A 55,355-nucleotide genomic window follows, 5' to 3' on the forward strand; every position below is an offset into this window, starting at 1 on the left:
CGCGGGCCAAACCCGGTTTGGGCGTGTCCCGGCAGCGGATAGGTATTGCGGCGGCTTCCGCTCACCTCAGGTGAGCCGAACCCTCAGAACCGGCCGCCCCGGCTGATCCGCCGGGAGCCGTCGGAACCGCCGAAGGAGCCGGGGCCGTAGCTGCGGCCACCGCCCCCGCCTCCGAAACCGCCGCCGAATCCGCCACCGCCGCGGCGGTATTCATTGCCCATCCCGCGCAGCATGCCGTCGATGAGGATGCCACCCAGGATGGCCCCGGTCTGGGAGCCGCCGGAGGACACGCGTTGCTGCTGCTGGGCCTGCCATTCCTGCACCGCGGCCTGCGCGGTGTGCAGCGCGCGAGCGCCGAGTTCGACGGCGCGCTGGGCGGATTGGAGAGCCTGTTCGGGATTCGAGGCGGCGAGCTGATCGGCCTGCTCCAGACTGCGCTGCGCCTCGGCCAGACGGGTACGCGGTTCGGCGTCGACACCGCCGCGACGGGTACTGATGTAGTCGGCGGCCGCATTGACCTGGCTGCGGGCCGCGGTCAGCGTCTGGTCGAGGCGGCGACGCAGGTCATCGGCTGCCCGCTTGCGATCGCCGGCCGCGGCAATGGCCTGATCCAGCGCGGCGTCGGCGGCGACGGCCTGCCGGAAGACCCCGAGCGGATTGGTGGCCCCGTCAGCGGTGGCCTGATCGAGAGCCGTGCGCGCGGCGGCCGTCGCGGCGGGCAGATCGGTGCCGCCGTGCTCCGACAGTCCGTCGGCGGTGGCCAGATCACCGCGCAGTTCCTCGATCATGGCCGACAGCCCGGCCCGCGCCTGCTCGATATCGGTGGCGGCCGAATCGACCGCGTCCAACAGCGTGCGAGCCGCGTCCACAGCCGATTCGGCGGCGCGAATGTCGGATACCGCCGCGCCCTGCTGCCCGACCGGTTTGGCGGCTGCGGCCCGGCCGTCCGCGATCGTCCTCTCCGCGAACCCGATTCGCTCGCTCGCCATGCTCACGTTGTCGTGGATGGGCGCGAGCACCGACGCGGGATGCGCGGCCACCAGCGCCGTGAGCGTGGCCTGGGAGCCGGGAACCCGCGCGGTGAGCTCGATCAGATCGCGGGTCAGCGCGTCCAGCCGCTCCACGGCATTGATGAGCAGATTGCGCATGGCGTCGAATTCGCCGACCTTGGCGTCGAGGTCCCGATTCGCGCTGCCGCAGCTGCTGACCAGGTCGATCAGCATGCGCTGCTGCTGATCCGGGGTCTCGGGGATGTCGTCGTCGAGCTGCTGGCGGATCGAGAACGCCTTGGCCAGCGCCCGTTTCGCGCCCTCCAGGGCGGCGGTGAACGGGGTGGTGGCGGTGGCCCCGAATTCGTCGGTGGCCAGCCGCAATTCCTCGGTGCTGGTGCGAATGGCGTTGTCGGTGTCGACCAGCGTCTCCTTTGACAGGGCGTCCAGTACGACCAGCGGCAGGGCCTCCAGCGTCCGGGTGTCGGTCGGATCGGCCTTGCGCGCCGAATCCATGACCGAGCGTTCCCGCCGCGTCTTGCGCCGCTTCGACCACCACCAGATCCCCAGCACCGCCAGCGCGACCAGGAGCGCGATGATCAGTATCGGGAACAGCCCGATGCCGCCGGACCCGCTCATGGCGTCCGAGAGCCCGGTCGCCGTGGCCAGCCCGGCCCCGGCCCAATTCCCGTCGCGCAGCTTCGGCTCCACCCTGTCGGTGAGCAGCCGGTCGAGTTCCTTGTCGCTGACCGACTGCGGCACCGTCCCGGTGAACGCGTACGCCCGATCATCGACGGCGACCGACAGCAGCACATCGCGATCCCCGAACCCGGACAGCTTCGCGGTCTGCTCACCCCAGGCGTGCGAGTCCATTCCGCTGAAGTCGCGCACGTAGACGATCCACAGCCGCTCGTGGTCACGCGAGTACAGCGCGTCGATGGCCTGCTGCAGCTCCGCGGCCTGTCCGCGGTCCAGCGCCCCGGCCTGGTCGGTGACATAGCCGGGCAGTCGCAGGGGCGTCTCGGCCGCGGCCGGCGCGGCGTGGCCGCCGACCAGGGCCAAGGCCGCGAGCAGACCGGTCACGAGGAGGGACAGCTGCTTCGGTGGCCGCATGCATCGAATCTAACTGTGGAACGCGGAGGGTCGGTTTCTTCTGCACACTGTGTCGGGAGCCATGACTACGATCGGTGACGTGATCACCATCGATTCGCCCTACACGGGCCACGTCTCGCCCGGCTCCAATCCGCAGCAGCGTGAGGTTCCGGGCGCGCGCATCGTGAAGATGTCGGTCGGTGGCATGGACAACAACACCTATCTGGTGCAATGCGCCGCCACCGGCGCGACCCTGCTGATCGACGCCGCCAACGAGGCCGAGCGGATCCTCGAGCTCATCGGCCAGGAGGCCCCGGGCCGGCTGGAGCTCATCGTCACCACCCATCAGCACCAGGACCACTGGTTCGCACTCCAGGATGTGGTGGCGGCCATCGACATTCCGACCGCCGCGCACGAGCTGGACGCCGCGCCGCTACCGGTGCCCCCGGCCCGGCTGCTGGCAGACGGTGACAAGGTCCACGTCGGCGACCTCGTGCTGGAGGCCATCCACCTGAGCGGGCACACTCCCGGCTCGGTCGCGCTGGCGCTGACCGACGGCGCGGGCGGCGTCCACCTGTTCACCGGTGACTCGCTGTTCCCGGGCGGCGTGGGCCGGACCCGGTCTCCGGAGCAGTTCACCTCGCTGCTCGGCGACGTCGAGACCAAACTGTTCGACCGCTATCCGGACGACGCCGCGGTGTATCCGGGCCACGGCGACGACACCACCCTCGGCGCCGAGCGCCCGCACCTGCCCGAATGGCGGCAACGCGGTTGGTGAGACTCCGCAACCACCGAGCCGAACCGGACTGGTTGGCACAGGACATGGCCACATCCACCGCCCCCGAACGCGGTGGCGGCACGCTGCGCTGGGTGCGGCGGCTGCTGGTCGGCGGGGTGCTGATGGGCCTGGTCGTGGTGGGCGGCACCGCACTGCACGTGTGGCAGGTGGCCCGCATCGACGACTACACCCACGCCGACGCCATCGTGGTGCTGGGCGCGGCCCAGTACGACGGCACCCCGTCGTCGGTGTTCGAGGCGCGACTGGACCAGGCGCACAAGCTGTTCCGCAAGCAGGTCGCCCCCATGATCGTGACGGTGGGCGGCAAACAGGTCGGCGACAACTACACCGAGGCGGCCTCGGGCAAGAACTACCTGAAGGACCAGGGCGTCCCGGAGGACCGGATCCTGGCCGTCGAAACCGGCTCCGACACCCTGCAGAGCGTGGAAGCGGTGTCGAAAGCGCTGCTGGCGCGCGGAAAATCGTCGGTGGTGCTGGTCAGCGACCCCTGGCATTCGCTGCGCACCCGCACCATGGCGCGGGACGCCGGGCTGTCGGCGTGGACCGCGCCCACCAGAACCGGGCCCGCGGTGTACACGCGGGAATCGCAGGCGCACGGGATCTTCCGGGAGACCTTCGCATTGCTCTGGTATCAGCTGACCCATTTCTCGGCGGACTTCAAATACACGGCGGATCAGTGAGCAATGAACGCACGCATCGACTATGACGGGGTCTACACCGACGCCGACCGGGAACGCATGGTTCCCGAGACCGAGCACACGGCCGGACTGAGCTGGTCGCCGTGCCCCGCCCGGCGCAGCGAGTTCGCGCGCGACCGGGCCCGGGTCCTGCACTCGGCCGCGCTGCGGCGGCTCGCCGACAAGACCCAGGTCATGGGCCCCCGCGACGGTGACACCCCGCGCACCCGGCTCACCCATTCGCTGGAGGTCGCCCAGATCGGCCGCAGCATCGCCGACAGCCTGGGCTGCGATCCCGACCTGGTGGACCTGGCCGGGCTCGCCCACGACATCGGGCACCCGCCCTACGGGCACAATGGCGAGAAGGCGCTCGACCAATTCGCCGACGCGCACGGCGGTTTCGAGGGCAACGCGCAGAACCTGCGCATCCTCACCCGGCTCGAACCCAAGGTGATCGACGATCAGGGCGTCAGTGTCGGGCTCAACCCGACCCGGGCGGCCCTGGACGCCGTCATCAAATACCCGTGGGGCAGAACGGGTCCCAGCTCGAAGTTCGGGGCCTACGGGGTGGACATGGACCGGCTGGCCTGGGTCCGCAAGGACGCGCCCGACCGCCGCCAGTGCCTGGAGTCGCAGATCATGGACTGGGCCGACGATGTCGCCTACTCGGTACACGATGTCGAGGACGGGGTCATCGTGGGGCGTATCGACCTGCGCGCCCTGGCCGATCCGGTCGAACAGGTGGCGCTCGCCGAACTCGGCGCGCGACGGCATGCCGCGCATTCCGTGGACGACATGGTGGCCGCGGCGCAGCGGCTCTCCGAACTACCGGTGGTCGCGGCCGCCGCCGAGTACGACGGCTCGCTGCTCGCCTCCGTCGCGCTCAAACGGCTGACCAGCGATCTGGTGGGCCGCTTCGCCACCGCCGCCGTCGAGGCCACCCGCGCCGCGTGGGGCGGCCGCCAATTGTCGCGTTACGCCGCCGATCTGGAGGTGCCGCGCATCGTGGCCGCCGAGGTCGCGGTCCTCAAGACCATGGCGTTGCGGTACGTGCTCTCCGACCCGATCCACCGGGTGCGGCAGGCCGGGCAGCGCGAACGCATCCTGCTCGTCGCCGACCGGCTGCTCGCCGCCGCCCCGCACGGGCTGGACCGGCTACTGCTGCCGTGGTGGGAGGAAGCCGCCGACGACACCGCGCGGGTGCGGGTGATCGTCGACCAGATCGCCTCCTACACCGAGAGCCGCCTGGAACGCATCGCCGCCGCGATACCCTGATTCCGGTGAATCCGGCGGCAGGGGGCGCGCGATGACACGCGAGGTGGACGACCTGGTCGACCTCGAGCGATATCCGCTCGACCGACGGTCCGTGGCACGGCTGCGCGAGGTGATCGAGCGGTCGCAGGCGGACTTCCTGGTCAGCGGAGTCACCGTGCTGCCCGAATTCCTGCGGCCCGCCGCGGTCACCGAGATGGCGGCCGACGTGCTCTCCGACGGACTCGGCGACGCCATGCGCTTCGAATACACCGTGGCCTGCGACCGGATTCCGGACTCCTCGCCGTTGAAGGCGCTCTACCACTGGGAACCCTTGCGGGAGTTCGTCTCCCACCTGGTGGGGGAGCAGGCCTACCGGTCCGCCGACGAACTGGGCGCCATGACCGTGCAGATCCACGAGAACGGGGACATGCAGGACTGGCACTACGACATGTCCGATTACACGGTGATGCTGCACATCGTCGCGCCGGAGCGGGGCGGAGCGCTCGAATACATCCCGCTGCCCGGCGCTTTCATCGAGCGCGGGGGCGGGCTGCCGATGCGGCACCGGCACATGGTGAAGATGCTGCCGACCGTGCCCGGGACGCTGGTGCTGCACGCCGGGCGGCGCTCCCGGCACCGGGTGACGCCGGTGCAGGGTGAGATTCCGCGGGTGAGCGTGCACATGGCGTTCAACGCGCGGCCCGGGCAGCGGTTGAACGCGCATGTGCGGCGGCATCTGTTCGGGCGCGAGGACTGAAATCTTGGTGGGCGCGCATGGCCTGAAGCTCAGTCGGCGCGCATGGCCTGAAGCTCAGTCGGCGCGCATGGACTGAGGCTCAACCGGAGTGCATCGACTGAAGCTCAGCCGGAGTGCACGGACTGAGGCTCAGCGGGTGCGCATGGACTGAAGCTCAGCCGGAGCGCACGGACTGAGCGTCAGTCGGAGTGCATGGCCACGTAGTGCGGGATGGTCTTCGCGGGTGGGCCGTCGGCCACGACGCGGCCCTCGTCGAACACCAGCACGCGGTCGAAATCGGCGAGCAGGTCCAGATCGTGGGAGACCACGACCAATCGCTGCGGGAGGTCGCGCAGCATCCGGGTGATGCGGCGGGTGTTGCGGAGGTCGAGCAGGGTGGTCGGTTCGTCGAACACCACGTACTCCGGCCGCACCGACAGCACCGCGGCGATGGCGAGCAGTTGCTTCTGGCCGCCGCTGAGCAGATGCGCGGGATGGTCGCGGAATTCGGTGAGGCCGTAGGTCGCGAGGGTCTCGGTGACCCGTTGCGGGATGTCGGATTTGGCGACGCCGTGGTGCTTGAGCCCGAAGGCGAGGTCCTCGGCGACCGTCGGCATGACGATCTGCACATCCGGATCCTGGAAGACGAATCCGACCAGTTTGCGCACGGCCCGGCCCTGTTTGCGGGTATCGAGGCCGTCCACTCGGACCGTCCCCGCGGTCGGCACCTGCAGGCCGTTGAGCAGCCGCGCGAAGGTGGATTTGCCCGAACCGTTCGCGCCGACGACGGCGATCCGATGCTCGCTCAACCGCAGATCCAGGTCGCGCAGTACTGCGCGCTCGCCGAATCGGTGTGAGACGCCGTCGAGTTCGATCATGCCCGGGCCGGAATCATCGGATACGCCTTGCGCACCGCCACCGCGGCCAGCGACCCGATCACCGTCTTGACCACGTCACCCGGCAGGAACGCCACCGAGGTCGTGATCGCTTTGCCCAGCGAGATGTGCGCGGCCGCGGCCATCCACGGGATCCCGATGGCGTACAGCACGATCGCGCCGCCGAGGAAGTTGATCAGCAGGGCCAGCGGCAGGTTGTAGTGCTTCCACAGTCGTTCGGTGAGCAGGCCGATCACCAGCGCGCCGATCGGATAGGCGATCACGAAACCACCCGTCGGGCCCATGATCACCGACAGGCCGCCGCGCCCGCCCGCCAGCACCGGCAGTCCCGCGAAGACCATGACGTCGAAGAGCAGCATGGCCAGCGCACCGCGCTTGGCGCCCAGAATCGAGCCCGCCAGGATGACGCCCAGGGTTTGCGAGGTGAATGGTGCGAAGGCGCCCGGCAATTGGATCAGCGGGAAGAATCCCAGGACCACCATGATTGCCGCGAACAGCGCGATCTGCGCCAAATCCCTACTACGCACCCGAGGCATCCTAAATGGCTGCCGGACCGACCGGTCAGTCCAGTCCCCGAGCGTCCAAGGCCTCGCCGACCCCGTCGGCCATGCGCAGTGTGCGGATCAGTAGCGGGACCAGGAAGACGGTGCTGCGCTCGATGCCACGAGCCCGCTGGGCGGCGCGCACGAGTTCGGCCTGCTCACGGATGACCGGGATGAATCGGATGGTCATGGCGACCAGCAGGCCCACCCGTTCGGGACGGACGCCGAGCGGGCGCAGCGGGGTGAGCGCGCGTTCGATGGTGTCGACCATGGCCGAGGTGCGGGTGGTCAAGGTCACCAGATTGGCCAGCAGGACCAGGGTGAGCAGGCGTTCCCCGACCAGGACCGCCGTACGCGCGTCGGTGAAGACCACCTGCGCGATCACGATCAACCCCAGGAACGGCAGCAGCGCGAGGACCTGCCGCCCGGTCGTCCGCCACGGAATCCGCGCGAGCGCGTACAACCCCAGCACCACGATGAGCACGCCGGTCAGCACCGTGATCGACGACACGAAGAACAGCGCCGTCCCCGCGACCGCGAGCCCGGCCAGCTTCACCCCCGCGGGCACGACGTGCACCGGCGTCCGGGCGTCGTGATAGAGGCTGAGCACGCATCGATCTTCGCAGCTCGGCTCCGCCGCAGGTCGTCGGGGATCGGGCGACTGGTTTCGTCGGGAGTGGGGTAACTCGTCGGGGACGTCCGACATCGGTTCGGAGCCTGGCCGCCGGCCCGCATGCATGGCCATCAACGGCACTTTGTCGTGCGCCGAGGCGCGGAGAGGCGGGGAAGCGCGTGTCGCGGTGCCGGGGCTAGACTCGCTGGGTGGCTGGCCGACTTCCGGACCGCGATATCGCGGCGATTCGTGAACGTGTCCGGATCGAGGATGTCGTGGGGGAGTACGTCGCCCTCCGCCGAGCCGGCGCCGACTCCATGAAGGGCCTGTGCCCCTTCCACGACGAGAAGTCGCCGTCGTTCCATGTGCGGCCCAATCACGGCGTGTTCCACTGCTTCGGCTGCGGTGAGGGCGGTGACGTCTTCGCGTTCCTGCAGAAGATCGAGCACATCGGCTTCGTCGAGGCCGTCGAGCAGATGGCCGACCGGCTCAACTACAAGATCAACTACGAGGGCGGCGGCACGTCGGTCCGCGTCGACCGCGGCACCCGCGCCCGCCTGGTCGCCGCCAACGCGGCCGCGCACGAGTTCTACATCTCACAGCTCGGCGAGCCCGGGGCCGAGGCGGCCCGCAAGTACCTCACCGACCGCAATTTCGACCACAATGCCGCCCACCAGTTCGGCTGCGGCTACGCCCCCGGCGGCTGGGACACCCTCACGAAACACCTGCTGCGCAAGGGTTTCGAGTTCAAGGAGCTGGAGGCCGCGGGCCTGTCCAAGCAGGGCCAGCGCGGCCCGATGGACCGTTTCAACCGCCGTCTGCTGTGGCCGATCCGCAATCTCGGCGGCGAGGTGATCGGCTTCGGCGCCCGCCGCCTCTACGACGACGACACCATGACCGCCAAGTACATCAACACCTCGGAAACGTTGCTGTACAAGAAGTCCCAGGTGCTGTTCGGGCTCGACCACGCCAAGCGGGAGATCGCCAAGGGTCATCAGGCCGTGGTCGTGGAGGGCTACACCGACGTCATGGCCATGCACCTGGCCGGGGTCAAGACCGCGGTCGCCTCCTGCGGCACCGCCTTCGGCGACGACCACCTCGCGATCCTGCGTCGCCTGCTCATGGACGACAACTTCTGGCGCGGCGAGATCATCTACACCTTCGACGGCGACGCCGCCGGCCAGGCCGCCGCCCTCAAGGCCTTCTCCGGCGACCAGAAGCTCGCCGGCCAGACCTACATCGCGGTGGCCCCCGACGGCCTCGACCCGTGCGAACTGCGCCAGCGCAATGGCGACGGCGCGGTCCGCGACCTGGTTGCCCGCCGAGTCCCGTTGTACGAGTTCGTCATCCGCGGCCTGCTCGCCGAACACAACCTCGACGCCCCCGAAGGCCAGGTCGAGGCCCTGCGCCGCGCCGTCCCCGTGGTCTCCCAGATCAAGGACTTCGCCCTCCGCAAGGCCTACGCCACCAAACTGGCCGGTTGGGTCGGCTGGGACGACATCCAGCAGGTGGTCCGCCGCGTCGGTGAGGAGGCCCGCAAGGGCGCCCGCACCGGCGCCAAGCCCGGCATCCCCGAACGTCAACCCCACCACGAGGTTTCACCCGGCCCCGCCGCCCGTCCCAACCCCACGGACCCGGCCCTGCTGCCCCAGCGTCAAACCCTCGCCGCCGCCCTGCAATACCCCGCCTTCGCGGGCGCGGTCTTCGACTCCCTCGAGCCCGAAGCCTTCACCCACCCCGCGTTCCTCGCCGTCCGCGCCGCCATCGCCGAAGCTGGCGGCACCGCTGCGGGCCTCACCGGCGCGGAATGGGTCACCGCCGTCGCCGACAACACCGACGACCTCACCCTGCGCGCCATGGTCTCCGAACTGGCCGCCGAACCGCTCCCGGTGAAATCGGCCGAAGACATCCCTCGCTTCGTCGCCGGCGTCCTGGCCCGCACCCAGGAATCCTGGGTCGGCCGCCAGATCGCCGAACTGAAGTCCAAACTCCAGCGCATTTCCTCCACCGAGCAGCCCGACGCCTACATGGCGCTGTTCGGCGACCTGGTCGCGCTGGAGCAGTACCGCAAGAGCCTCCTCACCCAGGCCATGGGCAACTCAGGCGACTTCGCAGGCGTCTAGCGACGCCGCCCACACCGCACCCGCCCGGCAGGCGGCGAAGCTCGCCGCCCCAGGGCAGGGGTGTGGGGGCGCAGCCCCCACCAGGGGGCAAGGGGCAAAGCCCCAATCCCTTACCGCCGCAGCTGATCCTGCGGCACGAGGATGGTGGTCCGCTCGTCCAGCGGCACCATCGGTTCCAGCTTCGGCTGGGTGTTCAGCTTGTCCGCGAGCTTCTGCCGCCCCATCAACACGACCTTGCGCGTGACAGGACTCTCACTGATCGCGCGGGTCGTCTTGCTGATCTGTTCATACCGAACCCGCCCGGCCTTGGCGCCCAGCACATACCCAGCCGCCACACCGATGATCAACCGCAGCATCCCGAGAAGCTCCTCCCATAGGGTCAGACACGAATGGTAATCCGTTGTCTTTTTGTCGTCCTCCGGTGGTGTCCGGAGGATCGGCAGTGGGCGTGACTCGCGCCGCCCCGTGACGCTGTCGCTGAGCGATCTCGGCGAACGTCCAGCCCCAACGGGACTGAAATCGTTCGTCGAGGGCATTCAGGACTTGTCCACGATTCCGAGACGAGTCGGAGCCCACTAGGTGAGAACGTCTCAGCAGTGTTCGGGCTCCGCCAATGTCGGCGTGGACGGTTCTCCCGCAGAACCGGCACCGGAAGCGTGCTTGGGTTCGACGGTTGCTTCTGGCGGTGTATCCGCAGCTGCCGCATTCCTGACTGGAGTACGCGGCAGGGACTTCGAGGATCTCGATGCCGAGATCCTCACGCAGGGAAGCGAGTTTGGTGTCGACCGCGGCCCGGCCCGAGAACGCGAGCAGTCGGCGCAGGCGTTTGGACAGTTTGCCGGCCTGGGCCAGACCGCGGAAGTCCAGCTTCTCCACGATGACTCGGGCGACATCGGGTGCGCCGCCCTTGTCTGGGTTCAGGATTCGGTTCAAGCACCGGTTGACCTCGTTGGTGACGAACCCGCGAATGTCTTGGACCAAAGCCCGGTAACGACGCGAATCCCGCAACCGGATGTGCTGGCGGTTCAACGCCGCGACCAGCGGTTGCAGACGGGCGTCGTAGGCGCGCAACCGGTCCAGGAAGTCGCGCCCGTGCAAGGTGCCAGCACTGGTCGCGAACAAAGTCGCCATGCCCCAGTCCACGCCCAGGTCGCGGGTCCGCTCGTCACCGGGTATCGCTTTCCTGGTTTTCACGACAAGCCGGAACTCGACCCGGCCCTCCCCGGTGATGATGACTTGGCAGTGGTTGGCCACCACCGCGCCCGGGCGCGCCAGGCGCGCCTCGAACGCCGCTTGGGTGCGCAGTGGGATCCACACCGGCTTGTTTCTTGTCAGGGTGGAAATCCGGACCCAATAAGCGTGTGTGCCAGCGTGTTTCGGGGATTCGACGACGGCGATCTTGCCGTCCATCACCATGGTGCGGACACGCCGCAGATCCGGAGCCCCGACACGCTTGCGGACCTGGCGCATGATCGTGCGGGCCAGGGTCAAGATCTCGGCCGCGATCACACGGTGCTTCGACATCTGAATCTGCCCGGCCTGGGCCCCGTCCTGCCCGAGGCCGGGCTTGCCGGTACCAGGCGTTGGCCTTGTTCACGTACAGCAGATCCTCGGCGACCTTCTCGGGCAGAGTTGAGCCGGTGACGAGGTCGCGAAACACGCGTTCGCAGCTGCCCAGCCATGACCGGTGCGTGGCCACCGCCTGCTGACCGACCGAGTCCCACTGCCGTTGCGATAAGCCGTCGTCCCAGCCTTTGGTGTCCACCCACCGGGGCAGTACACCGGTGGTGAACAACTGTCGCCGCACCGCCGATTGGGCCCGCCCGAGCCCGGCCTGCCACACCGGCAACACCGCCGCGACCCGCGCGAGTTTCGCCGCGTTCGCGCATGACGGCAGCCGGTAGGACCGGCAACTCATCGCAGCGACCTCCGCAGCGGGCTTCATGACTCCAGTCAATACATGAGGCCACCGACAACTTCAGGCCCCGAGCGCGAACAGAAGGACAGAACGGACGCGTTTCCAGCGGACCCGCGACTCTTCGCACATACCATCCCGCCTCCGGCCCTGCCCGCCCCTGTCGATCTGGCACCCCATCTCGCCCCCGTCCATATTCCCGCAGGTAGAGCCACGATTTGGGAACTGTACAACCGATACGCTAAAGTTTTCCCCGGCCGGTCCGGAAGGGCCAGCCAGGGAAACAATCCCCTATAGCTCAATTGGCAGAGCAGCCGACTGTTAATCGGCAGGTTTCTGGTTCGAGTCCAGATGGGGGAGCCGAAAAGGCCCCTGACCAGCGGTTCACCCCGCAAGGTCGGGGGCCTTTCCCGTTTCCGGGTCCGAATTCCTCAAGAAAGTCTCACGAAACTCGGCATCGATCCATTCCCGTCGTGATCATGGTCCGCCGGATTCGTGCAGCCGGCCGCCTCGTGCAAGATCGCCGCCGCCCCGTGGTGAACTTTGCCCCGCGCCATGTACTTCCGCTGGGTCATCGCCGGATCCGCGTGCTGGAGAACATCGGCCACCACCCGCGCGGAAAGCCCCGCGTCATCGGGCAATAACGCCATGAACTTGCAGAAGGTATAGGGTTGTCGATCACCGGCACCGAAACACGTTGTGGTTCAGGGATATCCGCCAATACTCCCTTGGCAGTCAGGTATTCGTTCTGCCACGCCGCGCGCTGGGCGACCGACGGCGCACCCGAACAGCAAATGAGATTCGGACTTCAACAGATCTGCGGCGCGGAGGTTGACACCCTTGGACGGCGGAACGGGGGCTCAGCCGACCGGGAGTTTCACCACCGGATCGGGGCCCTGGTCGGTGATGTAAACGTTTCCCGCCGTGTCGACGGCCACACCCTGGGGATTCTTCAGGCCGGTGAACGGCAGCGGGGTCGGCGTCGACGCGCCCGCCGCCAACCTCACCACCCATTGATTACCCCAGTCGACGACGTACAAGTCTCCCGCCGTGTCGACCGCCACACCCTGGGGATCCTTGAGCCCGGTGAACGGCAGCGAGCTCGCCGTCGACGCGCCCGCCGCCAACCTCACGACCCGCTCGGTACTCAATTCGGTGACGTATACGTTTCCCGCCGTGTCGACCGCCACCCCTTGGGGATCTTGGAGCCCCGTGAACGGCAGCGGGGTCGGCGCCGACGCGCCCGCCGCCAACTTCACCACCCGATCGTTACCCCGGTCGCTGACGTACACGTTTCCCGCCGTATCGACGGCGACACCCTGGGGATCCTTGAGCCCGGTGAACGGCAGCGGCGTCGGCGTCGATGCGCCCGCCGCCAATTTCACCACCCGATTGTTACTGGTGTCAGTGACGTAAATGTTGCCCGCCGTGTCGACGGCCACACCCTGGGGATTATTCAGGCCGGTGAACGGCAGCGGGGTCGACGTCGATGCGCCCGCCGCCAATTTCACCACCCGATCGTTACCCATGTCGGTGACGTACACATTGCCCGCCGCGTCGACAGCCACATCGGTGGGCAAGCTGACGCCGGTGAACGGCAGCGGAGTCTGGGCCGAGTAGCCCGAGGTGATAGGTGTGGGCGAGTTGCCACCGCCTGATCCGAGGCGGACGCCGATGATGGCGGCCACCACCGTAACCGCGACCGCGGCGGCGAGCAGCCCGGCGGTCTTGGGCGACAATCTGATTCGCCGCCCATGGCGCGCAGCCATGCCCCCGGTGGTGCTGACCGCGGAATCGCCCACCGCGGTGCGGGCCGCCGCGGCCAGCTCGCGCGCGGTCTGGTAACGATCGTCGGGGTCTTTGGCCATTCCCTTGGCGATGATCGCATCGAACGCAGCCGGTACATCGGGTGTCATGGTGCTGGGTCGCGGCGGCGGGGTATGCAGGTGATGGGCGATCACACCCTGCACCCCCGCTGCGCTCGCAAACGGTGGTTGGCCGGTCAGGCACTGATACAGCACGCACGTCAACGCGTACACGTCCGCTCGGGCATCGGCCTTGACCTGCGCGGTGAGCTCCTCCGGCGCCATATAGGCAACGGTGCCGAGGGTTTCGCCGATCGTGGTCAGCGTACGGTCATCGGCGGCGTGGGCGATCCCGAAGTCGATCAGGTAGGCGAACTCATCGGCCCCCAGCAGGATGTTGGAGGGTTTGACATCGCGATGGACCAGCCCGACGTCGTGGGCCGCCTGCAGCGCGCCGGCCACCTGTGCGCAGATCGCCACTGCCCGCCGCGGCGACAAGGCACCTTCTCGGCTGATCACTTCACGCAGGTCGGTGCCTTCGATCAAGCGCATATTCAGATACAGCCGACCGTCGATGTCGCCGAAATCGTGGATGGGGATCACATGCGGCTCGGTCAGCTGCGCCACCGCCCGGCACTCCCGGCGGAACCGTTCGCGCAGCTCCTCGTCATCGGCGAAGCGCTCAGGCAACACCTTGACCGCCACCACCCGGTTGGTCAGCGAATCATGCGCCCGCCACACCTGGCCCATGCCACCCTGCCCCAGCAGGGACAACAGCCGATAGCGCCCGAACACCTCCGCTGAGGTGGTGTCTCTGCCACCCACTGATGTGTCGTCCATTGTGCCGTCCCGTGACCACCCGACTGGCAAACGGTGTACTTGCTTGCAACCCAACCCCCGCCCGAGCTGGTACTCCGCCCTAGTTGATTCAGCCAGGCCAGACAGTCGAGAGTCGGCGCTAGCCGCCAACAAACCTGTAGCAACTTCAGCGTACCGCTTTATCGATTTGTATCGCTCGCCGGCGAGCTGGCGGCCCAGTAGCCGCGTCCCGCGCCGAGCTCCACCACCGTTCTGGTCCCGCAGAACTCGCGAACCCACGCGATCGTCCGCGGCGAGGGAATCGTGTATGCGTAGGCCGCCCGCAGGATCGACTGCGCGTAGGCGAGGCGTCCGCTGCCGGATGTCTTGCCGCCGTTCACCACTCGGCGACCGTCTCGTTCGCCCACGGACGCCGCGACGGTGTCCCAGTACGGGTTCCGGGACTCGCCGCTGGTCAGGTAATGCACCAGGCGAAGGTCGAAGGCGGCGTCGTCGCCGGTGCCCGACGGCATGTCGGCGCTGTCGTCAAATACTAAGCAACGCGGGGAAATTGCGTTCGCGGCTGGTGTTCGTCGCCGAGCAGGGCGGCTAGTTGGTCGCGCTGCTCCGGTGTGAGAACGAGCTCGGCCATGACACCGGTTTTCCTCGGCCGTACAGGGCGAGTAGGGGTTTCAGTGGCATCCATTCGCCGAAGCGGTACTCGGCGCCGCGCACGAGTCGCTCGGCCAGGTCCGGGCGTTGGCGGACGAGGTAGGACCGGCCTCGTTCGGCGTGGTAGGGGAGCGAGACGATCTTGATCCGGTCGACGCTCTCCAGGTACGGGAGGGCGAAAGCGATGTTCTCCCAGGTGCTTCGGCTCTGCGGTTCGACCGTGAGTGGCCCGCGATAGCCGTGGGTGGTGGCGTAGTCGGCCATCAGTGCGGCTTCGGGGGTCGGGCCCGCGCACGCGCCGCCGCACAGGACGAGCCGACTACTGGCCGCGGCCGGGTCGACGGACCGCAGTCCGGCCCGCACCCGCCAGCGGTTCATCACATTGGCCCGGGTGCCCGCGTTGCGGTAGCCCAGCACGACGACTGCCTCCGTGGTGCCGGGAGCGGACCCCACGAATCTGCGTGAGGCGCGCCAGTTCTCCCACTCGCCCCAGAGGCCCACCGCCACGACTGCCCCGATCGACAGCCCGATCCGTCCCCTACGGGTCGTCACGTTCATGTCCTCTCACCGGCGTCGATTCGTGTTCGAGCCTACGCTCGCCACCGTGTTAGACATTTGTTCTAGACAAACGTGTCAGACCTCGTGTAGACATATGTCTTAGACAAACGTTCTTCACCACGAACCGGGAGACACCCCATGAGCACCACCGCCAACACCCTCCGCGTCCTGGTCGCCGGCGGCGGCATTGCCGGCAATGCTGTTGCCCTGCAGCTGCTTCGGGCCGGCATCGCGGTCACCGTCGTCGAGCGGGCGGACGCGCCGCGGCCCGGCGGGCAGGCTGTCGACCTGCGTGGGCCCAGCCGGGAGGTGGCCGAGCGGATGGGGCTGATGGAGGGGATCAAGAAGAGCCTGCTGCACGAGAAGGGGATGGCGATCGTCAAGGCGGACGGGTCGTCGGTGTACCGGATGTCGATGGAGATGTTCGACGGCAAGGGTCCGGTGGCCGACATCGAGATCAGCCGCGGCGACCTCAACAATGTGCTGCTCACCGAACTCGCCGGTGCCGCAGGCGAACTCGACTACCGCTACGGCGACTGGATCGAGACCATCGACCAGGATGGCGACGGGGCCACGGTCGGATTCGCCTCCGGCCGCGAAGAGCGCTACGACCTGGTGATCGGCGCGGACGGCGTGCACTCCCGGACCCGCAAGCTGGTGTTCGGCCCGGAGGAGGAGTTCACCACCTACCTGGGCGGCTACATGTCCTTCTACACGATCCCCACCCCGGCGGGCGTGGAGCAGGACTGGATGTCCATGCACGTGGTGCCGCGCGCCTCACTCGGCCTGCGCCCCGATTTCGACCCGGCCACCTCGAAGGCCATCATCACCCTGCGCACCGACGCCGACCCGGCCCTGCGCCGCGATATCCCGGCCCAGCGCACGCTGATTCGCGACATGCTGGCGGACGCGGGCTGGCTGGTCCCCGAGGCCCTCGAGCACCTGGAGACCACCGAGGACTTCTACTTCGACGAGCTGGTCCGCGTCGACATGCCCACGCTCTCCAAGGGCCGTGTCACCCTGCTCGGCGACTCCGGCTTCTGCGGCTCCCCGATGACCGGCATGGGCACCGCCATGGCCATCGTCGGCGCCTACCTGCTGGCGGGCGAAATCGCCGCTACCCCAGCCGATATCGACGGCGCCCTGGCCCGCTACGAGGAGCAGGTCACCCCGTTCCTGGAGAAGGCCAAGGAGCTCCCCGGCGGCGGCATCCAGATGATGCTCCCCACCTCGAAACTCGGCCTGAAGATGATGCAGCAGGTCGGAAAGCTGATGACCACCAAGCTGTTCCGCCCCATCATGATGAAAATGCTGGACCAGACCCAGGACTACGTCCTCCCGACCTACTGATCAAACCGCGCCGAAAAGGCCTTCCTCGACCGATCAACCGGTCGGTGAAGGCCTTTTCGTGCGACTGGCCGCTAACTCGAGCCGCTGGTCGCCGCGCCGAGCAGTCCCGACAGGATGCTGGATATCACCGCACCCGGCAGGTCGCTGGTGGCCGATCCGGACGCGGACCCACTGGCGGAGCCCGTCAGATATCCCCGGCCCGGCCCGGTCGTCGAGCCGAGGAAGGCGTCGCCGCCCCCATTGGCCAGCTCGTCGAGGGCGCAGGTGGCGAGCCCGCCGCCGGAGCCGCTGGTCAGGGCCGTGATGATCCCGTTCGTCAGACCTGCGGCGAGACCGGCCTCGGGGCCTGCGGCGGAACCGCCGAGGAACCCGAGCGCGGAACCCGTCACCGAGCCGGTGGCGGCCGAACTGGCCCAGCCTTTGAGGAATCCCTCGAGGCAGGTCATGCCGGGATCCAGTGCGGTGGGATCGGCCTGGGCAACCCCGGGGCCTTCAACTGTGAGTGGTTCGGCGGCCGCCGGCGCGGCCGCGATGGCGAGTGAAATACCGATAGAAGCGGTGATCAGAATGATGTTTCGCATCGAAGTACTGCTTTCCCCGAAAAACCTGGACGCATGACCAAATTAACCCCGCCGCCGATCGCTCGCAGGCCGAACGTGAAACTTGGCGGGAACGGCTCAATGCGGACCGCTCGGTGAAAAGTCTTGGGGGAAGGCCTGACTCGAGTAACGAATACCGGCCGGTGCCGCGCTGGGGAAGACTCGTGTACTCATGGTCAGGGGATGAGAGGGGAGTATGTGGTGAGCGGTACACGGTGGCTGTTGATCGAGACCTTCGGCGGCGGCGAGCCGACGGTGGTCGGACTCGGAAGTGCGCCAAGGAAATTCGTCCCGCTCACCCAGATGTTCCGGCAGCGGGAGACTCTCTCGGTCATTCGTGGCGCGGTGGCGGCGACCTTGGCTCGCCTCGAGTCGGTGGATGTCGTGAGCGAGGACGGGCGGCGGCGCACGGTGACGGTGCCGCTGCACATCACACCGGAACGAGTGCACGCGGTGCTGTTGTGGTCGGGCCCGGTCGAGGAGGAACTGCCGCCGCGAGATCGCGTGGGGGCGTGGTACTTCAACCTCTCGACGTCGAAATCCACGCGGTCGGATGATCTGCTCGAGCTGTACGGGGTCGCGCCGGAGAACCGGGCTCGGGAGCATGCCATCGCGGGGGTGTTCGCCCGCGTGATCACCAATAGTGACGAATCCGATGCGCTGGCGAAGATTGTGCGGTCGGCTCCCGGGACCGAGCATCAGGCGGTGTGGACCGTGCGGCGGGATGACGGTGCGTTGCGGGCGGCGCACTTCTCCTGCCGGATCCTCGAGGAGCACACGTCCGCAGAGGGGCCGGAGATCTTCATGCGGGGCGTTACGCATGACATCGGGGACGCGACCGAGGTGAGTTCGGCGCCGCCGCCCGTCATTCTGGAGCATCGGGTGTTGGATGCGGCTGCGGCGGAAGGGGAGTATCGGGCGATCGTGGATTTGCGGAATCTGCGGTTGTTGCGGTGGATGGGGCCGGCGATGCCGGGGATCGCGTGGCAGTCGTTGGCGGGGGAGCCGGAGCCGGGGATTCATCCCGAGGATCTGGGGATCGCGAAGGCCATGAGCCGGGATCTGGCGCAGTCGCGGACGTCGGGGGTGTTGCGGTTGCGGGCGTTGGACGGTGGGTGGCGGGTGGTGCGGGCGCGGGCGGTGTTGATGGCGCTGGATCAGTACACGACGGCCGCGTTGGTGACCGTTCGGGACCCGGACCTGGTGGATTAGCCGGCCAGCAAACAAACCACCAGTAATGTTTGTTGGGTATATAACAGCCGTTCGCCGCGCGTCGCGGGTTTGCGGCAGGTCAGCGTGATCAAGGGGGAAATACGCAGGTGGGCGGGGGATTTGCTCAATTGATCACGGTATGTCCGGATCGCTACACTGCCGCCAGTACGCACCCGCGCGAGCGGGAATCTTGCCGGTTCTCCCCGTGAGGCCGCCTGGCGCGTCGTTGACAGGCCCTGCCCGGAAACGCTGTTGCGGCTCCGGCGGTCGTGGCTGCTCGGCGTAGGGAGGCGGCAACAGTGCTCGGACCGAACAATGCGTGGTGGCTACGTCTTCTCACCGGTATCCGGCTGTGGCTGGCGGCTCGAATGGTGCGATCGATGGGGTTGCGCACCTATCGGGGCGCGAATGTCCGCGGACTCGAGCCGAATCCCGCCGAGATCGTCCGAATCCCTCTGGACCGCGTGCACATCGGCGCGACGCTGCGGCAATCCGGGGAGAACGCCCGGCATGTCGCCGCGCTGTCGGAGGTCGCCGCGGCCCTGCCGCCGATCGTGGTGCACCGGCCGAGCATGACTGTCATCGACGGCGCCCATCGCGTACGGGCCGCGCAGTGCAGCGGGTCGCAGTGGATCGACGCGGTCTACTTCGACGGCGACGACGGACAGGCGCTGCTGCTGGCCATCCGGCTGAACACCGCGCACGGCCTGCCGTTGTCCGCCGCCGATCGCAAGGCCGCCGCCGAACAGGTGCTGATGTACTACCCGGACTGGTCGGACCGCCGGCTGGGCATGGCACTCGGTCTGTCCGAGCGCACGATCGCGGCCGTGCGGCGCAGAACCGCTGTGCTGCCGACCTGTCAGCCGCGCCCCTGCCCGACCCCGGTCGCCGCGCCGGGCGAGATTCATCGCCGCCCGGAGCGCATCCCGCAGGCCGATTCCCGTCCGATCCAACGCTGTTCGGTCCCGGCCGCCGGAGCCGATCAACCGTCGGCCCTGCGGACTTCGGACCCCGCGCTGCATCGCACCGAATCCGGCCGGCAGTTGCTCGACCTGCTGGCGACCATCCCCGCCGATCCCGCGACCTGGGCCGAGCTGATCGGTGATCTCCCGGCCTATCACGCCGCCTTCCTCGCCGAATTGGCTGCCGAGCAGGCCGAGAACTGGTCGGCCCTGGCCCGTGCCGCGACCCGGCACGCGGTGACGGAGGAGAACACCGCGGCGTGACGATCGCCGCGCCCGCGGCGAGCCGGACGGCGTCGAAGGGCCTGGCGCTGTTCGGGGCTCGAATCCGGCCATGACAAAATGTTGAACAGCGTGGTGAAGGATCGATCGGAGTAGGTGCGGTGCAGGGGGTCCGGCGAGTCGAGGTCCGCGGCGGCGAGGGGGCCGATGCGGGCCGGCTGTTCGAGCAATGGGAGGCGGGGCTCAGCGAAGCGTATGTGCCGCTGGCGGTATCGCCAGGCGAGAGCGAGAGCTTCCAGGGCTGGATCGTGCACGGCCGCTACAACGAGGTCGAGCTGTCCACCTTGGGCGCGAGCAAGCAGCGGGTTCATCGCACCCGTACCCTGATCGCCCGCACCGATGACGAGTTCCTGCACACCAGTATTCAGATCGCGGGCCGCGGCCGGCTGCATCAGGACGGCCGGGTCGCGGAGGTGGGTCCGGGTGAGATGGTGTTCTACGACAGCACTCGCCCGTACCACTGGGAGTTCGAGGGCGCGTGGGAGATGTCCGCGGTCCAGGTGCCGCTGAGCCGGTTGCGGCAGCGCTCCGGTATCGCCCCGTCGGAGATCCCGACCGCGACCACGGTGGCGGGGAACAGTCCCGCCGGGGTGGTCACGAGCTTCCTGCGTGAGCTGACCGAATTGCAGAACACCGACCCCGCGCAGGCCGCGGTGCTGGCCGGTTCGACGGTGGATCTGCTGTCCTCCGCGATCGCGCTGACCGCCGGCCGCTCGATCCCGGGCGAGGCGTCGGAGACCCTCACCCGCCGTCAGGTGCTGGATTTCCTCCGGAAGCATTGCCTGGACGCGTCGCTCACCGTGGAGTCGATCGCGTCGGGCTGCGGGGTGTCGCGGCGCACGCTGTACCGGGTGCTGGAGGAGTTCGCGGAGGGCCCGGCGACGCTGCTGCGCCGGATGCGGATCGAGTACGCGTGCGGATTGCTCACCGCGCGAAAGGATCTCCCCGTGGCAGCGGTCGCGCACAGTTCCGGCTTCACCAATGAGCGGCAGTTCTATCGCGCTTTCCGGGTCGAGATGGGCACTACTCCGGCCGCCTACCGCGAGATCGGTTGCGGCTGACCGCAGCCCGCCCGCGAAGGAAATCCGCCCGTTGATCCGGCCGCAACCTTCTGCTAACTTCTACGTATCTACTAAGTAGGTACGTAGAAAGCTTGGGGCGTAGACCACCTGCGACCCGGGGGCGCCGTGGGGACGGCGTCGTGGCGGCGGCGGCCTTGTACGGACCCCTCATCGCGTGCAACGCCGCCGAAACCACAAGGGGCGGGGCCGCCTTCCAGCGGCCCCGCCCCGAGCGGTGGTCTTCGATACGCGATGCGCTCAGACGCGTGCGCGGATCCACTTGTAGATCGCCAGCACCACGATCGCGCCGACGATCGCGCCCAGGAAGGCGTGCTTGACCGGCGGATGCACGCTGAACTCGTGCGGCGAGAACAGCAGGCTGCCCAGCGTTCCGCCCACATAGCCGCCGACGATGCCGAGCACCGCGGTCCAGATGATGCCGAAGTCCTCCTTGCCGGGGACGATCAGCCGGGCGATCGCGCCCGCGATCAGGCCGATGATGATCATCGTGATGATGCCGCCCATGACATTCTCCTTGTCGTTGGGTTCCGCTGCATCGACGGTAGCAGGGCGAAGGCCCGTGATGAGCGAGCCGAAACACCCCAATTCGCCCGTGGCGGACACGGCCGCACGCGCCGGAATCAGGGTCCCGGCACGTGGGCGGGCGGTCAGACCAGGTGCAGCGGCAGCGCCGCGATGTCGTTCTGCGTCATGACCGGAAGGTTCACGATGTCCGCATCCGCGCCGGCCAGCCGCAACGCCGGGAAGCGGTCGAACAGCGCGGGCAGCGCGATGGCCGCCTCCAGCCGGGCCAGCGCCGCGCCGGGGCAGATGTGCGGGCCGTATCCGAAGGAGATATTGCGGTGCGCGGTCGGCCGGGAGATGTCGAATTCGTCGGCGTCGTCACCGAATACGCCGATGTCGCGTCCGATCGCGCGGTACGACATGACCACGCCCTCACCCCGCTCGATCACGGTGTCGCCGACCGTGATGTCCTCGGTGGCGAACCGCATCAGCAGATGGGTGACCGGCCCGTCGAAGCGCAGCGACTCCTCGACGACCTGCTTCCACTCCACTTCCTCCGACCGCACCCGGGCCAGCTGTTCGGGCCGGGTCAGCAAGGCGCGCACCGTGTTCAGGATCAGGCTGACGGTGGTCTCGTGCCCGGCCGCGACCAGCGCCTTGAGGTTGCCGACCACCTCTTCCTCGGTGAGCGGCTCGCCGCCCTCGTCGGCCAGGATGAGGGCGCTGGTGAGATCGTCGGTGGGGGTGGCGGTCTTGCGGCGGACCATCTCGGTGAAGTAGACGTCCATGTCGTCGATGACCCGCAGCCGCTCGTCCTGCGGGGTCATCATGGAGAAGAACTTCTTGTACCAGTCCAGCAGCATGGGGTGGTCCTCGCGCGGCACGCCCATCAGTTCGGAGATCACGCGCATGGGCAGCGGGTAGGCGAAGACCTGCTTGAGGTCGACCACCGCGCCCTCGCCGCCCGCCGCGTCGAGGTCGTCGAGCAACTCCTTGGTGAGCCGTTCGACGGTGGGGCGCAGCTCTTCGAGGCGGCGCGGGGTCAGTGCCTGGGTGGTCTTGATGCGCAGGCGGCGGTGTTCGGGGCCGTCGACGGTGAACATGGACCGCCCGGCGTCGATCATGCCGATCAGCGGCCACTGCCGGGTGATCACGCCCTCGCTGAACAGCTTCCAGGCGTTGATGTCCTTGACCAGCCGGGTGTCGGTGAGCAACTGCCGCGCCACGGTGTGATCGGTGATGGTCCAGGCGGGCGCGCCCAGCAGGTCGATGCGGGTGATCGGTCCGGCGGCGCGCAGACGGGTGGTCTCACCGGCGAGATCGCCGACCATCGGATCGATGGCGATGGCATGCGGGCAGGGGGAACTCACTGGAAACCTCCGAGAGCACGAACAGGTGTGAAAACAACGGGCAGAGAAGTCATTCCGCACAGGAACGGGGAGGGCCGGCGCACCAGGCTCGCCGCGGGCACCGCCAGATCGATGTCGGGCAGCCGGTCCAGCAGCACCTCGATGCCGGTGCGCGCCACGGTCTCCGCGATCTGCTGCGCCGGGAACGGGCACCGGTATTCGCCGTGACTGAACGCGAAGTGGGCGTTGTTGCCGCTGTTGATGCCGTCGCCGACCGATTGGCGCACATGCGGATCGGTGTTCGCGGCGGCCAGCCCGAGCAGCACCAGATCACCGGCGCGAATCTGGGTGTCGGCCAGCCGGGTGTCGCGGGCGGCCCAGCGCCCTGCCAGGATCGAGTTGGGGGAGTCCTCCCACAGCACCTCGTTCATGGCCTGGTCGACGCTGCGCCGGCCACCGCCGAGCGCGGCCGCGAACCGGTCGTCGGTGAGCATCAGCCGCACCGAGTTGATCAGCCAGTCCGCGGTGGGCAGATGCCCGGCGGCGGTGACGGCCATCAGGTCGTTGACGTACTCCTCGTCGGTGAACTGTCCCGGCTGCGCGAGCATGCGCGAGACCAGGTCGTCGCCGCGCGCGGCCTTCTTCATGGCCAGCAGGTGCTGCATGTACTGCATGAACTGCAGGTGCGCGGTCTGGGCGTCGGCGCCGCCGTCGGCCATCACCTTCATGGCGCGCGCCAGGCCGGGGCCCTCGACCTCCGGAAAACCCAGCAGCGCGGCCAGCACCAGCACGGGCAGCGGTTCGGCGAATTCGGCGACCAGATCCGCGGAGCCGCGCCCGCAGAAGGCGTCGATCAGCTGATCGGCCAAACCCTCGGCGACCCTGCGCAATTCGAAGTTGTCCACCGATTCCAGCGCCGGCTCCACCATGGCCAGGTGGCGGCGGTGCTCCGCGCCCGCGGTGAAGTAGATCGACGGCATCGGAGTGCCGACCATGGGCAGCAGCGGCCAGTCCGGGGGGATGTTGGGCCACTGGTTCCACAGGCTCACATCACGGGGGAACAGTTCGGGCGAGCTGGTGACCTGGTGCATCTCCCGGTAGCCGAGCACCAGCCAGGCCGGGATCCCGCCGATCAGCTCGACGGCGGCGACCGGGCCGTGGTCGCGGCGGATCTCGCGATAGAGGGAGTTGCGGTCGGTGTGGAAGCGGGGGCCGCTCAGCGGCACCGCCGCCGCGGCGGCGTGCGGCACCGGGCAGCCGCCCTGCGCGGGCGAGGTCATGAGACGGTCTCCGGGTGGTAGAGGAACTCGACCAGGGTGATCAGGACGTTCTTGCAGGAATCGCGCACGCGGGCATCGCATTCGACCAGCGGGATGTGCGGGCCCAGATCCAGCGCCTCCCGCACTTCGGCCATGGACGGTCCGGGCCCGAAGCTATTGCAGGCCACGATGAACGGCGTGCCCTGATGTTCGAGCCGGTCGATGGCGTACCAGGAGTCGGCGATCCGGCGCTGATCCACCAGCACGATCGCGCCCAGCGCGCCCGTGAACAGCCGATCCCACAGGAACCAGAAGCGTTCCTGGCCGGGCGCGCCGAACAGGTAGAGCACGTGCTCGTTGTCGATGGTGATGCGGCCGAAGTCGAAAGCCACCGTGGTGGTGGACTTTCCGGGTATCCCGGCCGGGTCGTCGACGCCCTGGCCGACCTGGGTCATGGTGGCCTCGGTGTCGAGCGGGCGGATCTCGCTGATCGAGCGCACCATGGTGGTCTTGCCGACGCCGAAGCCGCCCACGATGACGATCTTCAGGCCCTGACGGGCGTCGGCGGGCAGCGGAGCCTCGGCCCGGTACGGGCGGAGATCAGAGTTTGCGGAGTCCAACGAGCACCTTTTCCAGCGTGTCGGTAGTGGGCAGCCAATTCCATTGCCGCGACGCGTGATCCGGATGACGGACCGTGATCTTGCCCGCGTGCAGCAGGTCCGACAGGAGGATCACGGTGATGCCCACCGGCAGGCGCAGCTCGGCCGCGATCTCCACCACCGCGGTCGGCGCGCGGCACATATCGAGGATGGCGGCGTGCTCGGACTGCATGCCGCGCACCGGAGCGCTCTCGCTGACCACCAGGGTGACCAGGTCGAAGGCGTCCGAATCCGGTTGGCTGCGACCGCCGGTCAGCGTGTACAGCCGATCCGGATCCTCGTCTGGCCTGGTCACGGCACGCTCGCCCCCGGTACTCGCGGGGCGGCGGCCAGATGCTCGCCGAGCTGTTCGACCAGCTCGCGCATATTGTGGCCGACCAGTCCGGCGTCGGCGTCCTCCGCGGCGACCACCGCGATGTGCGCGCCCACCCCGGCCTCCACGATGAACAGGATGCCCCCGTAGAACTCGGTCATCGACTGCCGCACGCCGCCGCGCCCGTCCCCGAACTCCACCGAGGCCCCGTGCGACAGGCTCTGGATCCCGGCCGCGATCGCCGCCAGCTGATCGGCGCTGTCGTTCCCCAGCCCGGGCGTATGACAGATCTTCAAACCGTCCCCTGACAGCAGCAGCGCGTGCCGCGCCCGCGGCGTGCGCACCAGCAACTGTTCCAACAGCCAGCCCAGATGTGTGGCGGACGGTGTCATCGATCGGTCTCCCAGGGGTTCGCAGGGGCAGGGTAAGCGCCGGTGCCGGGCTCGCGACCGATCTCGCCGTCGGGGAGCTGTGCGGTCCGACCGGCGGAAGGCGAAGCCGCGGAGGCGTTGTCGCGCAGATCGATCCCGCGCCGGACCGCGTCCATCAGTGACCTCGGCAGCAGGGAGGCGTCGCTCGAGCCGTCGAGGCCGAGCGGATCCGGCCGGGTCGAGACGGTGGGGACGCGGCCGCCCGCGGGCGGATCGAGGTTGGTGAGCGGCGAAGACCCTGCGTCGGCGGGGGTCTCCCGGCCGGAGACGGCACGCTGGAAGGCGGCCATCGACGCCGGAGCGGCCGGCGGACGTGGCGGAGGCGGGGCCGCCGGAACCGCGAGGCCCTCCGGGTGGACGGCGGCGAGGGTGCTGCCGCGCTGCCGCTTGGGCAGCCCGCTGGAAGTCGCTGCGTGCGTGCCGGATTCATCCGGCTGATGACCCGGGTCATTGCCGTGCGCGGGGAACTGCGCCGGACCGCTCGGGGCGGTGCGGGCCGGGCCGGCGGGATCGGCGTGGTTCGCCGCGGTGGAATCGGGCGCGGCCGCGATGGGCTCGGATCGTTCTGCGCTCGCCGGGTCGAAGGATCCGGTGCGGGCCGATCCGGCGAGCTCGGTCCCGCGCCCTGGTGCGGTGGCCGAGCCCGCCCACGCGGGTTCGGCGGCCGAGTCATCCGAGCGCGCTGGGACGCGGGTGAGCTGGGGTTCCGCGGTGCCGGCGGCCACCGGGGTGAGGCGGGACAGGGTGCCGGACTGGCGTTCCAGGCGGGTGGTCAGTTCGCGGGGGATGACCACCACCACGGCGGTGCCGCCGATGGCGGAGGGCCGGTAGCTGACGGTCAGGTCGTGCTTGCGGGCCAGGTGCCCGACCACGGCCAGACCCAGGCGGGTGCCGGAGAGGGAGGAGAGATCGGTGTCGGCGCGGGGGCCCGCCACCGCGGATTCGGCTCTGCGGAGCGCGGATTCGCTCATGACGAGGCCGCTGTCCTCGATGGTGATCACCACGCCGGCCGGGACCTCGGCGGCGTAGACGTGCACCTCGGTGGTGGGCGGGGAGAAGTTGCAGGCGTTGTCGAGCAGTTCGGCCAGCGCGTGCATGACGCCCTCGGCGGCGTGGCCCGCGACGGCGATCTCGGTGACCGCGCGCAGCCGCACCCGCTGGTATCCGGCGACGCGGCCCATGGCCCCGCGCAGGATCGACTCCATGGCAATGGGTTTCGCCCACCGGCGACCGGACCGGGCGCCGCTGAGCACCGCGATGCTGTCGGCCAGTCGTCCGGCCTGGGCGGTGCGGTGGTCGAGTTCGAGCAGGTCGGCCAGCACCTTCGGGTCGGCGTGGCGGTGTTCCATCTCGCGTAGCTCGGCCAGCATGGAGGTGCTCATCGCCTGCATGCGGCCGGCGGCCCCGGCGAACGCGGCCAGGGCCGCGGCCCGGCGGTGCTCGTTGTCCTTGGCGGAGCGGGCCTGTTCGGCGGCGTGCTCACGGATGTCGTGAACCCGGGCCTCGGACTCGGTGATTCGCGCCTGGGCGGCCGACATGGTCGCGGCCACATGGGCATCGGCCTGCGCGGTGTAGGCGAGGGCCTCCCGGCGCACCGCGTGCACCCGGTCCCGGTAGTAGACGGCCGCGCTGAGCGCTCCGGTCAGCAACAACGCCGCCACACTCGCCCCGATGGCCAGTGGTATCCGGAATTCGCTGGGGGACAGCAGGACCGCGACCGCGACCAGGATCGCGGTGGCTACCAGTGAGACGGCCGTCGTCACATACGGCGGGCGTTGACCCCGAACGGTGTGCTGTTCCCCGTTCGGCGGATTGACTGATTCCGACACGCTCCGCACTTCCGAACTACGTCCACCAGGGCGGACGCCCCGATGCCCCCGACCGCGCCCGCCTCGCGGAATACCGTGCCAAATGCCCGGACCGCCAAGCGGATTCGGTTCTGCCGGACGCAGCATAAGCGCCCCCGGTCAGCGGCGCTACCCGAGCGCGTACCCACGGGCAAACATCCGTCCCACCCATTGGGACAACGGATCTCTGGTGTTCGCCCGGAGTGAACGTTCGCCGCCCGGCCTTGACCTCAACATATGTCGAGGTTCGATGCTGGATGCAGTGACGGCCGGTCGAAGCGGTCGTCGGAAGCGACAGGGAGGCAACGAGATGCGTGCGGTGCAGGTCGAAGAGTTCGGCGGACCCGAGGTGCTGAAGGTCGGCGAGGTTCCCGACCCCGTCGCCGGGCCCGGCGAAGTGGTGGTGCGGGTCGCCGCCGCCGACGTCATGTTCCTGGACACGATGCTGCGCAGCGGCGCGGCGCGTGACTACTTCCCGGCCGAACCGCCGTTCATCCCCGGCGGCGCGGTCACCGGCACCGTCGAGTCCGTCGGCCCGGACGTCGACGCCGCGTGGGTCGGCAAGCGGGTGGCCACCCCCACCGCGGCCAGCGGCGTCGGCGGCGGCCTGCCCATCGGCGGCTACGCCGAACGAGCCCTGGCCAAGGCCGACACCCTCGCGGCCATCCCCGCCGAGTTGAGTTTCGAGCAGGCCGCCGCCCTGGTCCACGACGGCCGCACCGTGCTCGCCATCGCCGACCGGGCCGCCATCGAACCGGGGCAGTGGGTGCTGGTCACCGCCGCCGCGGGCGGATTGGGCACACTGCTGGTCCAATTGGCGCGCACCGCCGGAGCGCGGGTGATCGCCGCCGCCCGCGGCGAGGCGAAACTCGCGCTGGCGCAACGACTCGGCGCGCACGAGGTGATCGACTACTCCGAGCCCGGCTGGGCCGAGCGGGTGCGCGAACGCACCGGCGGCGTCGCCGTGGTCCTCGACGGCGCGGGCGGCGAGATCGGGCGCGCGGCACTGGCCGCCGTCGCGCCGGGCGGTCTGCTGATCGCCTACGGCAACGCCGCGGGTGGCTTCGCCGCAGTGGACGCGGAATCCGTTGCGGCCCAGGACGTCACCGTCGTGACGCTGTTCGAGCTCACCACCCCGGACACCGACTGGCTCGCGCTGCACCAGCGCGCGCACGCCGAAGTCGCCGCCGGGGGCCTGGAAGTCGTGATCGGCCAGACCTTCCCGCTCGACCAGGCGGCCGCAGCGCACACCGCCATCGGATCGCGTGCCGCACTGGGTCGCACCCTGCTCACGGTCTGACCGTCATCGGCGTGTCGTGAGCGTGCGCCCGGCGCCGCGGAGCAAGGTGACACCGGGTACAACGCGACACGGAGGTGGGCGATGGGCAGGCGGGCGGGTGTGGTCGAGACCGTGGCGACCGGGGTCGGACTGGCACTGGGCGTCTGCGCCGGCGGAGCCGCGAGCGCGCAACCCGCGCTCGACCCCGGCGCCTTCGACCTGTCCCGCGTCCCGCCCCGCACCGCGCTCTCGGTGCGCACCCTGGTCCCCGGCGCGGGCTGGGGCACCGCCAACCAGCACGAGGAGCGCGCGGCCCTGTCCCTCGCCAAGCTCTACCTCGCCGACTACGCCCTCGAACACGGCGACGGCTCCGCCGAGGACCGCGACCTGAGCGAACGCATGATCCGCAAATCCGACGACGGCGCCGCCGACCGCATCGAGGCCAAATACGCGTACGCCATCGACGCCGAGGCCGCCGAGTACCACCTGCGCTCCACCCACAGCCACGGCGACTGGGAATTCTCGACCACCAGCACCGCCGACGTGGCCGACTTCCTCGCCGCCAAGATCCGCGACGAACCCGACAGCCCCATCCTGGCGTGGATGGAACAGCCCGCCGACCGAGCCGCCGACGGCACCCGCCAGGACTGGGGCACCGCTCGACTGCCGCTGGTGTACGGAACCAAGTGGGGCTGGGCCGATGTCGGCGACCCGGAGGTGTCGTCGGTCTCCTTCGGCCCGGGCTTCACGGTCGCCGCCCACACCTACGGCACCCCCGATCAGCAGACCGAGGACGTGCTCGCGGCGTGGTCGGCCTTGATGCCCGAGGTGAATCCCAAGCACTGACACCGGGACTCGGTGCTACCGCCCGCGCAGCTTGTCGGCCATGATGACCAGCCGTTCCGACAGGGGACCGGAGATCTCGTCCGGGGTCATGGCCGTGGGGTCGTCGCACCACACGAAGACGCCCGAGCCGATCAGTTGTGATCGGCTCGCGGCGGGCAGGGTGCTGAGGTCGACGAAGATGCCGGGATTCCACAGTTTCAGCAGGGCGGGCGGGGTGTTCAGGCCCGATGCGGGTCCGCCGGTGACGAAGTAGGTGGGGGTGAAACCGGCGTTGACCAAGCGGTTTCCATTCGCGGCGAGCTCGGCGGGGCCGCGGCTGGTGCGGATCCACGGCGCGGTGCCCGCGGACCAGTAGTCGATGATGATCGACGGGTCGAGGCCGAGTGCGCCGGGCCACTGGAGCCCGTCGTTCCAGACGATCGGCGTCTTGCCCGTCTCGGCCAGAATGCTTGACGCCCAGGTGATGTAGTCGCGCACCGCGTACGGGCTCAATTGCGGATAGCGATCGAAGTCGCTGACGTACTCGTCCGCGCCGAGGTGCCAGTACGGGCCGGGGAACAGCGGCAGGAATTCGCGCAGCAGATCACCCATGAGCTGATAGGCCGCCGGGTTGGACAGATCGATCTTGGTCTCGGGTCCGCCGAGCAGCGAATCCTGCTGGGCCTCGGCCGGTGTGGTGTGCGCCGGCACCAGCTGGAGTTCCGGATGATGGGCGAGGATCTGCCCCATGTGGCTGGGCATGTCGATCTCCGGCACCACCGTGATGCCGTAGCCCTCGGCGTAGGACACCAGCGCGCGGATCTCGTCCTTGGAATAGGTCTGCGCCGAGTTCACCTCCGGATGGGTGTCGTTGCGCAGCCGGAAGCCCTGATTGTCGGACAGGTGCAGATGCAGCGTGTTCATCCCCAGCGCCGACAGCTCCCGCACCCGCGCCTCGAGCCAGTCGATCGGGAAGTACTCGCGCCCGGTGTCGACCATGAGCTGACGCCACGGGTACTCGATGGCGGCGACGGGCGCGGGCTGCGCCGCGGCCGGTGTCGCGGTGACCAGTCCGGCGGTGAGCATCGCGGCGATGGCCGATCGCCGCTTCACGTTTCCCGTCATGGGTGTCGAGTGTCCTCTCGGTGCGGGCGATCGGGGTGTGATCGGGTCCACAGCGCGAGACCTTGCGTCCGGAACAGTTGTGAACACACAATGATTGTGTGCTTACAACTGTTGAGGGGCTCGACGCGCGGCGTAAGAAGATCATCCTGGTCACCTGCTGCCTGAGCCTGCTGATCTCGTCCATGGACGCGACCATCGTGAACGTCGCCATTCCGGCCATTCGCGACGATCTCGGCGCGCCGCTGTCGCGGTTGCAGTGGATCGTCGACGTGTACACGCTGACGCTGGCCAGCCTGCTCATGCTGTCGGGTGCGGCGGCGGACCGGTTCGGGCGCAAGCGGGTGTTCCGGATCGGGCTGCTCACCTTCGCGGCCGGATCGCTGTTGTGCAGCCTCGCGCCGAGCATCGAGATCCTGATCGGGGCGCGGTTCGTGCAGGCCATCGGCGGGTCCATGCTGAATCCCGTTGCCATGTCGATCATTACGACGACCTTCACCGGGCGCGTGGAGCGGGCACGCGCGGTCGGGGTGTGGGGTGCGGTGGTCGGCATCTCGACGGCGCTGGGGCCCATGGTCGGCGGTGTGCTCATCGACAGTCTGGGCTGGCAGTCGGTGTTCTGGATCAATCTGCCCATCGTGGCGGTCGCGTTCGCACTCACCACGATCTTCGTGCCGGAATCGAAGTCGGCCAATCCGCGCGGCATGGACCCGATCGGACAGCTGCTGGCCATCGCGGTGCTGTTCACGCTGGTGTTCGGGCTCATCGAAGCCGAGCCCGCGGTCTTCGTCATCGCGGCGGCCGCGCTGGCCGGATTCGTGTGGCACGAGTCGCGGCACCGGTCGCCGTTCATCGACCTGCGCTTCTTCCGCAGCTTCCCGTTCTCCTCGGCCACCGTCATCGCGGTCTGCTCGTTCGCCGGGCTCGGCGCGTTCCTGTTCAGCATGTCGATGTATCTGCAAGGGACACGGCACTTCTCGGCCGTGCACACCGGACTGCTGTACCTGCCGATGGCGCTGGGCATGCTGTTCTTCTCGCCGCTGTCGGGACGACTGGTGGGCCGCTACGGCACCCGGCCGTCGCTGCTGGCCTCCGGTTCGCTGATGGGCGTGGCCGCGGTCCTGCTCACCCTGCTGCGCGCCGACACCCCGATCTGGCAGCTGATCGTCACCTTCGTGCTGTTCGGCATCGGATTCGGCATGGTCAACGCGCCCATCACCACCACCGCGGTCAGCGGGATGCCGCTCGATCGGGCCGGGGCGGCCGCGGCGGTGGCCTCCACCAGCCGCCAGGTCGGGGTGAGTCTCGGTGTGGCACTGTGTGGTGCGCTCACCGGCGCGGGATTGTGGTGGACCATCAGCGGATTCGCCGTGGCCGTCACCGCGCTCGGCGTCGCCGCCAATACCGACTGGGCGTACCGTTCGCGAGACCGGATCGCGCCCCTGCTGGAACAGAAGGTCCCCGTTCATGCCGGATGACACGCCCACCACCGACCAGGTCTGGCGGCAGCTCACCCACCTGGTGATGGACACCCGCGACGGGTGGAAACGCGCGGTGACCGAGCGAACCGGCATGCCGTTCAGCCGGATCCGGGTGTTGCGGCGACTGCGGCCCGGACCGCTCAGCGCCAAGGATCTGGCACGGGCGGCCGCCATGGACGCGCCCGCCACCACGGTGGTGGTCAACGACCTCGAGGAGCGCGGACTGGTGACCCGCGAGATCGACCCGACCAACCGGCGCAGCAAGCTGATCTCGCTCACCGACGCCGGCGAGCGGGTGGTGGCCGACGCGCTCGCCACACCCGACCCCGCGCCCGCGGAATTGGCCGACCTCACCCCGGCCGACCTGCGCACCCTCCACGAGATCCTGCGCAAACTCGAACTCTGACTTACCTCTTCGTGATTCAACCGTTATCGTCGAGGCGTGCGACACCGACACTGGAAGTCCATGGCGGCACTCTGCGGCGCGCTGCTGCTCGCGGGCTGCGTGCAGAGCCAAGCCGTCCCGGTCTCGCAGTCGCGCCCGGCGCAGGACGCCCCCGCGAAAGCGGATCTGCCTGCCCTCCCGATCTTTCCGATCGCCAACCGGACCGTGGTGATCGATCCCGGCCACAATGGCGGCGGCGCGGCCCACGCCGATGAGATCAATGCCAAGGTGCCCGACGGGCGCGGCGGCATGAAGCCCTGCAACACCATCGGCACCAGCGGTGACGACGGCTACACCGAGCACGAATTCAATTGGGCGGTGGCCCAGCTGGTGCGCGATCAGCTCGCCGCCCGCGGCTTCCAGGTGATCATGAGCCGCGACAGTGACACCGGCGTCGGCCCCTGCGTGAACGACCGCGGCACCCTCGGCAATCGGGTCGGGGCGGCGGCCGTGGTGTCGATCCACGCCGACGGCGCGCCCGCCGGGGCGCACGGCTTCCACGTCGCCTACTCCTCGCCCGCCCTCAACGACGCTCAGTCCGGGCCGTCGGTGCAGCTGGCCAGCCGGCTGCGCGACACCCTGTCCGGGGCGGGCTTCACGCCCTCGACCTACGTCGGCTCCGGCGGCATGAACCCGCGGCCCGACCTGGCCGGGCTGAACTTCTCCGAGCGGCCGACGGCCCTGGTCGAATGCGGCAATATGCGGGATCCCGGCGATGCCGCCCTCATCGAATCCCCGGACGGCCGTGCCCGATTCGCGCGGGCCATCGCCGACGCCATCGCGGCCTATCTCGGCTAGCACATTCCCCTGATCGACTCACGGCGCGGGCTCGGACCGTGCCCGGTTTGCCGTGAGTACATTCATCACGTCATTTCGGAAGATTTACGGGAAACCGGACCGCAGCGATCCGGGGAGGACTTCTTGACCACGACCGATGTACGGCCGCGCTCGCGCTTCGCGAACTGGCTACTGGAAGACGCGGGGGAGCGCCACTCGCAGATCCAGGGCCCGATGGTGAAGAAGCCGCCCAAGGAGCATCAGCACTCCTGGTGGAAGGTGATGTGCCTGACCGGTGTCGACTACTTCTCGACACTCGGATATCAGCCGGGCATCGCGGCGCTGGCCGCGGGCGTGCTGTCCCCGCTCGCGACCATCGTGCTGGTCGCGCTGACCCTGCTGGGCGCGCTACCGGTGTACCGGCGGGTGGCCACGGAGAGCCACGAGGGCGGCGGGTCCATCGCCATGTTCGCCAATTTCCTGCCCAACTGGTGGGGCAAGGTCTTCATCCTGGTGCTGCTGGGCTTCGCGGCCACCGACTTCACCATCACCATGACGCTGTCGGCCGCGGACGGCGCGGCGCACATCGTCGAGAACCCGTACGTGCCCGAGTGGCTGGCCGACCAGAACATGACCATCACCCTGGTCCTGCTGGCGCTGCTGGCGGCGGTGTTCCTCAAGGGGTTCAGCGAGGCCATCGGCATCGCGGTCGGACTGGTCGGCGTGTACCTGTCGCTGAACCTGGTGGTGGCCGTGGTCGGCATCGTCAAGGTGCTGGAGGCCCCGCATCTGGTGACCGACTGGACGCATCTGCTGACGGCCGAGCACGGCAATATCTTCGCGATGATCGGCGTCGCGCTGCTGGTGTTCCCGAAGCTGGCGCTGGGTCTGTCCGGCTTCGAGACCGGTGTCGCGGTCATGCCGCAGATCAAGGGCAATCCGGCCGACCCCAAGGACTTTCCGCGCAGCCGCATCATCGGCACCCGCAAGCTGCTGACCACGGCCGCGCTCATCATGAGCGGCTTCCTCATCGTCACCAGCTTCATCACCACCATCCTGATTCCGGAGCAGGAGTTCCGGGAGGGCGGGCAGGCCAACGGGCGAGCGCTCGCATATTTGGCGCATGAGCATCTGGGCAACGCGTTCGGCACCGTCTACGACATCAGCACCATCGCGATCCTGTGGTTCGCGGGTGCGTCGGCCATGGCGGGCCTGCTGAACCTGGTCCCGCGCTACCTCCCGCGCTTCGGTATGGCTCCCGAGTGGGCGCGTCAGATCCGGCCGCTGACCCTGGTTTTCGCGCTCATCGCCTTCGGGATCACCTGGTACTTCGATGCCAGCGTGGACCAGCAGGGCGCCGCGTACGCGACCGGTGTGCTCGTGCTGATCACCTCCGCGGCGGTGGCGGTGTCCATTTCGGCCTGGCGCAAGCAGCAGTATTCGCGGGTGCTGGGCTTCGGGCTGGTATCGCTGATCTTCGTCTACACCACCATCGACAACATCATCGAGAAGCCGGAAGGTCTGCACCTCGCGATACTGTTCGTGCTGGCGACCCTGGTGGTGTCGTTCGCCTCGCGCATCCGCCGGGCGTTCGAGCTGCGGGCCGTCGAGGTGATCTTCGACGAGAAGGCCTGCGCGGTGATCGACCAGCTGGCCGAGCGCGGCGAGATCCGCATCGTCACCCACGACATCACCGACGGGCGCTCGCCGCAGGAGTACGCGGAGAAGGAAGCCGACCAGCGCCGGGAGAGCCACATTCCCGACAGCGAGCCCATCCTCTTCCTCGAGGTCATCGTGAAGGACCCCTCGGAGTTCAGCACCACGCTGCACGTGACCGAGGTGGACGTGGAGGACTATCACATCCTCACCGTCGAGGCCGCGGCCGTGCCGAACTGCATCGCGTCCATCCTGATCGCCATCCGGGACCGGACCGGGGAGTGCCCGCACGTCTACTTCGAATGGACCGAGGGGAACCCGCTCGTCAATCTGGTGCGGTTCATGTTCTTCGGTGAGGGCGAGGTCGCGCCGGTGACCCGGGAGATCCTGCGCCGGGCCATCCCGCGCCGGTCGCAGCGCCCGCACGTGCACGTCGATAGCTGATCGGGGCCGAAAAATCTAGGTGTAACTCCTGGTTTCATACATAGGTAGAATGTTGCTACGCTCACGCAGCAAATCGCTACGAGACCAGGAGTACCGATGAAGCTACTTCCGAAGCTGGGCCGCCGAGAGGTGACCGAACCCGGAGAGGTAGCCCTGCACGCCCGCAATGTCCGGTTCGATTGGTCGCAGACCGAACCGGTCTGGATGAAGCAGGAACCGATCGCCTCGCACGTCCTCAATGCCCTGAGCATGCTGCTGCCCGAAGGCGAGCGCATGTTCCTGGTGACCTTCGGTGAAGCCCTCGAACTGGTCAAGGACGAGAAACTGCGCGAGGCCATGATCGGGTTCATCGGCCAGGAGTCCATGCACGCCGAGAGCCACCACGGGGCCCTCGAAGAGGTGCTGGCCGCCCACGGCATCGATGTCGAGCCGTACGTGCGACAGGCCGAGTTCCTGTTCCGCAAGACGCTGGGCCCGCGCCGGCTCGGCACCACGGCCGCCCAGCAGCAACAGCTCGTCGAGCGGCTCGGTGTCATCGCCGCGCTCGAGCACTTCTTCGCCTTCCTCGGCGACTGGGTGATCAACGCCGACCTCGAGCAGTTCGACGCCGACCCGCAGATGCTGGACCTGTTTCGCTGGCACGGGGCCGAAGAGGTCGAGCACCGCATGGTCGCCCATGACGTGGCCGAGTACTTCGAGATCGGCTACGTGCGCCGCGGCGCGCTCATGCTGATCGTGTTCCCGATCTTCATCGCGCTGCTGCTGCGCGGCACCAAGTACCTGGTGCACGCCGACCCCACGCTGCCCAACCACCGCTATCCGATGCTGGTCGCCCGGATCTTCGCGGGCATGTGGCGCGGCTCGGTGCCCGGCATCCCGTCGCTGCTGATCAGCGCGCTGTCCACCTTCAAGCCCGGCTACAGCCCCGAGGGCGTCGGGTCCACCGCGCAGGCCGTGGCCTATCTGGCGCAGTCCCCGGCGGCGCGTGTGATGGCATCGTGAGCGCGGCTATCCGGCCCGTCCCCGTCACACCACCACAGGACCTGTTCGGCAAGGGACGCGCCGACCGCACCACCCGGGTCCTGGACTTCATCGCCGAGAGTCGTTTGCGCTGGAGCACTTTCGTCAACCGGTACGAACCCGATGTGCGGGTCGACGCCTGGCGGATTCCGCTGGTCGTCGTCGAACGCCGCGTCGAGGCGCATGACAGCGACGTGATCAGCCTGCTGATGACCGCCCCCGACGGGCGGGAACTGCCCGCCTGGCGGCCCGGAGCGCACCTGGATCTGGAACTGCCCTCGGGCAAGGTGCGGCAGTACTCGCTGTGCGGGGACCCCGCCGACCGGCACGCGTATCGCGTTGCGGTGCGGCGCATTCCGGACGGCAACGGCGGCTCCCTCGAGGTGCACGACGAGGTGCGGGTCGGCACCACGATCACCGTGCGCGGGCCGCGCAACGCCTTCCCGTTCGTACTGCCCGGCTACGGATCCTCCGCCGCGCGAGTGCATTTCGTGGCGGGCGGCATCGGGATCACGCCGATCCTGCCGATGATCCGGATGGCCGATCGGCTCGGCGTCGACTGGACCATGGTGTATGCCGGGCGGTCCCGCGACACCATTCCGTTCTTGTCCGAGGTGGAGTCGTTCGGGTCGCGGGTCACCGTGCGCACCGACGACGAGCACGGCATCCCCACCGCCGCGGACCTGCTGCCCGGCGTCGGTCCCGACACCTCCGTCTACTGCTGCGGACCGGTCGTCATGACCCAGGTCATCGCCGACACCGTGCGTGGCATGCCCGGCGTGGAACTGTATTCCGAACGGTTCTCGCCGCCGCCGGTGGTGAACGGCACCGCCTTCCAGGTGGAACTGGCCCGCACCGGCGAGGTGCTCGACGTGCCCGCCGACAAGTCGGTGCTCGAGGAAGTGCTCAAAGCCCGTCCGGACAGCTCGTACTCGTGCCGCCAGGGCTTCTGCCGCACCTGCGTGGTGCGGGTGCGCTCCGGCGAGGTCGACCACCGCGACACCGTGCTCACCGACGCCGAGCGCGCGGCCGGCGACATGCTCATCTGTGTATCCCGTTGCGGCGGGGACCGTTTGGTGCTGGACCTCTAGCACCGTCTCAACGAGGAGAAGATCGTGACCGAAGCCACCGTCGTCCCCGCCGCCGAGCGCCTGGTGCGCTCGGGCGAATTCGATATCGCCGTCTACGAATACGGTGAGCCGTCCGCCGCTGGGACAGTGAAAGAAACCATTGTGCTGGTGCACGGTTGGCCCGACGACAACCACCTGTGGGACCGGGTCGTGCCGCTGCTCGCCGACCGCTTCCACGTCGTCACCTACGACACCCGCGGCCACGGCCGCTCCACCCGCACCGACCGCACCGAGGACTTCCGGCTCGAACACTTCGCGGCCGACTTCTTCGCCGTCGTCGACGCGGTGAGTCCCGATGCGCCCGTGCACATCCTGGCCCACGACTGGGGTTCGGTGCAGATGTGGGAGGCCGTGTGCGAGCCGCAGGCGGTCGGCCGGGTCGCGTCCTTCACCTCGGTGTCCGGGCCCAACCTCGACCACTTGGGCGCGTGGGTGCGCTCGCGCATGTCGCAGGGCAAGGTGTGGGGTCCGTTCACCCAGCTGCTGTCCTCGCTGTACACCGGTCTGTTCATGACGCCGGGCGTGCCGCGGGTGGTGCTCAAGCCGCTGGGCACCGAGAAGATGTGGTCGCGCTTCGTCGGCCTGATGAACGAGACCTCGCCGGAGAACATCAAGCTGGGACCGGAATTCCGGCGCGACTTCTTCGACGGCATGCGCATCTACCGCGCCAATATCCTGCAGCGCCTGGGTGATCCGCGCGAACGCCGCACCGAGGTGCCGGTGCAGCTGGTCATCGCGCGCCGCGATGTGGCGGTGCGGCCCGCGGGCTACGCCGACACCAAGGAGTACGCGCCCAACCTGTACCGCCGCGAGGTCGGCGGCGGGCACTGGCTGCCGTTCTCGCACCCGGAACTGCTGGCCACCTCCACCATCGAGCTCATCGACTCGCTCCGCACCGGGGACACGCCGCGCACGCTGCGCCGGGCCGAGGTCGGTTCGGAGCAGCGGCCTTTCGACCACCAGCTGCTGGTGATCACCGGCGGCGGCAGCGGTATCGGCCGTGAGACCGCCCTCGCCTTCGCGCGCAAGGGCGCCGAGGTCGTGCTGTCCGACATCAACCTGGACTCCGCCAAGGAGACCGCGGACCTCATCGCCGGGATCGGCGGTGTCGCGCACGCCTACCAGCTCGACGTGTCCGACGCCGAAGCGGTCGCCGAGCACGCGAACGCGGTCATCGCCGCGCACGGCGTGCCCGACATCCTGATCAACAACGCCGGCATCGGCGCCGCGGGCGACTTCTTCGACACCTCCGCGGCCGAATTCAACCGGGTGCTCGACATCAACCTGCACGGTGTCATCAACGGCTGCCGCGCCTTCGGCAAGGCCATGGCCGACCGCGGCCTCGGCGGCAATATCGTCAACCTCTCGTCGATGGCCGCGTACACCCCGCAGCGTGGCTTCGCCGCCTACTCGACCTCCAAGTCCGCGGTCTTCATGTTCTCCGACTGCCTGCGCGCCGAACTGGCGGGCCAGGGGATCGGTGTGCAGACCATCTGCCCCGGCATCGTGCACACCAATATCGTTGCCAACACCCGCTTCTCGGGCGTCTCCGCCGAGGAGGAAGCCGCCAAGCAGCAGCGCTACGACAAGCTGTACGCGGCCCGTCGCTACGGCCCCGAGAAGGTCGCCGACCAGATCGTCAAGGCCGTCGAGAACGGTCGCGACGTGGTGCCGGTGACGCCGGAGGCGTGGCTGCAGTACCGCTTCAACCGCTTCGCCCCCGCCGTCGCCCGCTTCTTCGCGGCGCGCGTGAAGCTGACATAGGGAGTACCCGCCGTCGAGGGGCTCGCATCGGTGATGAGCCCCTCGGCAAATGCGCTTGTCGCACCGGCCCCTCCCCGCGTAGCTTTCGCCTCAGCCTCGCAGCCACAGGGGCGGCGGGACGGGGGAGGAGGCCGACGATGTTCGCTGTCGGATTCATTGTTGTCTTCATCGTGTTCACGCTGGTCGTCGTGGCGGTGGTCACCAACCGAGGTGAACGCGATCGTGCACGTGGAAGACGCGACAAGCGCTGGGGAGTCGGCTCCGGCGGCGGCGACTGGACCGTCGACTCGGGCGACCGCGGTAGCGGATGGTCCCCGGGGGGCGACGTCCACGGCCATCACCTGGGCGGTGGCCACGGGAGCAGCGGCCACGGGCACCACGGGAGCAGCGGCCACGATCACCACGGCGGCACCGGCCACGGCCACCACGGTTGCGGGGGCGGGCACAGCGGCTGCGGCGGTGGCAGCAGCTCGAGCAGCAGCTGTGGCGGCGGTGGTTGCGGCGGAGGCGGCAACTAGCCCGCCCGCAACTCCGCCTCGATCGAGTGGACCCGCTCGGTGGGGATACCCCACGGATGGTCCACTCCCACAACGCTGTCCAGGTTCCACAACACGCATTCCTCGCCCGGTCGCGCCACGAACGACCACGCGACGACGGTGCGTCCCAACTGCTCCGCCATCGGGTCCCCGGACCCCGTGCCCTCCCCGTCCGGGAAGTGGTGCAGGAATCGTCCGTACGCGTCATCACACAGGCGCGCATACCGTTTCGTGCACAGGATGAGCCCGTGCCACGCCTCGTCCACCGCGTGCGACGGCATCCCGATCACCCGATCGTCGCGCATGGCCGCCCCGCAGCACCGCAACCACTGCCGCAATCCGGTCTCCACCAGCTCCCGGGGCTGCCACGGGCAGGTCTTGAATACCGCCTCCGGAATCTCCAGCGCGTCGACCACCCGATTGACCTGTTCGATGCTCGGACGCCGAGAACGGTTCAGCAACATGGCTACACGCTACGTCGAATCCGGTGACCGGGCAGGGCCCGATAAATAGGTTGGTCGAAGCGGTTCCCCGAGCGTATTTTTCGGCTATATCTCGCGGTCACGGCTGCCGCGAGACGGGGGAGGAGGCCGGCGATGATCGGCATCATAATTTCCGTGATCCTGTGTATCGGCTTCGTGAGCGCGCTGAGTTACGGGCTCATAGAGGGCATCCGGTCCGATCTCGAGGTGAAGCGCCGGAGGGAGAGATGGCGGGCCGGGGGAGGCTGGGTCGGTGGCTCGGCCTACAGCGGCGGTTCCGTCAACAGCAGCGGCGGTGTGATCAACTGCGGCGCGGGCGGGGACCCCGGTAGTGGCGGTGGCTGCGGCGGCGGGCACAGCGGCTGCGGTGGTGGCAGCGGCTGCGGTGGCGGAGGTTGCGGCGGTGGCGGCGGCGGAGGGGGTTGCGGCGGCGGTGGTGGCGGCGGGTGCGGTGGCGGCGGCGGTTAGCCACGCGTCCACCGCCCGATCGACTGGATCGAGCGGTGGACGCGGGAACCGGTTCGGCGGCATCGGGTGACGCCGCGTTGGCTCACCGCGGGTCGGCTACGGGTTCGTTCTCCTCGCCGCGAGTGGCGTAGATGCTGGTGAGGGTGACCGTCGTCAGCACCACCACGATCACCACCAGCGAGGCGGCGGTGGGGATGGTCGGAACGCCGCTCCAGATGCCGTGGGCCCAGTGCAGGACCAGCTTCACGCCGATGAAGGCGAGGATGGCGGCCAGACCGTAGGCCAGGTGCACCAGGCGGGACAGGGCGGCGTGCAGGACGAAATACAGTGCGCGCAAGCCGAGTAGCGCGAAGGCGTTGGTGGCGAAGACCAGGAACGGGTCGCCGGTGACGCCGTACACCGCGGGGACCGAGTCGACGGCGAAGACGATGTCGGTGGCCATGACGGCGGCCACGACCAGGGCGAGCGGGGTCAGGACGCGGCGGAACCGGCCGGGCCGGTCCGGGTCGGCTTCCTTCACAGTCATCTTGGTGCCGCGGTAGTCGTCGGTGACCGGCCAGATGCGGCGCAGCAGCTGCACCGACCTCATGTTGGCGACGTCCAGTTCCTGCTCGTGTCCGCCGGCCGCGTCGGCCAGCAGCTTCAGCGCGGTGACCAGCAGGATCAGGCCGAACAGCAGGAACGCCCAGTCCAGGGTGGCCAGGGCGGCCGCGCCCAGGGCGATGAAGATGCCGCGCAACACCAGCGCGCCCGCGATGCCGTACAGCAGCACCCGCTGCGCCAGCGCCGCCGGGACCGCGAACGCCGACAGCAGCAGCATGAAGATGAACAGGTTGTCCACCGACAGCGACTTCTCCAGCAGGTAGCCGGTGAAGAACTCGACCGCGGGGGTGCCGCCGTTGTTGAACCACAGGAACACGCCGAAGGCGACCGGCAGGGCGATGTAGAAGGCCGTCCAGCCGATGGCCTCCCGCATGGACACCTCGTGCGGGCGGCGGGTGAGCGTGAAATCGAGAATCAGCAGCGCCAGCACCGCGGCGATCGTTCCACCCCACAACCAGGGGGTTCCGATGCTGTCGATGACGGGGGTAGCGGCTAGGAGAGTGGGGGTAGCACTCATGGGACCTCCTCGGACATGGCAAACCAGCCGAGGTCTCCTTCACCCGCGGACACCGTGGGCAACCACCCGGGGGACGCGACGGCGCGGCCCGTACTGACCGGAATGGTTCGTGGGAAGTACTCCCCTCTGCCCAGCAGGGTAGCCGACCCTTAGCGGGTCGGTCTACCTGCTCCGCGTTTCAGCGCGGTGTGAGCACCACCACCGCGATCGGCCGCGATGTCATGGTCTGATACTGCGTATAGCGGCCCTTGTTCACCTTGTCGGCCAGCTGGAACCGGCGCGCGTAGTCCGGATTGTTCGGATAGATGGCGGTGGCCGTGACCGGAATCCGCGAGGTCCCGATCTGGATCACACACTCCGGCCGGGCCTTCACATTCGCCAGCCAGCCAGGCGGCCGCGGCGACCCGCCGTTGGAAGCCGTCACCAGATAGTTCTTGCCGTCCTTGGCATAGGTCAGCGCGTTCGTGCGCTCCTGACCGGTCTTCCGCCCCACCGTCCGCAGCAGCAGCGTCGGATTCCCGAACAGCAACTTGTGCCCGATCGCCCCGTGGCTGTTCTCGTAGATCCACTGATGCGCCTTCAGCACGTTCCCGAACAGACTCGACATCCTGTGCCTCCCTGTCGTTGGTGATCGCCTCAGATTAACGCTTCACGATCAGGTCACGATTCTGTGGATACGTTCTGGCAGCCGGCTTCTACCGGGACACGAAAATCGCACGACAACAAAAGGATTCACCCCATGACCACAGCCCTCGCCACACCGATCAAACCCCGCAACCCCGTGCTGGTGTGGCTGGTCTGGCCGCTGTTGACCCTCGGCATCTACTTCCTGGTCTGGTACTACAAGATCCACAAGGAGATGGCCGAACTCCGCCGCGACCCCGAAGCCCCCGTCGCCGGCCCCCTCCTGGTGATGATCCTGCTCTCCTGGACCGGCATCGCCGCCCTGATCAGCTTCTGGCGCACCGGTACCCGCATCAGTCAGTCCCAGCAAGCCGCAGGCCTCGAACCCACCTGCAACCCCCTCCTCGGCTTCCTGCTCAACTTCGTCTTCGGCCTCGGCATCCTCTACTACCAACTCGAACTCAACAAGATCGCCGACGGCCCCACCGCCGCCTGATAGGTCCGACTGGGCATCGCCCCCACCGAAGCGGTAGCATCTCGCGGAGCCCGCGGTGATCTGCAGCGGTCTGGGGCGGTAGCTCAGTCGGTTAGAGCCGTGGACTCATAATCCATTGGTCGCGGGTTCGAGCCCCGCCCGCCCCACTTACCCCCTCTGAGCAGGGGGTTTCGCTGTTTCTGGAGAGGTTTCAATCGGCGCAAGAACAGAGCCAAGCAGACGATCGATGTGTACCTCGTCCATATCGGCTACTTCGCCGATTACCTTCTCTCCGACGCACTTCCGATCGAAGCGTCCGACATCACCCGCGACCATATCGGCGGATACATCGAGACGTTGCTGTCGCGAACGAACGCGCGAGCCGTGCGGCCTACCGCAGCATTCGGACACCCAAGATCATGGCTATGGCGAAAGGTCCGCCACTCGAACCACTCGAAAGCACTGGTAGGGGTGCAGATTGCGCCGTGCCGGTCGGCGGGTTGCGCGTGATCCATTGAGCCCGGTCTGTTTTCCGGCAGTGTATTTATAGGCGGGTATCGGCTCGTCGGCAGGAATTCCCTGATCGACACGCCTTATCGCCGCACTGCTCCTCAGCCTGATGTCTCCGATAGGCTCTATTGCCAGCCAACAGCGGTGTTCCTGTGATATCGGACTTTGGAAGAAGCGCTAGCGCACATCTTCGAGAAAGGATCCAGGTTTGCGGCGTCTACTAATCGTCGCCGCGGCGGGCACGGCCGTGGCAACCCTGGGCGTGTGGGTCTGGGGTACCAACCTGGGCCGAGCCCAGCCGCTCGGCTCGGAGGTAACCGGTTCGGGAGTTCATCTGACGGCATCCGTCGACAGCGTCGGGGTGAATCTGCCCGGTGACCGGACTCCGAATTTCCTCATGACGTTCGCGCATGCCGCGCAGATGTCCGGCGATTACTCGGTCACTGTGGAGGGTGGCCCGATCACCTCCGGTCAGGCCGTCGCAGGGTTCATCCTCGGCTGCGGGATCGGTGTGGCCGGCGGCTTCACCGTCGGAGTCGAGCCCAATCAAGGCTTGGTCGGCGCCCTTGCCCCGACAGTGATCCCTGCGAGCCCTGTCAGCGCGCCGATTGCGACGGCCACTCCCGTGCCGACTACGTCCATCGCTTCCGTCATCACCCCCAGCGCCATCCCACCCAGTACCCGCCCGGCCGGCTTCGCCATAACCACTACCGGCCCAGCCGCTGCCCCAACCACCCCGACGACCCCTACAACCACGACCACCACGACCACCACGACCACTACGACCACCACGACCACCACCCCAACCACGACCACTACCACCCCAACCAGTGCCAGTCCACCCAGCATCGACCTCGGACCCAGTGTCGGTGGAGTACTGGGTCTGATAGAGGTCTTGACGGCCACGTTGGGGCCCGGCCAGGTCACCGTCGCGACAACGGCGACGTCGGCCCTGGACGACACCACCGTGTTCCCGTACCGCATCTCTTTCGACAACGCCGCGTTGAATGTCGCCCAATGCGCCTCGCCGGTGTCGGCCGTCCCCTTCGTTACGGCCACGGTGGGTACCGTGCGGGGGGTTGTACAGACCACCGCCTACGGCGATCAGTTCACCTTCTGATGCCCGGAGCCGCTTCGAGAAGGGTTGGGGGTCAGCGAATCCGGAACGCCGGTCCGCGGGGGCGGAACGGCAGCGCAGCGCCGGCGTACCTACCGGAAGATTTTGCCGGGGTTGAGAATCCCGTCGGGGTCCAGCGCGGTCTTGACCGCACGGTGCATGTCGAGGACCGCGGGGGACAACTCCTGCCGGAGGCCGGACATCTTCAACAGCCCAACGCCGTGCTCGCCGGTGACCGTGCCGCCGAATTCCAGCCCCGCCGTGATGATGTCGTCGAACGCAGCCTGCGCGCGGATGCGCTGCGCGTCGTCGTCGGGCGGGACGATCAGCAGCGGGTGCAGGTTGCCGTCGCCGGCATGCGCTATGTTCGCGATGACCACGTCATGCGCGTCGCCGATCTGTTCGATCCTCGCCAGCATGTCCGGCACATGCTTTTTCGGTACGCAGATGTCCTCGGTCAGCACCGGGCTGAGGCGCTCCATCGCCGGGTAGGCGAGGCGTCGCGCTGCGAACAACGCGTCGGCCTCGGTCTGATCGGTGGACGCCGCCGCCCACGTCGCACCGCCCTCGGTGAAGGACCGCACCATCCGTTCGGCCTCGTCGTCACCGACGGCGCCGGGGGTGTCGATGCGGCCGAGCAGCACCACGTTCGCCTCGGCCGAGATGCCCATCTGCTTCCAGTCATCGACGGCCTGCAGGCACCTTTTGTCGACGAGCTCCAGCGCGGACGGCGTCAATCCCGCGTCGGCGACGGCCCGGATGGCCTTTCCGGCGTCGACCAGGGAGTCGAAGTAGCCGGCGATCGTCCGCTGCTGTTGCTGTAGCGGACGCAGCTTCACGGTGATCTCCGTGATGATGCCGAGCGTGCCCTCGGATCCGACCATCAGCCCGGCGAGGTCATATCCGGCAACGCCTTTCGCGGTCTGCCGACCCAACCGAACCAGCTCGCCGGTACCGGTGACGACCTCGACACCGAGGACATAGTCGCGGGTGACGCCGTATTTGACGCAGCAGATGCCGCCGGCGTTGGTCGCGACGTTGCCGCCGATGGTCGACCACGGCGAACTGGCCGGATCCGGCGGATACCAGAGCCCCTCGGTGGCGCACTCCGCCCGCAGGTCATCGTTGACGACGCCCGGCTCGACGACCGCGATCCGCTCGAGCCGGTCGATCCGCTTGACCGCCGTCATCTGCTCCAGCGACACGATCACGCATCCCGGCACGGCGTTGGCGCCGCCCGAGAGTCCGGTTCCCGCACCGCGCGGTACGACGGGGATGCCGTGCCGCCGGCAGTACCGCACCAGCGCCTGGACCTCGGCCGCCGATCGAGCGCGCAGCACCGCGAGAGCATCGTGGTAGGGCGCCCACGCTGCCTCGTCGTGCTGGTATCGGTCGACGATGTCGGGGTCGGTGACGAAGCGATCCCTCGGGATCTCGTCGCCCAGAGCGGCGATCAGATCCGGCCCATCGACGGCTGCACTCATGTCAGCACCATAGGCCGCACAGGACATCCGTTCCGGGCCTCGAGCGGAAGTTCATCCGTTGAGTGGGACGGTCGCTTCCGGCCTGTCACTTCTCGATCGAATGATCAAGAAGCTGAAATGAACCGTCAAATCGTAGGTTTCCCACGTGGCCTCGAGTCTGCAAAGGCGATTGCAAATGTCTGACGTATTCCTCCCGGAACCGCGGTTCGTCGACACCGACGGGGCCCGCCTCGCGGTCTTCGAGGTGGTGCCGGAGAAGATCACCCGCGACGTGTGTGTCGTTCTCTGCCATGGCTTTCCGGAGCTGGCGGCCTCGTGGCGGCACCAGCTGCAGCCAATCGCGGACGCCGGATTCCACGTCCTGGCACCCGATATGCGCGGCTACGGTCGGTCGACCGGGCCGGAGGATCCCCGTAAGTACAGCATCGCCGAAACCACGGCGGATGTGGCGGCGCTGATCAAGGACGCCGGTTACGAGAAGGCCGTCGTGGTCGGTCACGACTTCGGCGGCATGGTGTCATGGTCGATGCCGTACCTGCGGCCCGATTCGGTCGCCGGCGTGATCACGCTGAACACCCCGTTCGGGTTCTCGGAGCACAATCCGATCGAGCTCTACGAGCAGGTGTACGGACCGCGAAACTACGTGGCGTACTTCCAGACACAGGAGTGCGAGGTTCTGCTCGACAAGGACCCCGCGGCCACGTTCCGGTTCTTCATGCGCCGCGACACCGGCAACGGGACAAACCTGTCGCGCTCGGGACAGCACGATCCGGAGTCGATGTCGTACATCCACTGGCTGCACGACGACGAGTCGACGTGGCCGGGCGAGGTCGTCATGAGCCCGGAGGAGCTGCAATACTACGCGAATGCGTACGCGCGCAGCGGTTTCCGCGGCGGCCTGAACTGGTACCGGAGCATCCTCCGGAACTGGGAAGTGCATACCGAGCGTTTCCCGGACGGCGTGCCGCAGGTGGACGTGCCCGCGCTGATGATCGCGGCACGCCGCGACCCGATCTGCCACCCGATGCTCAGCAACAACCTGCTGCAGTACTTCGAGACGTTCGAGCGCCGGATCATCGACACCGGCCACTGGACGCAGCTGGAGGATCCGGACACCACGACCGCGATGATCGTCGAATGGCTCGACCGCCATTTCTGAGCAGGCCCGTCCGATCGGGGCGGGTAGCCTGGCCGGCATGAATCGCGTGCTGCCGAACCGGCAGGGTGATGCCACCCGGGCGCACCTGATCCGCACCGCGGAAAAGCTCTTCGCCGCCTACGGCGTCGACGCCGTGTCGGTCCGCGCGATCAATGCCGCCGCCGGACAGGGTGCTGCTGCGGTGAACTACCACTTCGGCACCAAGGAAGACCTGCTGTCCGCGGTGCTGCTGGACCTGGGTTCCGCAGTGGTGGAGTCGATTTCGCAGCGGATCGATCGTCTCGAGGCCGGCCCCGCGCCCGACCTCGAGGCGGTCGTGCGGGCGCTGACCGATCCGTACCTGGAATTGCTGCTCGCACATCGGGTTCGGGGTATCCGCTGGACCAAGATCGTCGTGGACGTGTCCCGCGACTACACCCGGCCGGCGATCGCCGACACCCCGCAGGACGAGCTTGCCCAGCGGCTGCGAGCCCAGCTCGGCCGCGCGCTGCCCGATACGCCCGACGAACGGATCGCGCAGCGCTGGCCGATCGCGGTGATGAGTTTTCTGCAGTCGCTCAGCCGCGTGGATCTGTGGTCCAGCAGCCCGAAGATGAGCGATGTGGAGCTCATCGACTTCTATGAGGACCTGGTGTCCTTTCTCATCGGCGGTGCCGAACGCATGCTGCGCTGACCGGCCGATCGGCGATTGGGATCGCGAACGCGGCCGGCCCAAGCTTGTGCGCGGCGGTGCAACGGCACCTTGGCCCGGGGCCTACATGCGGGTTCGAGCCCCGCCCGCCCCACCGCAGCCGCGGTGCGCAGTCCGGAATGCCGAAGCGCCGCAAGGGCGTTCGGCCGCTGGTGCGCCGGCTTTCAGATGTGGTCGACCAGGCCTATGGCACCCTCGGATACGGCGCAGTGCACGCAGCAGAAGAATCGGCCCTCCGACTCCACGCCGTGACCGATGATCTTGACGTTGCAGTGCTCGCAGATGGGTGCCATGCGGTGGATCGCACATTCGAAGCAGTCGAAGACGTGCCGCACTCCCTGAGCTTCGACGACGATCGGCATGGCGTAATCGTTACCGCAAACCTCGCATGCGCTCATGGACCGCACGCTACTCCGCGGGGCCGGTTCGGTGTCCCTGGTTCCAGCTTATGTACGCCTCACCAGGGGCTCGGGAGTCGTGACGCACCCGGTCCCGAGGACGGGTTGCCGCCACTCGAGGTGCGATTTTCGCGGTATCACTCCGCGCGTGTCGCTCAGGAGAAGTCGCGGATGGGGCGTCTCCGCATCCGTTGAGAATGTAAATGGTCGACCGTATGCTTAGTTTCATGACGACGATTGCGCAGCCTCTCACCGAGGAAACCGACCCTCACGTTCTCGCTCCGACAGACCTCGCCGCATTGCTCTTCGGCGCTCCGTGGCGCCGCTATGCCGTGCTCGGAGACAGCCTGTCGGTCGGTGCGGGTGATCCGACGCCCGGTTATGCGAACCTGGGCTGGCCCGCGCGGGTCGAACGCGTGCTCAGGATGGTGAATCCGGATCTGGCCTACCTCAATACGGCCCGCGTCGGGGGCACGACCGCGCAGGCGCTCGAGGAGCAGGGGCGTCGGATCCTGGACTTCAAGCCCGACCTGCTGCATGTGAACAGCGGTGCGAACGACATCGTGCGCCGCAGTCCCGACTGGGAGCGGATCGAGGCGGGACTGCGTGAGATGTATCGGTTCGCCGCGGGTACCGGCGCTCAGCTCGCGGTGTTCACTCTGGGGCGGGCATTCGTGATCCCGGTCTTCCCGGATTGGGCCGAGCGGCTCACCAGGCTCAATGACATCACCCGGAAGCTGGCCGCCGAGTTCGACGCGGTGCTGGCCGATTCCGAGGATCATCCACTCAACGATCGCCCGAATCTGTTGAGCGAGGACAAGATTCACTTCTCGACCTCGGGTCAGGCGATCCTGTCGACGATCATGGTGCGCGAACTGGCGTTCCGGGTGGAGGCCGCGTCCTAGGTCTGGGTGTGGGACCGCTCCGGCGGGGCAGGTAGGTAACGTACGATCGGATGTATGTCTAGTTCGATGACGCCGGCCGTGGGTGCCACGGCATCGGACGCTGTCGGTGAGATCACCGACAAGCGACTCCTGCGCGGCGCTCGGACCAGGCAGGCCGTCCTCGCTCACGCCGTGGACATGGCATCGCTGGACAATCTCGAGGCGCTGAGCTTCGGGCGGCTCGCCGCCGAAGTGGGGCTCAGCAAGGCCGGTATTCAGACCCTCTTCCGGACCAAGGAAGCGCTGCAGCTGGCCACCATCGAGCATGCCCGCCGCATGTTCATCGACTTCGTGATTCGCCCGGCGAATGCGAAATCACGTGGCGTGGAACGCTTTCGCGCATTGATCGAACGCTGGATCGCCTATGCCGAACAGCCCTTGTTCGAGGGTGGCTGTTTCCAGGCGGCGAATCTCGCGCTGTACGACAGCCGGCCCGGCGTGTTGCGCGACAAGCTCGCGCAGTATCAGCAGGAATGGGTGGACGTGCTGTCCGCGGAATTGGCGTGCGCCGTCGAACGAGGCGAAATCGCGCACCTGGATACCGATCTCGCCGCATTCCAGATAGACGCCGTGCTGCGGACGGCGAACACTTCCATGCGCCTCGGTGACCAGACCGTCGAGGGCAAGATCCACCGTGTCGTCGAGCATTTCCTGGTGCCCGCCGGCAAGGAATAGGCCAACCAGCGCATCGCTGTACCGGCGCTTCGTCATGTCACCAAAGACGCGACGGTGACTCGGATTCCAGACCTGTTCGGAGCGCTGATCCCGGCGATCGGTCTCGGCGCGCTGGCGCTCGCGCTGGTGAAGGGGCAGGAGTGGGGTTGGTCGGGGAGCTCGACGCTCATCGCCTTCGCGGCGGCCGCAGTTGCCGCGGCGCTGGCGATCGCCCGAGTGCTCACCCCCTATGTGTCGCCCATCGTCGATCCGAACTCGATGAAGGTTCGAACCTTCTTCTGGGCCAATGTGACCGTCCTGCTGTCCGCCGTAGGTCGTGTCCTGACCGCAGGTCCGGAACGCGATCTGAAGCTGCCGCCTCTCCCTCGGGAAGGTTCATCATTTTCTGAATACAGATTCTGATGTACTGTCGGAGGGTGGACACTCTGCTGCACCGTGATGCGCTCGCCCGGTTCGGGCATGCCCTGTCGGATCCGACGCGGACCCAGATACTGTTGAGCTTGCGGCGGGAACCGGGTTATCCGTCCGAGCTGGCGGAGCGGATCGGGGTGTCGCGTCAGATTCTGTCGAATCATCTTGCGTGCCTGCGGGGTTGCGGACTCGTCGTCGCGGTGCCGGAGGGGCGGCGGTCACGGTATGAGCTGGCGGATGCGCGGATCGGGCGGGCGCTCGATGATCTGACCGGGCTGGTGCTGGCGGTCGACCCCGCGTGTTGTGCGGCGGCCGAGGCCGAAGGGTGCTGCTGATGTCGGCGTCGCTGGGGATGCCGTCGCTGCCGTCGGCGGTGGTGGTGGGGCCATCGCCGGAGCGGCGGGCGGTGCTGGCGAGCCGGATTCGCTGGTTCGTGGCGGCGACCATCGGTTACAACGTGGTCGAGGCGCTCATCGCGCTGAGTGAGGGCACTCGGGCGTCGTCGACGGCGCTGATCGGGTTCGGGCTGGACTCGGTGATCGAAGTGTCCTCGGCCGCGGCGGTCGCGTGGCAGTTCGCGGGCCGGGATCCGGAGCGACGGGAGCGGACCGCCTTGCGGATCATCGCGTTCTCGTTCTTCGCGCTGGCCGCGTACGTCACGGCCGACTCGGTGCGCGGGCTGGTCGGTGCCGGGGAGGCTCGGCATTCACCGATCGGTATCGCGCTGGCGGCGGTGAGTCTGGTTGTGATGCCGGTGCTGTCGTGGGCGCAGCGCCGGGCCGGGCGGGAACTCGGGTCGGCCTCCGCGGTGGCCGATTCGAAGCAGACGCTGCTCTGCACCTACCTGTCCGCGGTGCTGCTGGTCGGACTGGTGGTCAACAGTGTGTTCGGCTGGTCGTGGGCCGACCCGATCGCGGCTCTCGTCATCGCCGCCATCGCGATGCGGGAAGGTGTCAACGCGTGGCGCGGTGACACCTGCTGCCCGTCGCCGACCGCGCTCGGAGCGGGCGCCCGAGCGGCGGACCGTGATTGCGACTGCCGCGAGCACTGAATCCGATGGCGCGGCGGCGTTGTTCGACCGTGTCGTTGCCGCGAATGTCAGCCGATCTCGACGACACGGGCCCAGGATGGGGGCTGGTCGGGGATGTAACCCGTGTCGTCGTCGGTCCAGGTGATGGGTCGGCGGAAGAGGCCGACCACGGTCCGGGCGGACGGGCGGTGCGTGGGCCAGGGGGTTTGGCCGTCGGTGAGGACCACCAGGACGTCCGGGCGGGGTTGGGCGCGTGCGGCTTTGGCGAAACCTGTACAGAGGTCGGTGCCTCCGCCGCCGATCAGGGGGATGCTCTCGGAGTGGCAGAAGGGGCCCGCGATGTGGGCGGCGGCGTCGCAGGAGATGACGGTGAGGAGGTCTTTGCGGCCGCCGAGAGTGCGGGCTATGGCGGTGGTTTCGAGGAGGGCGCTGCCCAGTTCGGTGTCGCTCACCGAGGCTGATGTGTCGATGATGACGGTGACGTGGGGTGGGGTTCGGCGCAGGGTCGGGAGGATGGTTCGGGGGAGGGCGGTGGCGCGGCGGGAAGGCCGCGAGTAGGTGTGGGTTTCGCCGAGGCCGGGGGCGGAGGCGGCGGAGCGGAGGGCCGCGCCGAGGAGGTCTCGCCAGGGCTGGGGTGGGTGCAGGGCGCGGTCGGCCCAGCGGCGCCAGCCTTCGGGGGCATCGCCGGGCCGGCCGACGATGCCTTGGGCGACACGGAATTTGACGGCGTCGCGTTGTTGTTCGGTGAGGGCGTCGGTGCCGTCGGGGCCCAGGTCCCACTCCCGGTCGAGGCCGTCGGCGCCGCTGCCGCAGTCGAGCCAGGCCAGGTGCTGGGTGGTGACGGTGAGCCGGAATTGGTGGAGGTAGTCCTCCATCAGCTCGCCCGAGGAGAGGCCGAGGGTGGCGGGGGTGACCGCGTCCTCGGGCTGGATCAGGCCGTCGCCGAACGCGTCGTCGTTGATCTCGGCGTCGGCGGCGATGTTCATGCGGAGGCGTTCGGCGGGGCCGGACAGGTTGTGGGCCTGCGCGAACCGATCGCTGCGACCGTGGTGGTCGCGGAGCAGATGGGAAACCTCGTGCACGAGAATCGAAGCCAGGTTCTCGACAGGGGTGTGGTCGACGAAGGCGGGGGAGACGTAGCAGCGCCAGTAGCGGTCGACGGCCATGGTGGGGACGCGGCGGGATTCGACGATGTTCAGGGCGTAGAGGGCCGTGGCGAGGTACGGGCGAGCGCGGACGGCCAGCAGGCGGGCGGCGAAGAGCTTCTCGGAGTCCAGGATCGGGGTCATCGGCCCACCTGCGCGGTGATGCGGGCGGCCGCGCGGTCCGCGCCCTGGGAGACCGAGACCATGCCGGTGAGGCGTTCGATCGAGGCGGGGACGTCCCAGGTTTCGTGGCGCACACTCGCGAGGGTGGTGGCGGGGACGACCACCAGGTCGGGTGCGCCGGTTTCGGCGGCCTTCGCCAGCAGCACCCAGGCGGCGTCCCACCGTGCCTTGGTGCGGCGGCCGCGCACGGCCGCCACCACGGCGTCGAGAGCGGCCTGACGCAGATCGCCGCGGGTCGGCAGTTCGGCGGCGTCGGGATCGGCGAGCAGCAGCTCGGGGTCGGGGAGATCCATGCGGTCGATACTGGTGAGCAGCTCGAAGCCGGGGCCGTCGCCGACCGAGCCGCGGACCAGCAGAGACAGCACGTCGCGACTCGCGCCCGCGGCGGTGGCGAAGGCGATGAGCCGCACCGTCATCTCCCAGCTGCGCGGGGACGGCCACGCGCCGCCACGGCGAGCCTCGCTGCTGGGCAGCTGGTGCACGAGCTTCGGGCGGCCCGCGAGCAGGCCGCACACCGCGCGACGGGCGAAATCCACAGCCTCCGGGAACTTTTCGGGATCGAGCGTGGGCAGCGTCGCGTACGGCCAGGTCCCGCCGAGACCGCGCACCACCACCTCGTGGTCGTGCACCCAGTTCAGGTGCACGAACCGGTTGGCCAGTGGCGGGCTCAACTCCCAGCCGTCGGCCGCCGAGGAACGCGGGTTGGCGGCGGCCACGATACGGACGCCCGGCGGCAGTCGCAGGGTGCCGATCCGGCGTTCCAGCACCAGGCGGAGCAGCGCGGCCTGGACGGCGGGCGGCGCGGTGGACAGCTCGTCCAGGAACAGCAGGCCGCGCCCGGCGCGCACCAGGCGGACGGCCCACTCCGGCGGGGCCATGGGGACGCCCTGGGTGGCGGGATCGTCGCCGATGATCGGCAGGCCGGAGAAGTCCGACGGTTCGTGCACGCTGGCGATCACCGTGGTGAGGGGGAGGTCGAGAGCGTCCGAGAGTTGGGTCAGGGCGGCGGTTTTGCCGATGCCCGGCTCGCCCCACAGGAGGACCGGCAGGTCGGCGGCCACGGCCAGGGTGAGGGCTTCGAGCTGGAGATTGGGCCGGGGCTCGGTGGCGACATCGCCCAGCAGGGTCAGCAGGTCGCCCGCGATGGCGAGTTGGGAATCGGAGTGGGCTTCAGAGGACATGCGTGAATCACCTTGGGAGTTCAGAGGAATGGGAAGAGACGCGACGATCGCGGGGATCAGCGGAAGGTCGCGTTTCGCGGATGGGCTCGGTGCTTCGGCCGGGGCATGCACGGGAACGGCTTGGCCAGACCGGATCGGAACAGGCCGTAGGTGATCCGCTGGCGCGCGGCCGCCTCCAGCTCGTCGCGCAGCGCGCCCTCGCGTAACAACGCGTCGGGACCCAGAGCGCGCTCGACAACGGTCAGCGCACCGGCCGTGTCGCCGTGCATCAACCGTTCCCGGACATCGGACAGCCAGTCCGGTCGCCGGTGGGCCCGGTCGATCGCCTGGAGACAGGGCAGGGGAGTTCCGGTCAGGGCGACCAGCAGCTCTTCTCGCCGGACCTCGGCGGGATCGTGATCCAGGGCAGCCAGCACCCCGTCCACGAGTGCCACCCGATGCAGCTCGCCGCGGCACTCCACCACCAGTGTCCGGCCGTCCTGAGCTGCGCCACCGGAGGTTTCGGACCTCGAATGGCCCGGGTCCAGTGCCGAGGCGACCAGTGGATGCAGCCGATCGGCTGTGATCGCACCCGCGCGCATCAGCTCCAGATCGGGCAGCATCCAGGTCGCGGCATCGGGCAGCACAGGTAGCCCGGTCATCTCGCCACGCGGATATCGCTCGGCGATTCGCACGTCGGGAGGATCGCCTGCGTGCGAGGGCAATTCGAGGACGATCCGCCGCCGCACCCCGGCCCGTACGAGAACCCGGCCGTCCGCACTCCGTTCGGCGCGCAGCAGGATCCCGGCCTCGTCGGACCACCGATCCACGGCGCAACCGGGCGGGGCCGCACCCGAGAGTTGGTTCTCGATGTCACCCGGGCTGTCGAGTCGCACTGCCCCGGAACGTATTCGGAGCTCGTCGCTGCGACGGGAGTCCCACAGGTGGCGATGAAGATCCAGCCGATACCGCCGGTCCGGCCGGGGATGCGGATGCAATGTGCCGACGTCCCGGTCACCGGATCCGTCCCACAGCGCGAGGCTCACCCGTTGGCCGGCATCCGCCCACGCGGGCGCGGTCCGCGCCACCAGATGAACCGAACCTGCTTCGCCGCAACCGTTTCCGTGCTCGTCGCCGCCGTACCGGGCCAGCGACATCGTCAGCCCGGGCCGCAGCAATCCGTCAGGAGCGACCCGTGGCAGATGCCAGCGCAGCAGATCCGGCGCCAGACTTCGCAGATCGTCTCGCACGCGAGCGGCAAGTCCTCGCCCGTGCACCCGGGTGACGGTCCGCAGATCGATATCCACATCGAAACCCGCTGCGGCACAAGCCCCAGCCCAATCGCCGACGCGTCGCCGAGCGGTAGCGGTCTCGATCATGGAGGGCGGCACGGCGAACTCCCGCACGCGCAGCCAGAATGAATGTCGGGAAGTTGTCCCGTTCGCGGTGGATGGGTGCATCAGCACTCACCACAAGCGAACG

General features: G+C 68.4%; 56 protein-coding genes and 2 tRNA genes. 30 read left to right on the forward strand and 28 right to left on the reverse strand.

Annotation, left to right across the window (positions count from 1 at the left end; genetic code table 11):
* Positions 1-83: 83 nt before the first annotated feature.
* Positions 84-2,102, reverse strand: a complete 2,019-nt coding sequence (locus ACFRAQ_RS06760; RefSeq protein ID WP_379094986.1) for a TPM domain-containing protein — start codon at positions 2,100-2,102, stop codon at positions 84-86.
* A 61-nt stretch (positions 2,103-2,163) separates the two neighbouring features.
* Between ACFRAQ_RS06760 and ACFRAQ_RS06765 the strand changes: the two genes are divergently transcribed.
* From ACFRAQ_RS06765 to ACFRAQ_RS06780, 4 genes are read left to right on the forward strand one after another with little or no spacing between them, the layout of a single operon-like run.
* Entirely contained in the window at positions 2,164-2,859 is a 696-nt protein-coding gene (locus ACFRAQ_RS06765) for an MBL fold metallo-hydrolase (protein ID WP_379094989.1), read from the forward strand.
* 44 nt (positions 2,860-2,903) lie between these two features.
* Positions 2,904-3,560, forward strand: coding sequence for a YdcF family protein (locus tag ACFRAQ_RS06770; RefSeq protein WP_379094992.1), 657 nt, complete (start codon positions 2,904-2,906; stop codon positions 3,558-3,560).
* 3 nt (positions 3,561-3,563) lie between these two features.
* A complete protein-coding gene (locus ACFRAQ_RS06775) occupies positions 3,564-4,832 on the forward strand; it encodes a deoxyguanosinetriphosphate triphosphohydrolase (RefSeq protein ID WP_379094995.1) in 1,269 nt (422 codons plus the stop codon).
* Between the two features lie 31 nt (positions 4,833-4,863).
* Complete coding sequence (locus ACFRAQ_RS06780; RefSeq protein WP_379094997.1) at positions 4,864-5,568, forward strand: hypothetical protein; 705 nt, start codon at positions 4,864-4,866, stop codon at positions 5,566-5,568.
* Positions 5,569-5,747: 179 nt separating this feature from the next.
* Here the strand turns inward: ACFRAQ_RS06780 and ACFRAQ_RS06785 are convergent, their stop codons facing one another.
* From ACFRAQ_RS06785 to ACFRAQ_RS06795, 3 genes are read right to left on the reverse strand one after another with little or no spacing between them, the layout of a single operon-like run.
* Positions 5,748-6,425: an energy-coupling factor ABC transporter ATP-binding protein gene (locus tag ACFRAQ_RS06785; RefSeq protein WP_379094999.1), complete on the reverse strand. Its 678-nt coding sequence runs from the start codon at positions 6,423-6,425 to the stop codon at positions 5,748-5,750.
* Entirely contained in the window at positions 6,422-6,970 is a 549-nt protein-coding gene (locus ACFRAQ_RS06790) for a biotin transporter BioY (RefSeq protein WP_379095002.1), read from the reverse strand. Before ACFRAQ_RS06790 ends, ACFRAQ_RS06785 begins: the two co-directional genes overlap by 4 nt.
* Before the next feature lie 34 nt (positions 6,971-7,004).
* Positions 7,005-7,595 (reverse strand): energy-coupling factor transporter transmembrane component T family protein, encoded by a 591-nt coding sequence (locus ACFRAQ_RS06795; RefSeq protein WP_379095004.1) that lies wholly within the window; start codon positions 7,593-7,595, stop codon positions 7,005-7,007.
* Between the two features lie 212 nt (positions 7,596-7,807).
* Between ACFRAQ_RS06795 and dnaG the strand changes: the two genes are divergently transcribed.
* Positions 7,808-9,721 carry a DNA primase gene (gene dnaG / locus ACFRAQ_RS06800; protein ID WP_379095006.1) on the forward strand — a complete coding sequence of 638 codons (1,914 nt, stop codon included), beginning with the start codon at positions 7,808-7,810 and terminating at the stop codon, positions 9,719-9,721.
* Positions 9,722-9,831: 110 nt separating this feature from the next.
* Here dnaG and ACFRAQ_RS06805 read toward each other — a convergent pair whose 3' ends face one another.
* Both ACFRAQ_RS06805 and ACFRAQ_RS06810 read right to left on the reverse strand, forming a co-directional pair.
* Complete coding sequence (locus tag ACFRAQ_RS06805; RefSeq protein WP_213560124.1) at positions 9,832-10,077, reverse strand: hypothetical protein; 246 nt, start codon at positions 10,075-10,077, stop codon at positions 9,832-9,834.
* A complete protein-coding gene (locus ACFRAQ_RS06810) occupies positions 10,007-11,245 on the reverse strand; it encodes a zinc ribbon domain-containing protein (protein ID WP_379095009.1) in 1,239 nt (412 codons plus the stop codon). Before ACFRAQ_RS06810 ends, ACFRAQ_RS06805 begins: the two co-directional genes overlap by 71 nt.
* A gap of 678 nt (positions 11,246-11,923) precedes the next feature.
* Here ACFRAQ_RS06810 and ACFRAQ_RS06815 point away from each other — a divergent pair.
* Positions 11,924-11,996 (forward strand) — tRNA-Asn (locus ACFRAQ_RS06815).
* A 71-nt stretch (positions 11,997-12,067) separates the two neighbouring features.
* On the opposite strand, the gene ACFRAQ_RS06820 is transcribed toward ACFRAQ_RS06815, so the two are convergent.
* From ACFRAQ_RS06820 to ACFRAQ_RS06835, 4 genes are all read right to left on the reverse strand, one after another.
* On the reverse strand, positions 12,068-12,286 hold the full coding sequence (locus tag ACFRAQ_RS06820; RefSeq protein WP_379095011.1) for a hypothetical protein: 219 nt from the start codon (positions 12,284-12,286) through the stop codon (positions 12,068-12,070).
* Between the two features lie 210 nt (positions 12,287-12,496).
* Complete coding sequence (locus ACFRAQ_RS06825) at positions 12,497-14,281, reverse strand: serine/threonine-protein kinase PknD (protein WP_379095014.1); 1,785 nt, start codon at positions 14,279-14,281, stop codon at positions 12,497-12,499.
* A 158-nt stretch (positions 14,282-14,439) separates the two neighbouring features.
* Positions 14,440-14,772, reverse strand: a complete 333-nt coding sequence (locus ACFRAQ_RS06830; RefSeq protein ID WP_379095017.1) for a hypothetical protein — start codon at positions 14,770-14,772, stop codon at positions 14,440-14,442.
* A 76-nt stretch (positions 14,773-14,848) separates the two neighbouring features.
* Positions 14,849-15,463, reverse strand: coding sequence for a YdcF family protein (locus tag ACFRAQ_RS06835; protein ID WP_379095019.1), 615 nt, complete (start codon positions 15,461-15,463; stop codon positions 14,849-14,851).
* Positions 15,464-15,607: 144 nt separating this feature from the next.
* On the opposite strand from ACFRAQ_RS06835, the gene ACFRAQ_RS06840 reads away from it, so the two are divergent.
* The gene (locus ACFRAQ_RS06840) at positions 15,608-16,819 is read left to right on the forward strand and encodes an FAD-dependent monooxygenase (protein WP_379095022.1); all 1,212 of its coding nucleotides are present in this window, start codon (positions 15,608-15,610) and stop codon (positions 16,817-16,819) included.
* A 71-nt stretch (positions 16,820-16,890) separates the two neighbouring features.
* On the opposite strand, the gene ACFRAQ_RS06845 is transcribed toward ACFRAQ_RS06840, so the two are convergent.
* A complete protein-coding gene (locus ACFRAQ_RS06845) occupies positions 16,891-17,400 on the reverse strand; it encodes a hypothetical protein (protein WP_379095025.1) in 510 nt (169 codons plus the stop codon).
* Positions 17,401-17,619: 219 nt separating this feature from the next.
* Here ACFRAQ_RS06845 and ACFRAQ_RS06850 point away from each other — a divergent pair, with 219 nt between their 5' ends.
* Entirely contained in the window at positions 17,620-18,630 is a 1,011-nt protein-coding gene (locus ACFRAQ_RS06850) for a GAF domain-containing protein (RefSeq protein WP_379095028.1), read from the forward strand.
* On the opposite strand, the gene ACFRAQ_RS06855 is transcribed toward ACFRAQ_RS06850, so the two are convergent.
* Entirely contained in the window at positions 18,627-18,758 is a 132-nt protein-coding gene (locus tag ACFRAQ_RS06855) for a hypothetical protein (RefSeq protein ID WP_379095031.1), read from the reverse strand. The genes ACFRAQ_RS06850 and ACFRAQ_RS06855 overlap by 4 nt on opposite strands.
* 252 nt (positions 18,759-19,010) lie before the next feature.
* Here ACFRAQ_RS06855 and ACFRAQ_RS06860 point away from each other — a divergent pair, with 252 nt between their 5' ends.
* Entirely contained in the window at positions 19,011-19,856 is an 846-nt protein-coding gene (locus tag ACFRAQ_RS06860) for a ParB N-terminal domain-containing protein (protein ID WP_379095034.1), read from the forward strand.
* 119 nt (positions 19,857-19,975) lie between these two features.
* Positions 19,976-20,935: a helix-turn-helix domain-containing protein gene (locus tag ACFRAQ_RS06865; RefSeq protein WP_379095037.1), complete on the forward strand. Its 960-nt coding sequence runs from the start codon at positions 19,976-19,978 to the stop codon at positions 20,933-20,935.
* A gap of 258 nt (positions 20,936-21,193) precedes the next feature.
* Here ACFRAQ_RS06865 and ACFRAQ_RS06870 read toward each other — a convergent pair whose 3' ends face one another.
* The 7 genes from ACFRAQ_RS06870 to ACFRAQ_RS06900 all read right to left on the reverse strand — a co-directional run bounded on the left by ACFRAQ_RS06870 (position 21,194) and on the right by ACFRAQ_RS06900 (position 27,300).
* Positions 21,194-21,460 (reverse strand): GlsB/YeaQ/YmgE family stress response membrane protein, encoded by a 267-nt coding sequence (locus ACFRAQ_RS06870; protein ID WP_357086159.1) that lies wholly within the window; start codon positions 21,458-21,460, stop codon positions 21,194-21,196.
* A 143-nt stretch (positions 21,461-21,603) separates the two neighbouring features.
* Entirely contained in the window at positions 21,604-22,830 is a 1,227-nt protein-coding gene (locus ACFRAQ_RS06875) for a cytochrome P450 (protein WP_379095040.1), read from the reverse strand.
* Positions 22,827-24,089, reverse strand: a complete 1,263-nt coding sequence (locus ACFRAQ_RS06880; RefSeq protein ID WP_379095043.1) for a cytochrome P450 — start codon at positions 24,087-24,089, stop codon at positions 22,827-22,829. The genes ACFRAQ_RS06875 and ACFRAQ_RS06880 overlap by 4 nt, the downstream gene beginning before the upstream one ends.
* Positions 24,086-24,688 carry an ATP/GTP-binding protein gene (locus ACFRAQ_RS06885; protein ID WP_379095046.1) on the reverse strand — a complete coding sequence of 201 codons (603 nt, stop codon included), beginning with the start codon at positions 24,686-24,688 and terminating at the stop codon, positions 24,086-24,088. Before ACFRAQ_RS06885 ends, ACFRAQ_RS06880 begins: the two co-directional genes overlap by 4 nt.
* A complete protein-coding gene (locus ACFRAQ_RS06890) occupies positions 24,669-25,022 on the reverse strand; it encodes a DUF742 domain-containing protein (protein WP_357086153.1) in 354 nt (117 codons plus the stop codon). The genes ACFRAQ_RS06885 and ACFRAQ_RS06890 overlap by 20 nt, the downstream gene beginning before the upstream one ends.
* Positions 25,019-25,432 (reverse strand): roadblock/LC7 domain-containing protein, encoded by a 414-nt coding sequence (locus ACFRAQ_RS06895; RefSeq protein ID WP_357086151.1) that lies wholly within the window; start codon positions 25,430-25,432, stop codon positions 25,019-25,021. The genes ACFRAQ_RS06890 and ACFRAQ_RS06895 overlap by 4 nt, the downstream gene beginning before the upstream one ends.
* On the reverse strand, positions 25,429-27,300 hold the full coding sequence (locus ACFRAQ_RS06900) for a sensor histidine kinase (RefSeq protein WP_379095050.1): 1,872 nt from the start codon (positions 27,298-27,300) through the stop codon (positions 25,429-25,431). Before ACFRAQ_RS06900 ends, ACFRAQ_RS06895 begins: the two co-directional genes overlap by 4 nt.
* 328 nt (positions 27,301-27,628) lie before the next feature.
* Here ACFRAQ_RS06900 and ACFRAQ_RS06905 point away from each other — a divergent pair, with 328 nt between their 5' ends.
* Together ACFRAQ_RS06905 and ACFRAQ_RS06910 are read left to right on the forward strand one after the other, a co-directional pair.
* Positions 27,629-28,618, forward strand: a complete 990-nt coding sequence (locus ACFRAQ_RS06905) for a zinc-binding dehydrogenase (RefSeq protein WP_379095053.1) — start codon at positions 27,629-27,631, stop codon at positions 28,616-28,618.
* Positions 28,619-28,699: 81 nt separating this feature from the next.
* Entirely contained in the window at positions 28,700-29,443 is a 744-nt protein-coding gene (locus ACFRAQ_RS06910; protein ID WP_379095056.1) for a hypothetical protein, read from the forward strand.
* A gap of 15 nt (positions 29,444-29,458) precedes the next feature.
* Here the strand turns inward: ACFRAQ_RS06910 and ACFRAQ_RS06915 are convergent, their stop codons facing one another.
* Complete coding sequence (locus tag ACFRAQ_RS06915; RefSeq protein ID WP_379095059.1) at positions 29,459-30,547, reverse strand: family 20 glycosylhydrolase; 1,089 nt, start codon at positions 30,545-30,547, stop codon at positions 29,459-29,461.
* 98 nt (positions 30,548-30,645) lie between these two features.
* On the opposite strand from ACFRAQ_RS06915, the gene ACFRAQ_RS06920 reads away from it, so the two are divergent.
* The 8 genes from ACFRAQ_RS06920 (at position 30,646) to ACFRAQ_RS06955 (ending at position 39,779) form a co-directional block, all read left to right on the forward strand.
* Complete coding sequence (locus ACFRAQ_RS06920) at positions 30,646-32,022, forward strand: MFS transporter (RefSeq protein ID WP_379095062.1); 1,377 nt, start codon at positions 30,646-30,648, stop codon at positions 32,020-32,022.
* Positions 32,012-32,431 carry a MarR family winged helix-turn-helix transcriptional regulator gene (locus tag ACFRAQ_RS06925; protein WP_379095064.1) on the forward strand — a complete coding sequence of 140 codons (420 nt, stop codon included), beginning with the start codon at positions 32,012-32,014 and terminating at the stop codon, positions 32,429-32,431. Before ACFRAQ_RS06920 ends, ACFRAQ_RS06925 begins: the two co-directional genes overlap by 11 nt.
* A gap of 36 nt (positions 32,432-32,467) precedes the next feature.
* Positions 32,468-33,268, forward strand: coding sequence for an N-acetylmuramoyl-L-alanine amidase (locus tag ACFRAQ_RS06930; RefSeq protein ID WP_379095066.1), 801 nt, complete (start codon positions 32,468-32,470; stop codon positions 33,266-33,268).
* A 213-nt stretch (positions 33,269-33,481) separates the two neighbouring features.
* Complete coding sequence (locus ACFRAQ_RS06935) at positions 33,482-35,347, forward strand: amino acid transporter (RefSeq protein ID WP_379095864.1); 1,866 nt, start codon at positions 33,482-33,484, stop codon at positions 35,345-35,347.
* Between the two features lie 96 nt (positions 35,348-35,443).
* Positions 35,444-36,349, forward strand: a complete 906-nt coding sequence (locus tag ACFRAQ_RS06940; protein WP_379095069.1) for a metal-dependent hydrolase — start codon at positions 35,444-35,446, stop codon at positions 36,347-36,349.
* Positions 36,346-37,458 carry a PDR/VanB family oxidoreductase gene (locus ACFRAQ_RS06945; protein WP_379095071.1) on the forward strand — a complete coding sequence of 371 codons (1,113 nt, stop codon included), beginning with the start codon at positions 36,346-36,348 and terminating at the stop codon, positions 37,456-37,458. The genes ACFRAQ_RS06940 and ACFRAQ_RS06945 overlap by 4 nt, the downstream gene beginning before the upstream one ends.
* 24 nt (positions 37,459-37,482) lie before the next feature.
* Entirely contained in the window at positions 37,483-39,261 is a 1,779-nt protein-coding gene (locus ACFRAQ_RS06950) for an SDR family oxidoreductase (protein ID WP_379095074.1), read from the forward strand.
* Positions 39,262-39,398: 137 nt separating this feature from the next.
* A complete protein-coding gene (locus ACFRAQ_RS06955) occupies positions 39,399-39,779 on the forward strand; it encodes a hypothetical protein (protein WP_379095077.1) in 381 nt (126 codons plus the stop codon).
* Here the strand turns inward: ACFRAQ_RS06955 and ACFRAQ_RS06960 are convergent.
* The 3 genes from ACFRAQ_RS06960 to ACFRAQ_RS06970 all read right to left on the reverse strand — a co-directional run bounded on the left by ACFRAQ_RS06960 (position 39,776) and on the right by ACFRAQ_RS06970 (position 42,474).
* Positions 39,776-40,261 carry a hypothetical protein gene (locus tag ACFRAQ_RS06960; protein WP_379095080.1) on the reverse strand — a complete coding sequence of 162 codons (486 nt, stop codon included), beginning with the start codon at positions 40,259-40,261 and terminating at the stop codon, positions 39,776-39,778. The two genes, ACFRAQ_RS06955 and ACFRAQ_RS06960, sit on opposite strands and share 4 nt — an antisense overlap.
* Before the next feature lie 568 nt (positions 40,262-40,829).
* Positions 40,830-41,867 (reverse strand): TerC/Alx family metal homeostasis membrane protein, encoded by a 1,038-nt coding sequence (locus tag ACFRAQ_RS06965; RefSeq protein ID WP_379095083.1) that lies wholly within the window; start codon positions 41,865-41,867, stop codon positions 40,830-40,832.
* Positions 41,868-42,045: 178 nt separating this feature from the next.
* Positions 42,046-42,474 (reverse strand): nitroreductase/quinone reductase family protein, encoded by a 429-nt coding sequence (locus ACFRAQ_RS06970; RefSeq protein WP_379095086.1) that lies wholly within the window; start codon positions 42,472-42,474, stop codon positions 42,046-42,048.
* A 132-nt stretch (positions 42,475-42,606) separates the two neighbouring features.
* Here ACFRAQ_RS06970 and ACFRAQ_RS06975 point away from each other — a divergent pair, with 132 nt between their 5' ends.
* From ACFRAQ_RS06975 to ACFRAQ_RS06985, 3 genes are all read left to right on the forward strand, one after another.
* Positions 42,607-42,987 carry a DUF4234 domain-containing protein gene (locus ACFRAQ_RS06975; RefSeq protein WP_379095088.1) on the forward strand — a complete coding sequence of 127 codons (381 nt, stop codon included), beginning with the start codon at positions 42,607-42,609 and terminating at the stop codon, positions 42,985-42,987.
* A gap of 72 nt (positions 42,988-43,059) precedes the next feature.
* Positions 43,060-43,133, forward strand: a tRNA-Ile gene (locus ACFRAQ_RS06980).
* A 764-nt stretch (positions 43,134-43,897) separates the two neighbouring features.
* Positions 43,898-44,596, forward strand: a complete 699-nt coding sequence (locus ACFRAQ_RS06985; protein ID WP_379095867.1) for an MspA family porin — start codon at positions 43,898-43,900, stop codon at positions 44,594-44,596.
* An 89-nt stretch (positions 44,597-44,685) separates the two neighbouring features.
* Here ACFRAQ_RS06985 and ACFRAQ_RS06990 read toward each other — a convergent pair whose 3' ends face one another.
* Complete coding sequence (locus ACFRAQ_RS06990; protein ID WP_379095091.1) at positions 44,686-46,077, reverse strand: FAD-binding oxidoreductase; 1,392 nt, start codon at positions 46,075-46,077, stop codon at positions 44,686-44,688.
* A gap of 175 nt (positions 46,078-46,252) precedes the next feature.
* Between ACFRAQ_RS06990 and ACFRAQ_RS06995 the strand changes: the two genes are divergently transcribed.
* Both ACFRAQ_RS06995 and ACFRAQ_RS07000 read left to right on the forward strand, forming a co-directional pair.
* The gene (locus ACFRAQ_RS06995) at positions 46,253-47,236 is read left to right on the forward strand and encodes an alpha/beta fold hydrolase (RefSeq protein WP_379095094.1); all 984 of its coding nucleotides are present in this window, start codon (positions 46,253-46,255) and stop codon (positions 47,234-47,236) included.
* A 37-nt stretch (positions 47,237-47,273) separates the two neighbouring features.
* Positions 47,274-47,909, forward strand: coding sequence for a TetR family transcriptional regulator (locus ACFRAQ_RS07000; RefSeq protein ID WP_379095097.1), 636 nt, complete (start codon positions 47,274-47,276; stop codon positions 47,907-47,909).
* Between the two features lie 182 nt (positions 47,910-48,091).
* Here the strand turns inward: ACFRAQ_RS07000 and ACFRAQ_RS07005 are convergent, their stop codons facing one another.
* On the reverse strand, positions 48,092-48,325 hold the full coding sequence (locus tag ACFRAQ_RS07005) for a hypothetical protein (protein ID WP_379095100.1): 234 nt from the start codon (positions 48,323-48,325) through the stop codon (positions 48,092-48,094).
* Between the two features lie 203 nt (positions 48,326-48,528).
* Here ACFRAQ_RS07005 and ACFRAQ_RS07010 point away from each other — a divergent pair, with 203 nt between their 5' ends.
* The 5 genes from ACFRAQ_RS07010 (at position 48,529) to ACFRAQ_RS07030 (ending at position 51,406) form a co-directional block, all read left to right on the forward strand.
* Positions 48,529-49,230 (forward strand): SGNH/GDSL hydrolase family protein, encoded by a 702-nt coding sequence (locus ACFRAQ_RS07010; RefSeq protein WP_379095102.1) that lies wholly within the window; start codon positions 48,529-48,531, stop codon positions 49,228-49,230.
* Between the two features lie 66 nt (positions 49,231-49,296).
* Positions 49,297-49,944, forward strand: a complete 648-nt coding sequence (locus ACFRAQ_RS07015) for a TetR/AcrR family transcriptional regulator (protein WP_379095105.1) — start codon at positions 49,297-49,299, stop codon at positions 49,942-49,944.
* 54 nt (positions 49,945-49,998) lie between these two features.
* Positions 49,999-50,346, forward strand: a complete 348-nt coding sequence (locus ACFRAQ_RS07020) for a hypothetical protein (RefSeq protein ID WP_379095108.1) — start codon at positions 49,999-50,001, stop codon at positions 50,344-50,346.
* Between the two features lie 14 nt (positions 50,347-50,360).
* A complete protein-coding gene (locus ACFRAQ_RS07025) occupies positions 50,361-50,690 on the forward strand; it encodes a metalloregulator ArsR/SmtB family transcription factor (RefSeq protein WP_357278432.1) in 330 nt (109 codons plus the stop codon).
* Positions 50,690-51,406: a cation transporter gene (locus ACFRAQ_RS07030; protein WP_379095111.1), complete on the forward strand. Its 717-nt coding sequence runs from the start codon at positions 50,690-50,692 to the stop codon at positions 51,404-51,406. The genes ACFRAQ_RS07025 and ACFRAQ_RS07030 overlap by 1 nt, the downstream gene beginning before the upstream one ends.
* Before the next feature lie 47 nt (positions 51,407-51,453).
* On the opposite strand, the gene ACFRAQ_RS07035 is transcribed toward ACFRAQ_RS07030, so the two are convergent.
* From ACFRAQ_RS07035 to ACFRAQ_RS07045, 3 genes are read right to left on the reverse strand one after another with little or no spacing between them, the layout of a single operon-like run.
* The gene (locus ACFRAQ_RS07035; RefSeq protein ID WP_379095114.1) at positions 51,454-52,674 is read right to left on the reverse strand and encodes a VWA-like domain-containing protein; all 1,221 of its coding nucleotides are present in this window, start codon (positions 52,672-52,674) and stop codon (positions 51,454-51,456) included.
* Positions 52,671-53,894 (reverse strand): AAA family ATPase, encoded by a 1,224-nt coding sequence (locus tag ACFRAQ_RS07040; RefSeq protein ID WP_379095117.1) that lies wholly within the window; start codon positions 53,892-53,894, stop codon positions 52,671-52,673. Before ACFRAQ_RS07040 ends, ACFRAQ_RS07035 begins: the two co-directional genes overlap by 4 nt.
* A 56-nt stretch (positions 53,895-53,950) precedes the next feature.
* Positions 53,951-55,339 carry a hypothetical protein gene (locus tag ACFRAQ_RS07045; protein ID WP_379095119.1) on the reverse strand — a complete coding sequence of 463 codons (1,389 nt, stop codon included), beginning with the start codon at positions 55,337-55,339 and terminating at the stop codon, positions 53,951-53,953.
* Positions 55,340-55,355 lie beyond the last annotated feature (16 nt).

Source organism: Nocardia sp. NPDC056611 (assembly GCF_042792755.1).
GTDB lineage: Bacteria > Actinomycetota > Actinomycetes > Mycobacteriales > Mycobacteriaceae > Nocardia.

Coding starts and splice junctions, on each gene's coding strand:
- ACFRAQ_RS06760 (WP_379094986.1), bottom strand. CDS start 2,102: ATGCGGCCACCGAAGCAGCTGTCCCTCCTCGTGACCGGTCTGCTCGCG.
- ACFRAQ_RS06765 (WP_379094989.1), top strand. CDS start 2,164: ATGACTACGATCGGTGACGTGATCACCATCGATTCGCCCTACACGGGC.
- ACFRAQ_RS06770 (WP_379094992.1), top strand. CDS start 2,904: ATGGCCACATCCACCGCCCCCGAACGCGGTGGCGGCACGCTGCGCTGG.
- ACFRAQ_RS06775 (WP_379094995.1), top strand. CDS start 3,564: ATGAACGCACGCATCGACTATGACGGGGTCTACACCGACGCCGACCGG.
- ACFRAQ_RS06780 (WP_379094997.1), top strand. CDS start 4,864: ATGACACGCGAGGTGGACGACCTGGTCGACCTCGAGCGATATCCGCTC.
- ACFRAQ_RS06785 (WP_379094999.1), bottom strand. CDS start 6,425: ATGATCGAACTCGACGGCGTCTCACACCGATTCGGCGAGCGCGCAGTA.
- ACFRAQ_RS06805 (WP_213560124.1), bottom strand. CDS start 10,077: ATGCTGCGGTTGATCATCGGTGTGGCGGCTGGGTATGTGCTGGGCGCC.
- ACFRAQ_RS06810 (WP_379095009.1), bottom strand. CDS start 11,245: ATGTCGAAGCACCGTGTGATCGCGGCCGAGATCTTGACCCTGGCCCGC.
- ACFRAQ_RS06820 (WP_379095011.1), bottom strand. CDS start 12,286: ATGGCGTTATTGCCCGATGACGCGGGGCTTTCCGCGCGGGTGGTGGCC.
- ACFRAQ_RS06825 (WP_379095014.1), bottom strand. CDS start 14,281: ATGGACGACACATCAGTGGGTGGCAGAGACACCACCTCAGCGGAGGTG.
- ACFRAQ_RS06830 (WP_379095017.1), bottom strand. CDS start 14,772: ATGCCGTCGGGCACCGGCGACGACGCCGCCTTCGACCTTCGCCTGGTG.
- ACFRAQ_RS06840 (WP_379095022.1), top strand. CDS start 15,608: ATGAGCACCACCGCCAACACCCTCCGCGTCCTGGTCGCCGGCGGCGGC.
- ACFRAQ_RS06845 (WP_379095025.1), bottom strand. CDS start 17,400: ATGCGAAACATCATTCTGATCACCGCTTCTATCGGTATTTCACTCGCC.
- ACFRAQ_RS06860 (WP_379095034.1), top strand. CDS start 19,011: ATGGGGTTGCGCACCTATCGGGGCGCGAATGTCCGCGGACTCGAGCCG.
- ACFRAQ_RS06870 (WP_357086159.1), bottom strand. CDS start 21,460: ATGGGCGGCATCATCACGATGATCATCATCGGCCTGATCGCGGGCGCG.
- ACFRAQ_RS06880 (WP_379095043.1), bottom strand. CDS start 24,089: ATGACCTCGCCCGCGCAGGGCGGCTGCCCGGTGCCGCACGCCGCCGCG.
- ACFRAQ_RS06895 (WP_357086151.1), bottom strand. CDS start 25,432: ATGACACCGTCCGCCACACATCTGGGCTGGCTGTTGGAACAGTTGCTG.
- ACFRAQ_RS06905 (WP_379095053.1), top strand. CDS start 27,629: ATGCGTGCGGTGCAGGTCGAAGAGTTCGGCGGACCCGAGGTGCTGAAG.
- ACFRAQ_RS06910 (WP_379095056.1), top strand. CDS start 28,700: ATGGGCAGGCGGGCGGGTGTGGTCGAGACCGTGGCGACCGGGGTCGGA.
- ACFRAQ_RS06915 (WP_379095059.1), bottom strand. CDS start 30,547: ATGACGGGAAACGTGAAGCGGCGATCGGCCATCGCCGCGATGCTCACC.
- ACFRAQ_RS06925 (WP_379095064.1), top strand. CDS start 32,012: ATGCCGGATGACACGCCCACCACCGACCAGGTCTGGCGGCAGCTCACC.
- ACFRAQ_RS06935 (WP_379095864.1), top strand. CDS start 33,482: ATGGTGAAGAAGCCGCCCAAGGAGCATCAGCACTCCTGGTGGAAGGTG.
- ACFRAQ_RS06940 (WP_379095069.1), top strand. CDS start 35,444: ATGAAGCTACTTCCGAAGCTGGGCCGCCGAGAGGTGACCGAACCCGGA.
- ACFRAQ_RS06955 (WP_379095077.1), top strand. CDS start 39,399: ATGTTCGCTGTCGGATTCATTGTTGTCTTCATCGTGTTCACGCTGGTC.
- ACFRAQ_RS06960 (WP_379095080.1), bottom strand. CDS start 40,261: ATGTTGCTGAACCGTTCTCGGCGTCCGAGCATCGAACAGGTCAATCGG.
- ACFRAQ_RS06965 (WP_379095083.1), bottom strand. CDS start 41,867: ATGAGTGCTACCCCCACTCTCCTAGCCGCTACCCCCGTCATCGACAGC.
- ACFRAQ_RS06970 (WP_379095086.1), bottom strand. CDS start 42,474: ATGTCGAGTCTGTTCGGGAACGTGCTGAAGGCGCATCAGTGGATCTAC.
- ACFRAQ_RS06975 (WP_379095088.1), top strand. CDS start 42,607: ATGACCACAGCCCTCGCCACACCGATCAAACCCCGCAACCCCGTGCTG.
- ACFRAQ_RS06985 (WP_379095867.1), top strand. CDS start 43,898: ATGTCCGGCGATTACTCGGTCACTGTGGAGGGTGGCCCGATCACCTCC.
- ACFRAQ_RS06990 (WP_379095091.1), bottom strand. CDS start 46,077: ATGAGTGCAGCCGTCGATGGGCCGGATCTGATCGCCGCTCTGGGCGAC.
- ACFRAQ_RS06995 (WP_379095094.1), top strand. CDS start 46,253: ATGTCTGACGTATTCCTCCCGGAACCGCGGTTCGTCGACACCGACGGG.
- ACFRAQ_RS07000 (WP_379095097.1), top strand. CDS start 47,274: ATGAATCGCGTGCTGCCGAACCGGCAGGGTGATGCCACCCGGGCGCAC.
- ACFRAQ_RS07005 (WP_379095100.1), bottom strand. CDS start 48,325: ATGAGCGCATGCGAGGTTTGCGGTAACGATTACGCCATGCCGATCGTC.
- ACFRAQ_RS07010 (WP_379095102.1), top strand. CDS start 48,529: ATGGTCGACCGTATGCTTAGTTTCATGACGACGATTGCGCAGCCTCTC.
- ACFRAQ_RS07015 (WP_379095105.1), top strand. CDS start 49,297: ATGACGCCGGCCGTGGGTGCCACGGCATCGGACGCTGTCGGTGAGATC.
- ACFRAQ_RS07030 (WP_379095111.1), top strand. CDS start 50,690: ATGTCGGCGTCGCTGGGGATGCCGTCGCTGCCGTCGGCGGTGGTGGTG.
- ACFRAQ_RS07035 (WP_379095114.1), bottom strand. CDS start 52,674: ATGACCCCGATCCTGGACTCCGAGAAGCTCTTCGCCGCCCGCCTGCTG.
- ACFRAQ_RS07040 (WP_379095117.1), bottom strand. CDS start 53,894: ATGTCCTCTGAAGCCCACTCCGATTCCCAACTCGCCATCGCGGGCGAC.